The 57,671-nt window shown below is 43.5% G+C and carries 58 protein-coding genes, 1 tRNA gene, 1 other RNA gene, 2 pseudogenes, 1 CRISPR repeat array and 1 other annotated feature (1 of these 64 running past the window's edge); of the genes and pseudogenes, 52 read left to right on the forward strand and 10 right to left on the reverse strand.

Annotated features, from left to right (window positions below):
- Positions 1–203: 203 nt before the first annotated feature.
- From B5G33_RS03420 to B5G33_RS03430, 3 genes and pseudogenes are all read left to right on the forward strand, one after another.
- Positions 204–560, forward strand: a pseudogene (locus tag B5G33_RS03420) (tyrosine-type recombinase/integrase); the annotation flags it as partial.
- A gap of 99 nt (positions 561–659) precedes the next feature.
- Positions 660–2,315 (forward strand): hypothetical protein, encoded by a 1,656-nt coding sequence (locus tag B5G33_RS03425; protein ID WP_087416766.1) that lies wholly within the window; start codon positions 660–662, stop codon positions 2,313–2,315.
- Positions 2,316–2,492: 177 nt separating this feature from the next.
- Positions 2,493–2,957, forward strand: coding sequence for a low molecular weight protein-tyrosine-phosphatase (locus tag B5G33_RS03430; RefSeq protein WP_087416767.1), 465 nt, complete (start codon positions 2,493–2,495; stop codon positions 2,955–2,957).
- Between the two features lie 23 nt (positions 2,958–2,980).
- Here the strand turns inward: B5G33_RS03430 and B5G33_RS03435 are convergent, their stop codons facing one another.
- The gene (locus B5G33_RS03435) at positions 2,981–3,676 is read right to left on the reverse strand and encodes a GDSL-type esterase/lipase family protein (RefSeq protein ID WP_087271266.1); all 696 of its coding nucleotides are present in this window, start codon (positions 3,674–3,676) and stop codon (positions 2,981–2,983) included.
- A 169-nt stretch (positions 3,677–3,845) separates the two neighbouring features.
- Here B5G33_RS03435 and B5G33_RS03440 point away from each other — a divergent pair, with 169 nt between their 5' ends.
- The gene (locus B5G33_RS03440) at positions 3,846–4,517 is read left to right on the forward strand and encodes a Crp/Fnr family transcriptional regulator (protein WP_087416768.1); all 672 of its coding nucleotides are present in this window, start codon (positions 3,846–3,848) and stop codon (positions 4,515–4,517) included.
- 105 nt (positions 4,518–4,622) lie between these two features.
- Here B5G33_RS03440 and trxA read toward each other — a convergent pair whose 3' ends face one another.
- Positions 4,623–4,931, reverse strand: a complete 309-nt coding sequence (gene trxA, locus B5G33_RS03445) for a thioredoxin (protein ID WP_087271261.1) — start codon at positions 4,929–4,931, stop codon at positions 4,623–4,625.
- Between the two features lie 141 nt (positions 4,932–5,072).
- Positions 5,073–5,945 carry an NAD(P)/FAD-dependent oxidoreductase gene (locus tag B5G33_RS03450; protein ID WP_330396331.1) on the reverse strand — a complete coding sequence of 291 codons (873 nt, stop codon included), beginning with the start codon at positions 5,943–5,945 and terminating at the stop codon, positions 5,073–5,075.
- 164 nt (positions 5,946–6,109) lie between these two features.
- On the opposite strand from B5G33_RS03450, the gene B5G33_RS03455 reads away from it, so the two are divergent.
- The 11 genes from B5G33_RS03455 (at position 6,110) to ilvC (ending at position 15,417) form a co-directional block, all read left to right on the forward strand.
- Positions 6,110–6,850: an SIR2 family NAD-dependent protein deacylase gene (locus B5G33_RS03455; RefSeq protein WP_204247335.1), complete on the forward strand. Its 741-nt coding sequence runs from the start codon at positions 6,110–6,112 to the stop codon at positions 6,848–6,850.
- 510 nt (positions 6,851–7,360) lie between these two features.
- Complete coding sequence (locus B5G33_RS03460) at positions 7,361–8,026, forward strand: F0F1 ATP synthase subunit A (protein ID WP_330396641.1); 666 nt, start codon at positions 7,361–7,363, stop codon at positions 8,024–8,026.
- Positions 8,027–8,089: 63 nt separating this feature from the next.
- Positions 8,090–8,302, forward strand: a complete 213-nt coding sequence (gene atpE / locus B5G33_RS03465) for an ATP synthase F0 subunit C (protein WP_087271255.1) — start codon at positions 8,090–8,092, stop codon at positions 8,300–8,302.
- 47 nt (positions 8,303–8,349) lie between these two features.
- Positions 8,350–8,850: a F0F1 ATP synthase subunit B gene (atpF, locus tag B5G33_RS03470; protein ID WP_087271252.1), complete on the forward strand. Its 501-nt coding sequence runs from the start codon at positions 8,350–8,352 to the stop codon at positions 8,848–8,850.
- Positions 8,831–9,334: an ATP synthase F1 subunit delta gene (gene atpH / locus B5G33_RS03475; RefSeq protein WP_087416770.1), complete on the forward strand. Its 504-nt coding sequence runs from the start codon at positions 8,831–8,833 to the stop codon at positions 9,332–9,334. The genes atpF and atpH overlap by 20 nt, the downstream gene beginning before the upstream one ends.
- Positions 9,335–9,339: 5 nt before the next feature.
- On the forward strand, positions 9,340–10,848 hold the full coding sequence (gene atpA, locus B5G33_RS03480; RefSeq protein WP_087271246.1) for a F0F1 ATP synthase subunit alpha: 1,509 nt from the start codon (positions 9,340–9,342) through the stop codon (positions 10,846–10,848).
- A 4-nt stretch (positions 10,849–10,852) separates the two neighbouring features.
- The gene (gene atpG, locus B5G33_RS03485) at positions 10,853–11,743 is read left to right on the forward strand and encodes an ATP synthase F1 subunit gamma (RefSeq protein ID WP_087271243.1); all 891 of its coding nucleotides are present in this window, start codon (positions 10,853–10,855) and stop codon (positions 11,741–11,743) included.
- 30 nt (positions 11,744–11,773) lie between these two features.
- Complete coding sequence (gene atpD, locus B5G33_RS03490; RefSeq protein WP_087271240.1) at positions 11,774–13,165, forward strand: F0F1 ATP synthase subunit beta; 1,392 nt, start codon at positions 11,774–11,776, stop codon at positions 13,163–13,165.
- Between the two features lie 13 nt (positions 13,166–13,178).
- Entirely contained in the window at positions 13,179–13,589 is a 411-nt protein-coding gene (atpC, locus tag B5G33_RS03495; RefSeq protein WP_087416907.1) for an ATP synthase F1 subunit epsilon, read from the forward strand.
- Positions 13,590–13,829: 240 nt separating this feature from the next.
- A complete protein-coding gene (ilvN, locus tag B5G33_RS03500) occupies positions 13,830–14,348 on the forward strand; it encodes an acetolactate synthase small subunit (RefSeq protein WP_087271238.1) in 519 nt (172 codons plus the stop codon).
- A gap of 55 nt (positions 14,349–14,403) precedes the next feature.
- Positions 14,404–15,417 carry a ketol-acid reductoisomerase gene (gene ilvC / locus B5G33_RS03505; RefSeq protein ID WP_087271235.1) on the forward strand — a complete coding sequence of 338 codons (1,014 nt, stop codon included), beginning with the start codon at positions 14,404–14,406 and terminating at the stop codon, positions 15,415–15,417.
- Between the two features lie 119 nt (positions 15,418–15,536).
- On the opposite strand, the gene B5G33_RS03510 is transcribed toward ilvC, so the two are convergent.
- Entirely contained in the window at positions 15,537–16,448 is a 912-nt protein-coding gene (locus tag B5G33_RS03510) for a LysR family transcriptional regulator (RefSeq protein WP_087271231.1), read from the reverse strand.
- A 148-nt stretch (positions 16,449–16,596) separates the two neighbouring features.
- Between B5G33_RS03510 and leuC the strand changes: the two genes are divergently transcribed.
- Both leuC and leuD read left to right on the forward strand, forming a co-directional pair.
- Positions 16,597–17,865: a 3-isopropylmalate dehydratase large subunit gene (leuC, locus tag B5G33_RS03515; protein WP_087271228.1), complete on the forward strand. Its 1,269-nt coding sequence runs from the start codon at positions 16,597–16,599 to the stop codon at positions 17,863–17,865.
- A 13-nt stretch (positions 17,866–17,878) separates the two neighbouring features.
- Entirely contained in the window at positions 17,879–18,370 is a 492-nt protein-coding gene (leuD, locus tag B5G33_RS03520; RefSeq protein ID WP_087416771.1) for a 3-isopropylmalate dehydratase small subunit, read from the forward strand.
- 151 nt (positions 18,371–18,521) lie between these two features.
- Here the strand turns inward: leuD and B5G33_RS03525 are convergent.
- The 3 genes and pseudogenes from B5G33_RS03525 to B5G33_RS03535 form a co-directional block, all read right to left on the reverse strand.
- Positions 18,522–18,632: pseudogene (locus tag B5G33_RS03525) on the reverse strand (MerR family DNA-binding transcriptional regulator); the annotation flags it as partial.
- A 138-nt stretch (positions 18,633–18,770) separates the two neighbouring features.
- Positions 18,771–19,556, reverse strand: a complete 786-nt coding sequence (locus tag B5G33_RS03530; RefSeq protein WP_087416772.1) for an ABC transporter permease subunit — start codon at positions 19,554–19,556, stop codon at positions 18,771–18,773.
- Positions 19,553–20,434 carry an ABC transporter ATP-binding protein gene (locus B5G33_RS03535; RefSeq protein WP_087416773.1) on the reverse strand — a complete coding sequence of 294 codons (882 nt, stop codon included), beginning with the start codon at positions 20,432–20,434 and terminating at the stop codon, positions 19,553–19,555. The genes B5G33_RS03530 and B5G33_RS03535 overlap by 4 nt, the downstream gene beginning before the upstream one ends.
- Positions 20,435–20,571: 137 nt before the next feature.
- Here B5G33_RS03535 and B5G33_RS03540 point away from each other — a divergent pair, with 137 nt between their 5' ends.
- The 4 genes from B5G33_RS03540 to B5G33_RS03555 all read left to right on the forward strand — a co-directional run bounded on the left by B5G33_RS03540 (position 20,572) and on the right by B5G33_RS03555 (position 25,488).
- Entirely contained in the window at positions 20,572–21,240 is a 669-nt protein-coding gene (locus B5G33_RS03540) for a response regulator transcription factor (protein WP_087416774.1), read from the forward strand.
- Positions 21,241–21,243: 3 nt separating this feature from the next.
- Positions 21,244–22,095, forward strand: coding sequence for a sensor histidine kinase (locus tag B5G33_RS03545; protein ID WP_087271214.1), 852 nt, complete (start codon positions 21,244–21,246; stop codon positions 22,093–22,095).
- A 118-nt stretch (positions 22,096–22,213) separates the two neighbouring features.
- Positions 22,214–22,876 (forward strand): ABC transporter ATP-binding protein, encoded by a 663-nt coding sequence (locus tag B5G33_RS03550; RefSeq protein ID WP_087416775.1) that lies wholly within the window; start codon positions 22,214–22,216, stop codon positions 22,874–22,876.
- A 5-nt stretch (positions 22,877–22,881) separates the two neighbouring features.
- Positions 22,882–25,488, forward strand: coding sequence for an ABC transporter permease (locus B5G33_RS03555; protein ID WP_087416776.1), 2,607 nt, complete (start codon positions 22,882–22,884; stop codon positions 25,486–25,488).
- A 116-nt stretch (positions 25,489–25,604) separates the two neighbouring features.
- Here B5G33_RS03555 and B5G33_RS03560 read toward each other — a convergent pair whose 3' ends face one another.
- On the reverse strand, positions 25,605–27,218 hold the full coding sequence (locus B5G33_RS03560) for a mannitol dehydrogenase family protein (protein ID WP_087416777.1): 1,614 nt from the start codon (positions 27,216–27,218) through the stop codon (positions 25,605–25,607).
- Between the two features lie 331 nt (positions 27,219–27,549).
- Here B5G33_RS03560 and B5G33_RS21590 point away from each other — a divergent pair, with 331 nt between their 5' ends.
- The 16 genes from B5G33_RS21590 to B5G33_RS03640 all read left to right on the forward strand — a co-directional run bounded on the left by B5G33_RS21590 (position 27,550) and on the right by B5G33_RS03640 (position 41,422).
- Positions 27,550–27,693 (forward strand): hypothetical protein, encoded by a 144-nt coding sequence (locus tag B5G33_RS21590; protein ID WP_164496690.1) that lies wholly within the window; start codon positions 27,550–27,552, stop codon positions 27,691–27,693.
- A gap of 34 nt (positions 27,694–27,727) precedes the next feature.
- A complete protein-coding gene (locus tag B5G33_RS03570) occupies positions 27,728–27,994 on the forward strand; it encodes a hypothetical protein (protein WP_087416779.1) in 267 nt (88 codons plus the stop codon).
- Entirely contained in the window at positions 27,928–28,296 is a 369-nt protein-coding gene (locus tag B5G33_RS03575) for a hypothetical protein (RefSeq protein ID WP_143276492.1), read from the forward strand. The genes B5G33_RS03570 and B5G33_RS03575 overlap by 67 nt, the downstream gene beginning before the upstream one ends.
- Before the next feature lie 187 nt (positions 28,297–28,483).
- A complete protein-coding gene (locus tag B5G33_RS03580) occupies positions 28,484–28,843 on the forward strand; it encodes a hypothetical protein (protein WP_087416781.1) in 360 nt (119 codons plus the stop codon).
- 213 nt (positions 28,844–29,056) lie between these two features.
- On the forward strand, positions 29,057–29,437 hold the full coding sequence (locus B5G33_RS03585; protein ID WP_087416782.1) for an EF-Tu/IF-2/RF-3 family GTPase: 381 nt from the start codon (positions 29,057–29,059) through the stop codon (positions 29,435–29,437).
- A 15-nt stretch (positions 29,438–29,452) separates the two neighbouring features.
- Positions 29,453–29,875 (forward strand): N-acetyltransferase, encoded by a 423-nt coding sequence (locus B5G33_RS03590; RefSeq protein WP_087416783.1) that lies wholly within the window; start codon positions 29,453–29,455, stop codon positions 29,873–29,875.
- A gap of 22 nt (positions 29,876–29,897) precedes the next feature.
- Entirely contained in the window at positions 29,898–30,200 is a 303-nt protein-coding gene (locus tag B5G33_RS03595; RefSeq protein WP_087416784.1) for an LPS biosynthesis protein, read from the forward strand.
- Between the two features lie 119 nt (positions 30,201–30,319).
- Positions 30,320–31,057 (forward strand): CRISPR-associated endoribonuclease Cas6, encoded by a 738-nt coding sequence (gene cas6 / locus B5G33_RS03600; protein ID WP_087416785.1) that lies wholly within the window; start codon positions 30,320–30,322, stop codon positions 31,055–31,057.
- Positions 31,058–31,076: 19 nt separating this feature from the next.
- The gene (gene cas8a1, locus B5G33_RS03605) at positions 31,077–32,447 is read left to right on the forward strand and encodes a type I CRISPR-associated protein Cas8a1/Csx8 (protein ID WP_087416786.1); all 1,371 of its coding nucleotides are present in this window, start codon (positions 31,077–31,079) and stop codon (positions 32,445–32,447) included.
- A 2-nt stretch (positions 32,448–32,449) separates the two neighbouring features.
- On the forward strand, positions 32,450–33,331 hold the full coding sequence (gene cas7i / locus B5G33_RS03610; RefSeq protein WP_087416787.1) for a type I-B CRISPR-associated protein Cas7/Cst2/DevR: 882 nt from the start codon (positions 32,450–32,452) through the stop codon (positions 33,329–33,331).
- A gap of 24 nt (positions 33,332–33,355) precedes the next feature.
- Positions 33,356–34,432, forward strand: a complete 1,077-nt coding sequence (gene cas5 / locus B5G33_RS03615) for a CRISPR-associated protein Cas5 (protein WP_087416908.1) — start codon at positions 33,356–33,358, stop codon at positions 34,430–34,432.
- A 74-nt stretch (positions 34,433–34,506) separates the two neighbouring features.
- Positions 34,507–36,750: a CRISPR-associated helicase/endonuclease Cas3 gene (locus B5G33_RS03620; protein ID WP_087416788.1), complete on the forward strand. Its 2,244-nt coding sequence runs from the start codon at positions 34,507–34,509 to the stop codon at positions 36,748–36,750.
- A 27-nt stretch (positions 36,751–36,777) separates the two neighbouring features.
- Complete coding sequence (gene cas4 / locus B5G33_RS03625) at positions 36,778–37,272, forward strand: CRISPR-associated protein Cas4 (RefSeq protein WP_087416789.1); 495 nt, start codon at positions 36,778–36,780, stop codon at positions 37,270–37,272.
- Between the two features lie 44 nt (positions 37,273–37,316).
- Positions 37,317–38,309 (forward strand): type I-B CRISPR-associated endonuclease Cas1b, encoded by a 993-nt coding sequence (gene cas1b, locus B5G33_RS03630; protein WP_087416790.1) that lies wholly within the window; start codon positions 37,317–37,319, stop codon positions 38,307–38,309.
- A 12-nt stretch (positions 38,310–38,321) separates the two neighbouring features.
- Positions 38,322–38,600 carry a CRISPR-associated endonuclease Cas2 gene (cas2, locus tag B5G33_RS03635; protein ID WP_087416791.1) on the forward strand — a complete coding sequence of 93 codons (279 nt, stop codon included), beginning with the start codon at positions 38,322–38,324 and terminating at the stop codon, positions 38,598–38,600.
- A gap of 177 nt (positions 38,601–38,777) precedes the next feature.
- Positions 38,778–40,186: direct repeats of the CRISPR family, unit length 30 nt; unit sequence GATATAGTAGAAGCATAGTGGAATGTAAAG.
- 36 nt (positions 40,187–40,222) lie between these two features.
- Positions 40,223–41,422, forward strand: coding sequence for a hypothetical protein (locus B5G33_RS03640; RefSeq protein WP_087416792.1), 1,200 nt, complete (start codon positions 40,223–40,225; stop codon positions 41,420–41,422).
- 136 nt (positions 41,423–41,558) lie between these two features.
- Here the strand turns inward: B5G33_RS03640 and B5G33_RS03645 are convergent.
- Positions 41,559–41,632, reverse strand: a tRNA-Pro gene (locus B5G33_RS03645).
- 39 nt (positions 41,633–41,671) lie between these two features.
- Positions 41,672–42,529 (reverse strand): AraC family transcriptional regulator, encoded by an 858-nt coding sequence (locus B5G33_RS03650; RefSeq protein ID WP_087271191.1) that lies wholly within the window; start codon positions 42,527–42,529, stop codon positions 41,672–41,674.
- Positions 42,530–42,774: 245 nt separating this feature from the next.
- On the opposite strand from B5G33_RS03650, the gene B5G33_RS03660 reads away from it, so the two are divergent.
- The 15 genes from B5G33_RS03660 to pheT form a co-directional block, all read left to right on the forward strand.
- Complete coding sequence (locus B5G33_RS03660; protein ID WP_087271184.1) at positions 42,775–43,827, forward strand: zinc-dependent alcohol dehydrogenase family protein; 1,053 nt, start codon at positions 42,775–42,777, stop codon at positions 43,825–43,827.
- 235 nt (positions 43,828–44,062) lie between these two features.
- Positions 44,063–44,443, forward strand: a complete 381-nt coding sequence (locus tag B5G33_RS03665; protein WP_087271181.1) for a GntR family transcriptional regulator — start codon at positions 44,063–44,065, stop codon at positions 44,441–44,443.
- Positions 44,436–45,317, forward strand: coding sequence for an ATP-binding cassette domain-containing protein (locus tag B5G33_RS03670; RefSeq protein ID WP_087416793.1), 882 nt, complete (start codon positions 44,436–44,438; stop codon positions 45,315–45,317). Before B5G33_RS03665 ends, B5G33_RS03670 begins: the two co-directional genes overlap by 8 nt.
- Position 45,318: 1 nt before the next feature.
- A complete protein-coding gene (locus B5G33_RS03675; protein ID WP_087271174.1) occupies positions 45,319–45,999 on the forward strand; it encodes a hypothetical protein in 681 nt (226 codons plus the stop codon).
- A gap of 15 nt (positions 46,000–46,014) precedes the next feature.
- The gene (locus tag B5G33_RS03680; RefSeq protein WP_087271171.1) at positions 46,015–46,722 is read left to right on the forward strand and encodes a hypothetical protein; all 708 of its coding nucleotides are present in this window, start codon (positions 46,015–46,017) and stop codon (positions 46,720–46,722) included.
- An 89-nt stretch (positions 46,723–46,811) separates the two neighbouring features.
- Positions 46,812–48,467 (forward strand): 2-isopropylmalate synthase, encoded by a 1,656-nt coding sequence (locus tag B5G33_RS03685; RefSeq protein ID WP_087271168.1) that lies wholly within the window; start codon positions 46,812–46,814, stop codon positions 48,465–48,467.
- 64 nt (positions 48,468–48,531) lie between these two features.
- A complete protein-coding gene (locus B5G33_RS03690) occupies positions 48,532–49,383 on the forward strand; it encodes a cell wall hydrolase (protein WP_087271166.1) in 852 nt (283 codons plus the stop codon).
- A 16-nt stretch (positions 49,384–49,399) separates the two neighbouring features.
- Entirely contained in the window at positions 49,400–50,890 is a 1,491-nt protein-coding gene (thrC, locus tag B5G33_RS03695; protein WP_087271163.1) for a threonine synthase, read from the forward strand.
- A gap of 74 nt (positions 50,891–50,964) precedes the next feature.
- A complete protein-coding gene (locus B5G33_RS03700; protein WP_087416794.1) occupies positions 50,965–51,789 on the forward strand; it encodes an HD domain-containing protein in 825 nt (274 codons plus the stop codon).
- A 36-nt stretch (positions 51,790–51,825) separates the two neighbouring features.
- Positions 51,826–52,008: non-coding RNA, 6S RNA (ssrS, locus tag B5G33_RS03705), on the forward strand.
- A gap of 27 nt (positions 52,009–52,035) precedes the next feature.
- Complete coding sequence (locus B5G33_RS03710) at positions 52,036–53,100, forward strand: aldose epimerase family protein (RefSeq protein WP_087416795.1); 1,065 nt, start codon at positions 52,036–52,038, stop codon at positions 53,098–53,100.
- 151 nt (positions 53,101–53,251) lie between these two features.
- Positions 53,252–54,700 (forward strand): SpoIID/LytB domain-containing protein, encoded by a 1,449-nt coding sequence (locus tag B5G33_RS03715; protein WP_242974486.1) that lies wholly within the window; start codon positions 53,252–53,254, stop codon positions 54,698–54,700.
- A gap of 20 nt (positions 54,701–54,720) precedes the next feature.
- On the forward strand, positions 54,721–55,662 hold the full coding sequence (locus B5G33_RS03720) for a YihY/virulence factor BrkB family protein (RefSeq protein ID WP_242971320.1): 942 nt from the start codon (positions 54,721–54,723) through the stop codon (positions 55,660–55,662).
- A gap of 40 nt (positions 55,663–55,702) precedes the next feature.
- Positions 55,703–55,925: a binding site (T-box leader), on the forward strand.
- Positions 55,926–56,197: 272 nt separating this feature from the next.
- Positions 56,198–57,217 (forward strand): phenylalanine--tRNA ligase subunit alpha, encoded by a 1,020-nt coding sequence (pheS, locus tag B5G33_RS03725; RefSeq protein ID WP_087271149.1) that lies wholly within the window; start codon positions 56,198–56,200, stop codon positions 57,215–57,217.
- Positions 57,218–57,231: 14 nt separating this feature from the next.
- Positions 57,232–57,671 carry the start of a phenylalanine--tRNA ligase subunit beta gene (pheT, locus tag B5G33_RS03730; protein ID WP_087416797.1) on the forward strand. It continues 1,978 nt past the right edge of the window, so only the first 440 of its 2,418 coding nucleotides appear in the window; it begins with the start codon at positions 57,232–57,234; its stop codon lies beyond the right edge, outside the window.

Genomic DNA, 57,671 nt, shown 5'->3' on the forward strand with positions numbered 1-57,671 from the left:
TAGTATGCCATAATTGACCTCCGAACAAAGTGCTATAGAGTACTATTATTATAACATATCAAAAAAATTTTTCCAATAAAAAAAGCCCCGAAAGGGCATTAAAAATTTGTTGTAAATAAGGGAAAAATCGAGGGGCGGAAGAAGAAACGAAAAAAGAGAAAAAAGAAACGCCGGAAATTTCCTAGTACTACGACGGAAAACGGGAATCCATAGACGGATATAGTGGATTTCTATTTTACGATGATAATGGAATGCCACTTGTTGCAATGCATTGGCAGCACCGCTTCAATCATATGGTCGGCAGATACAATGACATCTACCGGGTGCAGTTGCCAAATATCACGCCTCATGTATGCCGACATACCTATTGCTCCAATATGGCAAAATCGGGAATGAATCCAAAGACATTACAATACCTCATGGGGCATTCGGATATTAGCGTTACCATGAATGTGTACACGCATATTGGGTTTGATGATGCCGAGGAAGAATTGAAACGGATGGAAGAGTTTAGGAAGGCACAGGCGGAGGTTGAGCAGAAGATGTTTAAGGTGGTTTGATATGGAAATGGGATGACGCTCTGGTATAGACTGGGGCGTTATTTTTTGTGGAAAAAAGTAGGTTCAGAGGATATAATATAATCAGGGTGATTTAGGAAGATGGGAAAAGCGGTTTTGATTTCATATGAAAGGAATGGTTGTGAAATGTATTACGAGGAAAAAACAGCGGAGAAGCCAGAAAAATGGCCTGCGAATGCTCGTGAGCAGATTTTAGATACATTATGTGAATGTGTAGAAGAATTTAAGAAAAATCCGTCTTATAAGACAAGAGAAGTCCTTTTGTCTTTAACGTGTGAGCATGATTTGAATTTGAATGAGAATTCTGGATTGGTTCGTGTAACCGAGTATGAAGTTGGGATACTGAATTTTCTCTATTTAGTTGGTAATGCATATCAAATATCTTCATTAAAAACATATATATACAATATTATAACGCAGGTAACTAGATTACAGAAAATTACTTCTTGGTTTAATCCTGTGATTAATTGTGATGAAGAAAATACATATCGTGTAATACCATATGAACAGGGGCTTATGTTCCCACTGAGATTGTATCACATAGCGTATCAAAAGTTCACAATAGAAAAGAATAAGTCATTTGCAGAACAATTAATAGAAATTGTAGAGGAAACGTTAAAAAGCTGCCAAACGGAAGAAGAGATTGATACCTTGACTCATTCATATACATCTATGTTACTGGATATTAGTAATATGCATGGAAGTAAAAGAGAAAAGTTATGGGAATTTACAAGAGAAGAATTATACAAATTATTAGCAATAGAAGCAAAACTACTTAGAATGAATAAGCAGCCTGCAAACATTCGACCAGTTAAGGGTGTGCTTATGATGATGATAAGCAATTTCATTTTAAAATCGAGAAATGGGTATAACAATGATTATATTTGTAAATATCTGCCAATAGAAGTTGCAAAGAGTAGTATTAGTAATCATCAAATTTGGATGAAGAAAACAGAGCTGCTTAATGATGAGCGAGAGAAAAAAGTTATTCCAGAATTGTTTGAAGATATGTCATGGATTCATTATGACTGGATAAAAGACATTGATTTTTTTGAGACACGAAACTATTATGTGTCATGTTTCAGTAAGTCAATAAATAATAGCCATATGCAAGACGGTTATGGAGAATGTTTGTATGGATATAAAAATGATAGAATTGTGGACCTGATTGGACCTATTGGATTATATACATTGACAAAAAAGGCTGACGCTGACGCAGATTTGCCAGATACTATGAAAAGACCATATATAGCTCAAGTAATAACATTTGATGTTTTATATGATATTGAAGAAGCAAAGACGGAATTACAATACTTATTTAGCGTTATAGACATGTTTGATTTATCTGACAATAATAAGAAAATGTTTTTACAGGAGATATTGCAATATTGGATTCTTTCTGTTAAAGATAGCAAATGGAAAGCTGAAAGAGAAAGAAGATATGTTATTTTTTTATATGACGATTATGAATATATTGAAACAGAATTGGATGATACATTCTTGAAAGTTAAAACATCACTTTTTATTACGCCTGATTTTATTATAGGGAAAAATCCTAGCAAATGGGAAATAATGCGACAACTTGCGGCAAAAAGAAAAGCATTGTTTAGTAAAGAATATCTGTTTTGTGAAAATTGTTTAATGCAAGATCATGATGTGGCAATACATGAGAAACCAGAAAAATGTCCGATATGTGGTTCTAAAAATATAAGGATGATATATCACGAGAATGCTTAGTAGTAGGAATTTTCCTTTTACTACCAATTTTACTACTAACAGGTAGTAACAACATGCTCAACCTTGCTCTGATTTGCCACAATCACACATTTCAGAGCAAAATCAAACCAACAACAAAATTCCCGGAAACCCTTGCAAAACAGGGCATTCCGGGGCAAAACAAGGAGAAACAAAACTATGATTAAAGTACTTTTCGTATGCCACGGCAACATCTGCCGCAGCACCATGGCTCAATTTGTTTTTCAGGATATGATTAATAAGGCCGGCTTGTCCGACCTGTTTTATATTGATTCCGCAGCTACCAGTACAGAAGAAATCGGCAATCCCCCTCATTACGGAACAGTCAGGAAAATGCGGGAGACAGGAATACCGGTGCTGCCTCACAAGGCAGTTCAGATGAAAAAATCAGACTATGAGAAATATGATTTTCTTCTGGGAATGGATGAGTGGAATATACGGAATATGAACCGGATCGTGAAAAAAGATCCGGTTCATAAAATCCATATGCTCCTGGATTTTTCTAAACATCCAAGAGCTATTGCTGACCCCTGGTATACCGGGAATTTTGACGTGACCTATGATGATATTCTGGAAGGCTGTCAGGCCTTCCTGGAATATCTGAGAAAAGAAGGAAGGATATAGGCAGATTTAGCTGAAAAGAAGAGTCAGTCTTTTATGGCTTCATAGACCTGCCGGGCAATGAATTCTGCACCTTCAGCGCAGGGATGGACGCCATCCTCCCGGAAAAATTCCGGGTGGCTGCTGGTGGCCTGATGGATATCGATTAGCGGCAGGTTCAGCTCCTGAGCCAGATTTCGGATCAGTTCTGTGATCAGATCCACGGTTTCAGCTGAAATGTCATAATCGTTATCCGGAAGCTCAGGATCTGTGTTTTGAGGAAAGACTGTAGCCGGCGTCATAAGATAAAGCTGAGGACTGCTTTCAAGTTCCTGATAATAGCGGATTATTTCACGATAATCAGAAAGAAAGGCTTCCGGGTCTTTCCAGTTCTGAGGTTTTGCATCGTTGGTGCCCAGCATCAACAGGACAATATCCGGGGCAAAATCGAGACTTTTCTGGAAGTTTTCATTTTCCCAATAGGGATAGTCTCCGGATTTTTGCAGAGTATAGCCGCTGGCTCCGAAATTTTTTACCTGGTAGAGGGAGCCCAGAAATTTCTGGAGCTTGGCAGGATAAGAGTTTCTTGAGATGTTCGAAATGCCGGCGCCATAAGTGATACTGTCTCCCACGCAGGCGATCCGAAGGGACTGGCGCCGCTGAAGGCAGAGGATGAGTATGGGAGTCAGAATACATACAAAAAGGGCGGAAAGGAAAATCATAAGTCTGTTTTTTTGTTTCATAAAGCTGCAGTGCTCCTTTTCTGTTTTTTCAGGTTTAAAGCCTATGTGTTTCCCTACATTGTTTCTTACAAAACAGGCAGGGAGCTAAAACGAACTTACCTCCGTGTATGCGGAGAGTATATAATTATTGTAAAAGACTTAAAAATAAATTACAAGGCAGGATAGAAAAATGTCAGAAGAAATTAAGGAAATTTTAGAGGGACTTCCTTTTTGGGAGCATCTGGAAAAAGAAGAGAGAGAGCTTTTGGAGAGGGAATCCAGGAAAGTTTTTTACCCCGCAGGAGCCAGTGTTTATTCCGGAGCAAGGGAATGTCTGGGGGAGATTTTTATCCAGAAAGGTATTCTGAGGACGTATCTGCTTTCCGACGAGGGCAAGGAAGTCACTATGTACCGGCTGCGTCAGGGAGATGCCTGTGTGCTGACAGCTTCCTGTATCCTTCCCGCCATTACCTTTGATGTGGAGATTGAGGCGCAGACAGATGTGGAGGCTTTGCTGATTCCAGTGGGGACCTTATCAAAGATTACGAAGAAGAATGTGTATGCAGAGAACTTTGTTTATAAAGAAGCAGCCAAACGTTTTTCCGATGTAGTAGAGGCCCTGCAGCAGATTATGTTTCTCAGCCTTACCCAGAGGGTTGCTGCCTTTCTTCTGGATGAATCGGCTAAGAATCATTCTCAGTTGATATCTGTGACCCATGAAGAACTGGCAAGGCAGATTGGAAGCGCCAGGGAGGCAGTGAGCAGGATTCTGAAGCAGATGGCCAAAAAGGGATATATCACTTTGACCAGAGGTGAAGTGAAATTAGAAAATAAAGAAGAAATGTACAAGCTTCTGAACTAAGAAGAGATTTGTCAGATTTGTATAAAATACCCTCTGCCCAGAGAAGCCGGCTCTGTCAGCAGAGGGTATTTATCTTGTATAGTATGCAAAGTAGTAGGCTGCCTATTATTTCAGCATGGCTTCCAGCTGGTTCTTGGGAACTACACCTACAGATTTTTCAGCAGCCTTTCCGTTTTTAAATACGATTACAGTAGGAATGCTCATTACACCGAACTGGGCTGCCAGACTGGGGGATCTGTCTACGTCGATCTTGCCTACTTTATAGGCGCCGTTGGCTTCTTCGGCCAGCTCTTCAATGACAGGGGCCAGCATCTTGCAGGGCATGCACCAGGTTGCCCAGAAATCGATCATTACCGGTACATCAGAATTAAGAACTTCCTGCTCAAAATTATCCATTGTTATTTCCATTGCCATAAAATCATCTCTCCTTTTTGTTTTCCCCTGGCCTGTTGTTTTGTTTTTTACTGAACTAGCCTGAGGTATAATTTCAGTTTCACATGCTATGAATACTGAATATGAATCCAGTATAATACATTTTCTGTAAAATGTCTGTGATTAAATCACATTTTTTAAATACTTTACTGCTTTAGTTCCTGCCAGGGCCCCTTCATATACGGCTTTTGCAATCTGGAGCATGCCGCCGGTACAGTCTCCTGCGGCGTAAAGACCGGGGAGGGGAGTGCTGGTGTCCGGCTCTATGAGGATATGATTGTTTTCAATGACCAGCCCCAGTTTCCGAGCGATATCTGTACTGTCAGCTGTTCCAAGAGCCACAAAGAGGCCAGAGACAGGCAGCCTGGAACCATCCTCCAGTTCTACATAGGAGAGGGTCCCTTCTCCACCGGCAGAGAGGAGTTTTTTGGTTTCTACTGGAATATCTCCGGGAGTTTCCCCCTGGAAATCTGCTTCTATTCCATTGGTAAGAATGGTAACCTTCGCGGCCAATGGCTCCAGGACTTTGGCTTCGTGAAGGGCGTAGGGACCGTTTCCCAGAACAGCCACTTCTTTTCCCCTGTAGAAGAACCCGTCGCAGATGGCGCAGTAGCTGATGCCGCTGCCTTCATATTTTTTCAGTTCTTTTAGAGCTAAGGTATTTCGTTTGGCTCCTGTGGCCAGGACCAGGGCTTTGCTGTGATAAGTATGCTCTGTGGTATGAACGGTGTAGTCTCCGTCATATTCTACGGCCAGCAGTTCTTCTTCCATGACAGGGACCTGAAAAGATTTCAGCTGTTCCAGCCCGTTCTGATACAGTTCTGCTCCTGAGACCGGCTGGGGAAGACCATAATAGTTTTCGATTTTTACGGCTTTTTCCAGGGCGCCGCCCCCTTTATGAAGAACAAGAGGGGTGATGCCGGAGCGGACGGCGTAGAGGGCTGCAGATACACCTGCAGGCCCTGCCCCTGCGATGATCAGTTTTTCCATTTCCATAGGTTAAAACCTCCTAAAGTATTGGCTTTTGTATCATTCTATCATACCCCGGCTGAAATTCCCAGAAAATACATGAGACAAGGGGAGAAACAGGGGAAAACTCTTTATAATGTTATGAAAAAATGGTAAAATAGGTGCAAGTAAATGATGGAAGGGGTGTTTCTATGGATATTCTGGAAAAGAAGATAGAGCTGTTGAAAAAAGTCATAAATGAGAGCAGTTATACGGTAATGCTGGGTGGCTCTGGCATGATGAAGGAAGGCGGCTATCAGGGACTGAAATCGGCTGAGCAGGCCTATGAGACGGAGAAAAAGTACGGATTATCTCCGGAGGATATTTTTACCACAGTATTTTATAATAACCGGACAGAACAGTTCTTTAATTTTTACCGGACAGAGATACTGGGAAATATTCCCCAGATAACAGAGTCTGCCTATGTGGCAGCCAGGATGGAAGCAGCAGGAAAACTTCAGTGCATCATTGACAGCAATGTTTACGACCTGCCCCAGAGAGGCGGCTGTAAGAATGTGATTTCTATCCATGGTTCCATATATCATAACCAATGCCCCCACTGCGGAAGGCAGTATTCTATGGAGTATATCCGGGATTCTGAAAAGATTCCCAGATGTGAGAACTGCGGACGGGTAATCCGGCCAGGCGTCACACTTTATGGAGAGATGCTGGACAGCCTGGTCATGTCAGAGGCTACCAGGCAGGTAGAACAGGCAGAGGTGCTCATGCTTATGGGGACCAGCATGGAGTCGGAAGTTTTTTCAAAATATATTCGGTATTTTGAAGGAAAGAAGCTGGTGATCATACATAGCGAAGAACATTTTATGGATGAAAAAGCAGATCTGGTCATTATCGATGAGCCGAAAAACGTACTTCCAAGGCTGGGATTCTGAGTCCTTCAGCATACAGGAGAGGGGCGGACTCTCTGTACAATGGAGATAAGTAAAGCTTTTACTAGAAAACAAAGGGAAAAGGTGTTTTGGATTATACAATAAAAGCACCTTTTCTTTTTTTGATGTAAGGCATTATAGTGAAAAGTTATGAAAATTTTTGAAGAAAATGATAAAAAAGTGGCAGATTGCAAGTGGTAGAACCAGTACCTACCAATCGGTATAAAAAAAACACGAGAATTTCATCCAAAAACTTTGGGAAAGATGGAAAAAGTACAAGTGTTTTTGACAAAATTTTTCCCTTTTTGAATTTTGAAAAATGAAAAAAGGAATGATTGACAAAAAAATTTTTTAGCAGTAATGTAACTAATAATTAAATAAGAAGAAACAGCAGAGAAAAGTTTCTTTTATTTAATTATGAAAAGTGTATAAGAGAAAATTAAAGAAAGGAGAAAGTCAAAAATCCACTGATACAGAAAGGGAGGATGTCTTACGAACAGCATTGCTGAAAGGATTACGGAAGAGCTGAACTGCGAAACCGTATTTACCATTCCCATCTTAGGCGGCATCCCGGTTAATGAATCTGTAGTCGTTACGTGGATCATAATGGCTGTACTGACAATTCTGTCGGTAATCCTTGTAAGAAATCTCAAAGTGGAGAAACCCGGTAAGATTCAGCTTGCACTGGAGTCTTTTATCGGGTTTTTGAATGATTTCTTTATGGATACCATCGGAAAAGACGGAAAGCCGTATGTCCCGTATCTGATCTCAGTAGCCCTTTATATAGGCGCAGCCAACTTAATTGGGCTTTTCGGATTTAAACCGCCTACGAAGGACCTGAATGTAACGGCAGCCCTGGCGATCATGAGTCTTGTGCTCATTTATTATTCCGGATTGCGGAAAAAAGGCCTGAAAAAATTCTTTTTGGGATTTGCAGAGCCTATGCCTATCATCGCGCCCATTAATATAATGGAGATTGCGATCCGTCCTGTTTCCCTGTGCATGCGGCTTTTTGGAAACGTGATCGGAGCATTTGTAATCATGGAATTATTAAAGATGTTGATGCCGGCGATCTTGCCCATCCCATTCAGTTTGTATTTTGATGTTTTTGACGGTCTGATCCAGACCTATGTTTTTGTCTTTCTGACATCGCTTTTTATGAAAGAACAGATGGAATAAAGATTAAAAAATCAAATTTAGTTTTATTATCAATTAAGTTTAGAAGAAAAGGAGAAATGAATTATGTCAGCAGCAATCGGAGCAGCTATTGCAGTATTAACAGGTATCGGAGCAGGTTTTGGTATTGGTCTCGCAACTTCCAAAGCAGTAGAGGCAGTGGCAAGACAGCCTGAAGCAGCAAACAAGATCAGTACAGCTCTTCTTTTAGGATGTGCTCTTGCAGAGGCAACAGCTATCTACGGTTTCGTTATCGCTCTGCTGATCTTATTCTTATAATCAGCTGATCATCAAATTATTGAAAAGAAAGGCAGGTACAAAAAAAGATGTTAAATCTTGGTTGGAGCCTTGTCTGGACGATTATAAACCTGATAATTTTTTATCTTTTGATGAAGCGTTTCCTTGTGGGTCCGGTCCTGGGGATCATGGAAAAGAGAAAAAACCTTATTGCTCAGGAACTGGAAAACGCAAAGGCGGCCCAGGAAAAGGCAGAGGAATTAAAAGGACATTATGAAGGCGCTTTGGCAGGGGCAAAAGAAGAGTCAGCCCAGATTATTGAAGCAGCCAGAGCAGATGCCAAAAGCGAGAGTGAGCGTATGGTGAAAGAAGCAAATCTGGAAGCAGCAAAAATTATTGAAAATGCCAGAGTTACTGCAGAGCAGGAAAAAGAAAATGCTCTTCAGGGCGCTAAGTCAGAGATTGCCGGTCTGGCCCTGGAGGCTGCCAGAAAACTTCTTTCTGAAGGAAGCACAGAGAAAGGCAACAGTATGCTCTATGATGAGTTTTTAGCTAAAGCAGGTGATGGAAATGACACAGACGTCCATTAATTACGGTAAAGTTCTCTATGAACTTTCCATTCCAAAAGAAGCAGTGGAAGTTTCCCGCAGGATTCTGGAAGAAGTAGGGGAGCTGTCTGTTGTTCTGGAAAGTCCGGTAGTTACCCTGGCAGAAAAAGAAAGGGTAATTGAAAGGATTTTTCCCCAGGAGATGAAGAATTTTCTCTGTATAGTCTGCAAATATGCACATGCCTCGCTTCTGCCGGAAATTTTTCAGGCATATCAGGATTACTATAACGAACAGCATAAGATTTTGACAGCGGACCTGTACTGTGTGTCTGCTCCTTCAGAAGCACAGCTGGAGGGAATCCGGAAATTCCTTCTGGACAGATACCATACTCAGGACGCTGAAATACGAATTATAAAGGATGAAAGTCTGGTAGGGGGATTTCTGATAAGAACCCATGACCAGGAATTTGATTACAGCTTAAAAGGCCGTATCAACGCATTACAACAAAAATTGATCTGGAGGTGAACGGTTTGAGTTCAATCAATTCAGAAGAGATCATTTCTATTCTGAAAGAAGAAATAGAAAATTTCGATATGACAGCAGGTGTCCGGGAAGTCGGAAACGTGATCTGGGTTGGTGACGGAATCGCAACTGTTTACGGGATTGACCATGCCATGTACGGTGAGATCGTAACATTTGAAAACGGTGTCAAAGGAATGGTGCAGGATATCAAAAGAAATGAGATCGGCGTTATTATTTTCGGAAAGGATACTGGTATCCGTGAGGGTACAAAAGTTGCCCGCACGGAAAAGAGAGCCGGTATTCCCGTAGGCGAAGGCTATATCGGAAGAGTCGTGGATGCTCTGGGAGCTCCTATCGACGGAAAAGGAGAAATCCAGGCTGAAGATTATCGTCCAATTGAAAATGAAGCGCCTGGTATCATTGACCGTAAATCGGTATCAGTACCCCTGGAGACCGGTATTCTGGCTATCGACTCCATGTTCCCTATCGGAAGGGGCCAGCGTGAGCTGATCATCGGAGACCGTCAGACAGGTAAGACATCTATTGCCACAGACACGATCCTGAACCAGAAAGGAAAAGGTGTGATCTGTATTTATGTGGCAATCGGACAGAAAGCTTCCACCGTGGCGAAACTGGTGGGAACTCTTGAAAAACATGGGGCTATGGAATATACTACCGTATTTTCAGCAACAGCCAGTGACTGTGCGCCTCTTCAGTATATTGTGCCTTACGCAGGAACCGCTCTTGCAGAGTATTTCATGTACCAGGGCAAAGATGTACTGATCGTATATGATGACCTGTCAAAGCATGCAGTTGCCTACCGTGCTCTGTCTCTCCTCCTGGAGCGTTCTCCCGGACGTGAGGCTTATCCCGGTGATGTATTTTATCTCCACTCCAGATTGCTGGAGCGTTCCAGCCGGCTGAGTGAAGAAGCAGGGGGAGGTTCCATTACGGCGCTGCCTATTATTGAGACCCAGGCAGGAGATGTTTCTGCCTATATTCCTACGAATGTTATTTCTATTACAGACGGTCAGATTTTCCTGGAAACAGATTTGTTTATGTCAGGTGTCCGTCCTGCTGTAAATGTAGGACTTTCTGTATCCCGTGTAGGTGGAGCAGCCCAGACAAAGGCTATGAAAAAAGCATCTGGAAGCATGCGTATCGATCTGGCTCAGTATCGTGAGATGGAAGTCTTTACACAGTTTTCTTCTGATCTGGACGAGTCTACCAAGGCCCAGCTGGATTATGGAAAATGCATTATGGAACTTTTAAAACAGCCCCTGTGCAGACCCCTGTCTTCTTCTGAACAGGTAATCACACTTTGGGTTGCTACCCATAAGGTTATGACAGGAGTTCCTGTAAAAGATGTAAAAGCATTCCAGATGGATATGCTGGCCTACTTTGAGAAGGAGCATCCTGAAATCTGCAGGGAGATCGAGGAGAAGAAAGTTCTTTCAGATGAATTAGGAGAGCAGATTCTCAAGGCAGCAGAGGAATTTAAGAACAAGAACAGGTGATGAGATGGCAAGCGCAAAAGAAATTCAAAGCCGTATAAAAAGTATTCAGGATACAATGAAGATCACCAATGCCATGTACATGATCTCTTCTTCTAAGATGAAGAAAGCAAAACAGGTACTGGCAGATACAGAGCCTTATTTCTATGCTCTCCAGTCTGCGATCAGCCGTGTCCTCCGTCATGTGCCGGATATAGAGCACAAGTATTTTGATGAGCGGCCTCAGATCAGTGCAGAGGATAGAAAAGTGGGGTATATTGTAGTTACTGCAGACAAAGGTCTGGCAGGAGCTTATAACCATAATATCTTCAAGCTGGCTGAGGAACAGATTGCAAAGAATCCTCATACAGAGCTTTTTGTCCTGGGAGAAGTGGGAAGACGGTATTTTGCTCAAAAGCATATGGATGTGGATACAACCTTTCGCTATACCGTGCAGAAACCTACCAGACACCGGGCGAGAGTTATTGCAGAAAAGATGATCGCTATGTATCTGGATGGAGAGCTGGATGAAGTCCATATTGTATATACCCGTATGGTCAATGCGGCTACTATGGTGGCAGAGAGCAGTCAGCTCCTGCCTCTGAAAAAGGCAGCTTTCAACCCTCAGGCACAGCTTCTGGTAGATATACATCAGGAAGAGATTGAAATGGTCCCTTCGGCCCATGAGGTGTTGAACAGTATTGTACCGAACTATCTGAAAGGGTTCATTTACTGCTGTCTGGTAGAATCTTATGCCAGCGAGCATAATTCCCGTATGATGGCTATGGATGCTGCCACTACCAGTGCCAAGGATATGTTGAAGGATCTTTCCATTAAACTGAATCGTGTGCGTCAGGCCGCTATTACTCAGGAGATTACAGAGATTATCGGCGGAGCCAAGGCGCAGAAAAAGAAATAACAGAAGAAAGGAAGGAGGTTTCCTTTTATTATGAATAAAGGTAAAATCGTACAGGTCATGGGGCCTGTAGTAGACGTTGAATTTGAAAACCAAGACCTTCCGTACATCAAAGATGCCCTGACCGTAGAAGTAAACGGCAAAAAGCTGGTCATGGAGGCAGCTCAGCATATTGGAAACAACACTGTACGCTGCATCATGCTGGCCTCCAGTGACGGTCTTTGCAAGGACATGGAAGTAACTGCCACCGGAGCAGGCATTTCTGTTCCTGTAGGAAAGGAAACCCTGGGACGTCTATTCAACGTTCTGGGACAGGCTATTGATGGCGGAGAACAGTTAGACGACAGCAAACATTGGGTCATCCACAGAGACCCGCCTTCTTTTGAGGATCAGAGCCCGGTAGTGGAAATCCTGGAAACAGGAATTAAGGTTATCGACCTGCTGGCTCCTTATGCAAAAGGCGGTAAGATTGGTCTTTTCGGCGGCGCCGGTGTTGGTAAGACCGTATTGATTCAGGAGCTGATCAGCAATATTGCCACAGAACACGGCGGATATTCTATCTTCACCGGTGTTGGAGAACGTTCCCGTGAGGGTAATGACTTGTGGACAGAGATGAAAGAATCCGGAGTTCTGGAAAAGACCGCTCTGGTATTCGGACAGATGAATGAGCCCCCTGGCGCACGTATGCGCGTGGCAGAGACAGGTCTGACCATGGCAGAATATTTCCGTGATGAGGAGCATCAGAACGTGCTTCTGTTCATTGACAATATTTTCCGTTTTACACAGGCCGGTTCTGAAGTGTCTGCGCTTCTGGGACGTATGCCTTCTGCAGTAGGCTATCAGCCTACGCTGGCTACAGAAATGGGCGAGCTTCAGGAGCGTATCGCTTCTACAAAAAATGGTTCTGTAACTTCCGTACAGGCAGTTTATGTTCCTGCCGACGACCTTACAGACCCGGCTCCTGCAACAACTTTTGCTCATCTGGATGCAACAACGGTTCTTTCCAGAAAGATCGTGGAACAGGGTATCTATCCGGCGGTGGACCCGCTGGAATCTACCTCCCGTATTCTGGAAGCAGACGTAGTGGGTGAAGAACACTATGAGGTTGCCAGAAAGGTACAGGAATATCTTCAGAAATACAGTGAACTTCAGGACATCATTGCCATCCTGGGTATGGAAGAACTTTCAGAGGATGACCGTATGGTAGTGGCAAGAGCCAGAAAGATCCAGAGATTTTTGTCTCAGCCGTTCCATGTGGCTGAGGTATTTACCGGTATTCCGGGAAAATATGTCCCGCTGAAAGAGACCATCAGGGGCTTTAAGATGATCCTTGACGGAGAGATGGATGAGTATCCGGAAAATGCGTTCTTCAATGTAGGAACTATCGACGAGGTCATAGAAAAGGCAAAACAGGAAACTATGTAAGGGGTGCATGGATATGAATACATTTGGTATGAATGTGGTTGCCAGTGATAAAACCTTTTATCAGGGCAGAGGAGTCAGCATTACCCTTCCGGCAAAAGACGGAGGAATCACGATTCTGGCTCACCATGCAGATATGATGGTTGCCATTGTGCCCGGTGAGATAAAAATTGAGACTGAGGGCGGAGAAAAGATGACAGCTGTCTGCGGAGGCGGTTTTGCACAGGTGATCAATAATCGTGTGACTGTGTTAGTAGAGAGTATTGAACGTCCTGAGGATATTGACGTAAAGCGTGCCCAGGAAGCTCTGGAGAGAGCTCAGGAACAGCTCCGACAGAAACAAAGTCTCCAGGAATACTATATTTCAAAACAGGCTCTGTCCAGGGCTATGGCCCGTATGAAGGCTACCAGAGACAGAGGAATCTGAAAGAACAGAGAAAGGCTTCATGACGGTAAACTGATGTTGGATCAGGAGTGTCGCTATGGAGTCTTTTTCTTTGTAAAATAAGGCTTAGAATAAGATATTACTTAGAATTATATATTGCATACTAATTAGTTATAACGATGGGATTTCATTGACAAAGGCCTGGATAGTTGGTAGAATGTCAACAAAAGTTAGCCGAAGAAATCAGGAAAGCTGATTTCTGGGCATGAGAGAAGGTGCTGTATGAATAAACAGGTATTATCAATTCTGGTAGAGAATACAGCCGGTGTACTCAGCAGGGTGTCCGGTCTGTTCAGCCGCCGGGGTTACAGTATTGACAGCATATCTGCAGGGGTTACCAAAAATCCCCATTATACCCGTATGACAGTGGTCTGCAATGGGGACGCGCTTATTTTGGAACAGATTACCAGACAGGTAGAGAAGCTGGAAGATGTTCTTTCTGTAAAGGTCCTGGAAGATGGACAGAGCGTAAGGCGGGAGCTTATGCTGGTAAAGGTAAAGGTCCTGCCGGAACAGAGACCTGGCGTCACTACCATTGTAGATATTTTCAGAGGCAATATTGTAGATGTGAGCAAAGATTCCATGATCATTGAGGTTACAGGAGACAAGTCCAAGCTGGAGGCTTTTCTGGATCTGTTGGACGGATATGAGATACTGGAAACTGCGCGAACCGGTATTACCGGCTTGTCCAGAGGTTCTGACGGAATTTGCCGTCCGATTCCCGAAGACGAGAATGAATAAGGTTATTAGAGATTTTATCCCTAACATACAAAATATTATCTAGGAGGAAGAAAAAATGGCAGTAAAAATTTATTATCAGGAAGATTGCAACATGGCATTGTTAGAGGGCAAGACCATCGCCATTATCGGTTATGGCAGCCAGGGACATGCTCATGCTTTAAACTTAAAGGAATCCGGATGTAATGTTATCGTAGGTCTTTATGAAGGCTCCAGATCCTGGGCAAAGGCTGAAAAACAGGGCTTCCAGGTTTACACAGCAGCAGAGGCAGCTAAGAAAGCTGATATCATCATGATCCTGATCAATGATGAGAAACAGGCAAAATTATATAAAGAGTCTATTGAGCCAAACCTGGAAGAGGGCAACATGCTGATGTTTGCTCATGGTTTTGCTATCCACTTCGGACAGATCAAACCTCCTGCAAATGTAGACGTTACTATGATCGCTCCTAAGGCTCCTGGCCACACAGTAAGAAGCGAATACCAGATTGGAAGAGGAACTCCATGTCTGGTAGCTGTTGAGCAGGATTACACAGGAAAGGCAAAAGATATGGCTCTGGCTTATGCCGCAGCTTTAGGCGGAGCAAGAGCAGGTGTTCTGGAGACTACCTTCAAGGTAGAGACAGAGACAGACCTTTTCGGAGAGCAGGCTGTACTTTGCGGCGGTGTTACTGCCTTAATGAAAGCCGGATTTGAGACTCTGGTAGAAGCAGGATATGCTCCTGAAAATGCTTACTTTGAATGTATTCATGAGATGAAACTGATCGTAGACCTGATCTATGAAAGCGGATTCAAGGGAATGAGATATTCTATCTCCAACACAGCAGAATTCGGCGATTACATCACAGGACCAAAGATTGTTACAGACGAGACAAAGAAAGCTATGAAACAGATCCTGTCCGATATCCAGGACGGTACTTTCGCAAAAGACTGGATTCTGGAGAATCAGTCAGGCTGCATGCACTTCAATGCTATGAGAAAGAGAGAAGCTTCTCATCAGTTAGAAGAGGTAGGAGAAGAGCTGCGTAAACTGTATAGCTGGAATGGTAAAGAAAAACTTATCGACAACTAAAAAATATAAATAAAAAGAAAAAGAACCGCTTGCAGAAGCTGGAAGATTTTCCGGTTTCTGTGGGCGGTTCTTTTTGCTTTGTGGAATTATAGAAATTCTATAAAGAAGTTCGGGAGAACTTACACTTCCTCAAAGGATCCTGTTCTCTGCCGATAGAAATTAATAAATTCCTGAACCGCGGTGGTCTGTTGGATATTCTCCAGATAGGCAAATCCAATTTCTCTTTTTCGGATGGGAGAATCCAGAGGAATCTCCACCAGAGTTCCCTCCCGGAGTTCTTTTTCCACAAACTGGCGGATCACGCAGGCCACACCAAGACCAATCTTGGCGAATTCAATGAGCAGGTCCATGGTAGAAACTTCCAGAAGATTGTTGGTTTCTATATGAAAAAGTGACAGGTAATCGTCAATATACTGCCGGGTGATATTTTCCTTGTCCAGAAGCATAAGGGTGGCGGATTTCAGAATATCCTCCCGATTGTTTGTACGCAGGGAGAGATTATCCAGATAGGACTGGGTGGCCACGAAAATATCCTCGATCTCTCCAAGGGAATCGAAATGAATATGATGATACCGTTCTGGTTTTCCAATGAGACCCAAATCGATTTTGTTTTCCCGCAGAAGCTGAAGAGTATGGTAGGTAGACTGACATTCAATGGTGATCCGGATGTGAGGATGCTGGGCGATAAACTCCTTCAGATAGGGAAGAAGCATATATTTACACAAGGTAGAGGAAACGCCGATATGGAGGTGCCCGATTCCCAGTTCATTTATTTTTTTCAGCCGTTCCTCTCCTGTCTGAAGGGCGTAAAAGGCTCTCTGTACGTAGTCGTACAGGAGCTCTCCTTCTTCAGTAAGCTGTACCCCACGGGAGTTCCTGGAAAACAGTGTAACGTCCAGGCTCTGCTCCAGCTTCCGGATAGATTTACTGATGGCAGGCTGGCTGATAAAAAGCTCTGTGGCTGCTTTTGAGATATTTCCTGTATTTGCCACTGTATAAAAAACTTTATATAGGGATAGGTTCTGGTCCATAAGCACTCCTTTCTCTGACAGGAATAAACTGCAATGTTTATGAATTTAAGTTATGTCTGTCATGTTTAATATGTATTTCTATTATAACAAAACATATGTTAGAATGGCAATAGCAGAACAGGAAAAACAGTAGTAGGAGGCGAAAGCTATGGGAATGACAATGACACAGAAAATCCTGGCAGCCCATGCAGGATTGGATAAAGTAGAAGCCGGACAATTGATCGAGGCAGACCTTGATCTGGTACTGGGAAATGACATTACCTCTCCGGTGGCCATCCACGAAATGGACAAAATGACGGTAGATACAGTTTTTGATAAAGATAAAGTAGCCCTTGTTATGGACCATTTTATTCCAAACAAAGACATTAAATCCGCAGAACACTGTAAATGTGTGCGGGAGTTTGCCTGCCGCCATGATATTACCAATTACTTTGATGTAGGAGAAATGGGGATCGAGCATGCCCTTCTTCCGGAAAAAGGACTGACAGTGGCAGGGGATGCGATTATCGGAGCGGACTCACATACCTGTACTTACGGAGCTTTAGGGGCTTTCTCAACAGGAGTGGGAAGTACAGATATGGCAGCGGGAATGGCTACAGGAAAAGCCTGGTTTAAAGTGCCTTCCGCTATTAAGATCAACATTGTTGGAAAACCTTCCAAGTGGGTCAGCGGAAAAGATGTGATCCTTCATCTGATCGGGATGATCGGCGTAGATGGAGCGTTGTATAAATCTCTGGAATTCGTGGGGGAAGGTATTAAAAACCTTTCTATGGATGACCGTTTCACCATTGCAAATATGGCTATTGAGGCCGGCGCAAAGAACGGAATCTTCCCTGTAGATGAGCTGACAGAAGCTTATATGAAGGAACACTCCAGCCGTCCATACAAGATCTATGAGGCAGATGAGGATGCGGTTTATGATGAGGAATATACTATTGACCTCAGCACTCTGAAATCTACCATTTCCTTCCCACATCTTCCTTCCAACACCAGGACTATGGATCAGATCACAGAAGATGTGGTCATCGACCAGGCTGTGATCGGTTCCTGTACTAACGGAAGGATCGACGACTTAAGATGTGCCGCCAAGATCCTGGAAGGCAGAAAGGTGAAAAAAGGCGTCAGATGTATTGTGATCCCTGCCACTCAGCAGATCTATCTTCAGGCTATGGAAGAAGGCCTTCTGAAGATCTTTATTGAGGCAGGAGCAGTGGTAAGCACGCCGACATGCGGTCCATGCCTGGGCGGTTACATGGGCATCCTGGCAGCAGGAGAGAGATGTATCTCCACCACCAACCGGAACTTTGTAGGACGTATGGGCCATGTGGATTCTGAGGTATATCTGGCCAGCCCTGCGGTGGCAGCAGCCAGCGCAGTGACCGGAAAGATTTCTGTGCCGGAAGAACTGGGATTATAGGAGGAAATGAAGGATGAAAGCAAGCGGAACAGTTTTTAAATATGGAGACAACGTAGATACAGATGTTATCATTCCTGCAAGATACCTGAACTCTTCAGATCCGAAGGAACTGGCAACCCACTGTATGGAAGATATTGATAAGGAATTTGTGAATAAGGTGAAGAAAGGGGACATTATCGTAGCGGAGAAAAACTTCGGCTGCGGTTCTTCCAGAGAACATGCTCCCCTGGCGATCAAAGCCGCAGGAGTAAGCTGTGTAATCGCAGAGACCTTTGCCCGTATCTTTTACAGAAACGCTATTAACATCGGTCTCCCCATTATTGAGTGCCCGGAAGCCTCTAAAGGTATTGAGGCAGGAGATGAAGTAGAGGTAGATTTCGACACAGGAATCATTACAAACAAGACTAAGGGAACAACCTTTAAAGGTCAGGCATTCCCTGAATTTATGCAGAAGATCATTAAGGCTGAAGGATTAGTAAACTACATTAACAGCCAGCAGAAATAGCAGAGGATTTTAAATAAAATAAAGAGGGATAAGGAAATTGTTCAACGGCTGATAATTGGCTGTAATAACAGAAAGCGGATATATCGTGAGATGCGATATATCCGCTTTCTGTTGTATCTATTGTATTTACTCCTTGGAACAGTAAATCTCAATAGCCTGCTTCGGTTACTTTTGCAGGTTTTAAAAGGCCGATAGCATCATAATGGTGCAGTGTGCGCACACTTACTCCTGTGAGTTTGCTGACTTCATTTACTGTTCGCATAATTATCTCTCCCATGTAAAGATATCATAAACTATGACGTAACGTCAGAGTCAAGAGGCTCAAAAAAGTTTTCGCGAATAACTTTGGAAAAATCGGAAGGTAGTGAAACCAATTGTCCTGCAACTGGCTATTTATTTCCTACAAAATATCTTTTCGACTGTATTTCCAATAAGCAAGAAGTATTCCGATGATCCCATAGCCCATGCCCAGAATGACCAGATGCATATCCAGACTTACATTGGTGACGATATCGGTCCCTTCTGCATAGCCGAAGGGAGTGATATATTTTAAGAATTCGGCGGCCTCGGAGATGTTGGCAATGATATTAAAAAAATACAGGATAACTGCAATGCCCAGTCCGATTCCCAGGCTTCCCCTGCGCAAAAAAGCAGAGATGCCAAAGCAGATGCCGCCAATCTCAAGCTGAAGGAGAAAATAGGCCAGATGGAGAAGCAACAGTTCTTTCCATGGAATCTCTTCTCCAATCCAGACAACAGAAGCCAGGGATAGAAATAAGACAATTATGTTCAACAGGAAGAGCTGAAAAACTACAGCCAGCAGTTTCTCTGTAACAATGCGGCGGCGGGTTACCGGGTGAGTAAGAAGAAATTCGCCGGTATGGTCTTTTTCCTCTTTGGAAAGCATGGAAACAGCACAGAGAGCTGCAAACAGAGCTCCTCCCAGTCCAAGGATATTCCCGCATTCTATGGAATAAAAGCCCAGAAGGGTGCCAAAACTGACCTGATCCATGCCGAAAGCCTGGCTGAAGCTTCCCATTGAGGAAAAGGCATCACTGACTTCCTCCATCTCACTTTCCATTTCAGGAAAAAGAAAGATACAAACTGCCAGGAGAAATCCAATAGCTGCCGTCCAGATGAGTAAAGTATTTCTGCCCTGACGCATTTCATGTTTCAGGATTGTCATTGAATGTTGCCTCCTTCCGTATAGTAATGAAGAAAGATCTCTTCCAAATCTGGTTCAGAGATATTCAGATCCTTTATGGGATGGGAAGAAAGAACCTGGAGCAGCAGATTGATATCACCGCTGTAAAGAAAGCTGCTTTCCTCCTCTGTACTTTGCAGGTCCCGGATACCGTCAAGGCCTTCCGGAGTAAATTTTCCATGAACCGTTATCCGTTTTGCACTGGTCCGGGACAGCTCTTCTACGCTGCCTGAAGCTATGATCTGTCCCTTTCGGATAATGGCAGCCCGGCTGCAGTAGCGCTGGATCTCGGACAGGATATGTGAGGAAAGAAATACGGTCATGCCCTTCTGGTTTTTCTCCCGGAGAATAGAGAAAAATTCACGCTGCATGAGCGGATCCAGGCCACTGGTGGGCTCATCCAGGATACACAGCCGGGGCTCATGCTGAAGGGCGCAGACAATAGCTGCTTTTTTACGGTTTCCAAAGGAAAGTTCCTCTATTTTTCTGGAAGTATCTAACTGAAGTCTTTCGCATAGAAGCCTTCCGGCCTGCCGGCAGTCTTTTTTATGAAGGTCTGCAGATAGACGGAGAAGTTCCTTTACCCGCATTCCTGAATAGAAGACTGCCTCAGCAGGCAGATAACCGATCTGGGAGAGGATTTCTTTTTGATCCTTTACAATGTCCATTCCCAGGATAGAAGCTGTTCCCCTGCTTTTGCGGATAAGTCCCAGGAGGGTGCGGATGGTGGTGCTTTTTCCTGCTCCGTTAGGGCCGATAAATCCATAGAATTCTCCTTCTTCCACTTCCAGGTTCAGGTCCTGTATTCCCGGATTTTTTCCGTAAAATTTTGTCAGCCCGGAAGTCTTGATTGCTTTCATGTTATCCCCTCTTTCTGTTTCAGATTTGTTTCCAAAATAATATCATTTATGAATGGTATTGACAACGTTTTTCCCTTAGGATACCCTGTAACTGAAACAGGAATTTGATTTTAACTTACATAAATGGAGATATGAAGATGACGACCATCGGAATTGTGGAAGATGACAGACTTTTGAATGAAGCCCTGGCCAGAATGCTGGAAAAGAAGGGATATCATCCTCTCCGGGCCTATACTTTGGAAGAGGGGATGAAGCTTATCCGGCAGAAGCCGGAACTGATCATTCTGGATATTAACCTTCCTGACGGGGAGGGGACCAGGATCTGTCAGGCAGCCAGAGAGTACAGCAGGATTCCGGTGCTGTTTCTCACGGCCAGAGACGAAGAGGAAGATATGCTCCGGGCTTTTGATCTTGGAGCTGATGATTATCTGGTAAAGCCTTTTTCTATGGCAGTGCTGCTGAAACATGTGGAAGCGGTCCTCCGCAGGACACAGGGAGAGAAGGAAGTTTTTCTCTACCGGGGACTGACCATAGATCCGGAAAGAAAACAGGTGGCAAGGGAAGGGGAAGAGATCCGTCTCACCCCAAGGGAATATGCCCTTCTGGATCTGCTGGCCAGGAACCGGGGAAGAGTACTGACCAAGACCATGATCCTGGAACAGGTCTGGGACAATCAGGGAGCCTTTGTCGAGGAAAATACCGTGAATGTAACTTTAAACCGTCTGAAAAAGAAAATTGAGCCGGATCCGGAAAATCCTGTGTATATCCGGAATGTATTCGGCCTGGGCTATACTTTTGGAGATTAGAAGATGTTTCAGCTTCAGAACAGAAAAGAGATGGAGGCCTTATCGGAGGCCCTGGAAAAACTGATAAACGGAGAGGAACCAGAGACAGCGGGAATCAGCCAGGATACCCTGCCCTCCAAAGTCCGCAGCCAGATCCTCCGCCTGGGGGAAATCATGAAGGCAAAGGACCAGGCCCTGGGCAAAGAGAAGGAGGAGATCCGTGGGCTGATCGCAGATACTGCCCACCAGCTTCGGACCCCTCTGGCAAATATGGAAAGCTATCTGGAACTTCTGGAAACCATGGACTGGGAGGAAAAAGAGAGGGAGAATTATCTTCTGGCACTGAGAGAATCCCAGGAGAAGATCCGGTTCCTCACAGAAGGGCTGATCAAAATGGCCAGGCTGGAAAGCCGGATCATTCAGATCCGGAAGGAAGCCCGGGATCTTCAGGAGACCCTTTTGGAAAGTATCCTCCAGGTGAAAAAAGAGGCAGAGGAAAAACATATAGAGATCCGCCTGGAAATGACGGAGGGAGAACAGGCGCCCCATGACCGGCAGTGGCTGGGAGAGGCGGTGTATAACCTTCTGGATAACAGTGTAAAATATTCGGAAGAGTATGGACAGATCCTGATGACCGTTGTGAGAAATGAGATGTTTACAGAGATCCGGGTCTGTGACTGGGGCAGAGGGATCGAAGAAGGAGAGGAGAATCTGGTCTTCGGAAGATTTTACCGGGGAAAAAATGTATCCGGGGAGAAAGGATTCGGCCTGGGCCTGTACCTGGCCCGGGAGATCGTCCACCAGCATGGAGGCTTTCTGAGGCTGAAACGTCAGGAGCCGGGTCTTTCCGTAAGCATCTATCTGCCGGAAGAATAAGGAAAAGTTTTATGGCTGTAAGGAGTTTGTAAGTATTCCCTGATAGACTGAAAACAAAGGCAGCGATACATGGTTTTGTCAGACTGCTGCCATAGAAAAGAAACAGGGGGATACGGGTATGGAAATCTTAAGAACAGAAAATCTGAAAAAAATCTATAAAACCCTGTCAGGGGAAGTCCGGGCCCTGGACGGGGTTTCACTGTCTGTAGAAGAAGGAGAATTTGCAGCTATCGCAGGCTCTTCCGGAAGCGGCAAGACTACCCTTTTAAATATGCTGGGAGGTCTGGACTATCCTACCAGCGGGCAGGTCTTTATCAGGGGAAAAGCTCTGGGTGAAATGAATACAGAGGAGCTGACGGTATTTCGCAGAAGGAACATCGGCTTTGTGTTCCAGACGTATAATCTCCTTCCCATACTGAATGTAAAGGAGAATATTACCCTTCCTTTAAAGCTGGACGGGAGAAAGCCGGATACTGCTTTTCTGGAAGAGATCACGGACACCTTAAAGCTTCGGGAGAAGCTTCTGGACATGCCGGGAATGCTTTCCGGAGGCCAGCAGCAGAGAGTGGCTATTGCCCGGGCTTTAAGCACCAAGCCGGCGGTGCTGCTCTGTGACGAGCCTACCGGAAACCTGGATTCCAGGACCGGTATAGAGGTGGTGGGCCTTTTAAAAGCCAGTGCAGAAGCTTTTCACCAGACCATTCTATTAGTGACACACAACGAAGAGATTGCCCAGATGGCAGACCGGATTATCCGGATCGAAGACGGAAAGGTAAGGTGAGGGGGATGAGAAATAATAATCAGGAGATTGCCGCCCTTCTTGCCAGGGAAAGTTATAACAGTAATAAAAGCCGGAACCGAATCCTGACTGCCACTGTGGCCCTTACCGTTATGATGCTTTTCGGGGTTTTCAGTCTGGCAGTGGGGAAACTGGAAACAGATATCCTTTTGTATATGCGGAACAGCGGCACGGCGGCCTCTACCACCCTGGAACGGGGAAGCAAGGAACAGCAGGAGGAAATAGAAGCCCTTCCTTATATCAGGGCTGTAGGGAGCAGTGTATATATAGGAAATACAGAAGACTACAGCTGTGAAGTGCTGGATGAGACCGGCTGGGAGAAAATGACGGCTCCTGCCTATTCGGATATCCATGGGGAATATCCACAAAAGACAGATGAAATCATGCTTCCTGTCCGGGCCATGGAAGCGATAGGGATCCATGAGCCAGAGCTTGGTATGGAAATCCCAGCCGGCATTAACCTTCCAGGGGGAGAAAAACTGGAGAAGACCTTTATCCTGTCTGGATATTATACAGATTATTTGAACCCTGCTATATTCAGGCCGGCAGGGTACTTTTCTCAGGAATTTCTCCAGAGACTGTCTATAGATACAGCAGAAAATACCACTTTGCTCATTCAGCAGAAAGATAACATTGATGATGAAGCCATTGAGGATATGCTGTATCGGGATGTGGAAATGCGGGATGACAGCCAGCAGTTTTTCGGAGGGATTTCAATTTACAGGCAGGTTGTCTATGATCTGGCCGGAGGTTTTGATACGGCTGTCCTTATGGCTGGGCTGATCCTGTTTGGAGCGGCCATGCTCCTTTATAATGTTATGTATATTTCTCTTAGCAGGGATATCCGGCAGTACGGGCTGCTGAAAACCATGGGCACCACCAAAAGGCAGTTGAGATCTATTGTCCTTCGCCAGACCGGCAGGATCCTGGCAGGAGGCTGTGTCCTTGGAGGAGCAGCAGGAATCCTGATCACTGTAACCGTGATCCCCCGGCTCCTTTCCGGGATGTACCTGCAGGGTAGGGGAGAAACTTCTGCAATGATCGCCTTCCGTCCCTGGATCCTGGTCCTGGCCGTTGTTTTCGGGGGACTTGTGACCTTGTTAAGTTCTCTCTGGGCCATGAACCGGGTAGTAAAGATGTCGCCGGTGGAAGCGGTAAAATATACTGGCCAGAAAGAACCGCATCCGGAAAAAGCAGGGATCCGTAAATGCAAAAAGACAGGAGTGGACAGAAATCCAAAGAAATCTGCTGTGGAAAAGTCATGGGGGTATTCCGGGGGGATTCCGGCAATGGCCTGGAGGAATCTATTCCGGTTTAAAAGGCGTTTTATTCTTACCCTTCTTTCTCTGGGACTGGGAATCCTGATCTCTCTGGGGGCTGTGGTCCTTTCTGCAGGAACAGACCAGACCAATAAGATTAACCAGAGCCGTCCGGATTTTATGATCCAATGCCAGATGAATACAGGCATCGTAGAAAATTATCCGGCGGATGAAGTGTTTTTTCCGACAGAACTGCGGGAAAAATTTATCAGTCTGAAAGGCGTGGTGGAAAATGATACTGCCTGGGGAGGCTATGGGAAGGTAGATTTAGGAGAAGAAGCTCTCCAGGTATATACGGGAGATATGGAAAACAGAAATGGAGACGATGCGGTTGTGGTTCAGGTAGTCAGTGATCAGTGGCTGAAAGACCTGGAAAAACTGAAAGAAGAAAAAGATTTGTATATTGACCCGGAAAGTGTCCGGCAGGGAAATGGTCTGATTCTTCTCCATTATCATACGCTTTCCAGAATTGAGGAAGAAAAAGGAAAAGAAGATGTGGGGAAGGAATTCAGAGTTACAGATCTGACAGGGGAGCACTCCACGTCTATGAAATTTGCAGGATATCTGGATTATTGGGAGAAGGGTCTTGACCGGATGGCTACCACCTGGAACGGAGGAGGAATTCTTTATTTCCTGACAAGTGAAAAGGGATTTCAGAAACTGGGATTGAGGGAACAGGTTTTCCGTGTAGAGCTGGAGGCAGAAGAAGAGCAGGAACCTTTGCTGAAGGCAGAGATTGCTGACATGGTTTTCCGGTTTAACAAAGAGAGGGGAGTTATGGCAGAGACAGAAGAAATGGCACTGAATTCAGAAGCCTTAACCTATCATGCAAAATCCGATGAACTGGCGGCAGCGAGAGACTATATCACTTCCAGCAGGATTGTCATGGGAGCTCTGTGCACCCTTCTTCTCATGATGGGAATTGCTAATTATTTCAATGTGACCATGACCAGTCTGGCTATGCGCAGACGAGAGCTGGCAGTACTGGAAAGCCTGGGCCTTACCAGAAGACAGCTTCGGAAAATGCTCCTTCTGGAAGGAATCTTCACTGCGCTCCTTGTTACCCTGGGCGTGGTGACTATTGGAAGTTTTCTTTTGTGGGCGGAAGGGATTCTCATAAAACAAAGGCTTGCATACTTTGTTTTCCAATATCCGGCGCTGCTTCTGGTACTCTGTCTGGGGCTTCTGTTTATCCTCTGTGGGGCGCTGCCCCTGTCTATGTACAGGAAGACGGAAAAACAGCCGGTGGTGGAGCGGCTGAAGGTAATGGAATAAGAGAGACAAAAAGAGACCATTCCATAAAATCCGGAGCCTTATATAAAAAGGCAGGGTTTTAAGAAATGGTCTCTTTTATAACAATACATGATTTCCAGAGGGCAGTATCTATTGTCTTAGATGTATTTGTAAATGGTTGCCTTTACCGCACCTTTTCCAGCGATCATTTCCCGGAAAAATCCTTCGATCTTTTCTCCCAGGCCGTTTTTATAAAGGTCTGTGAAGAAAATTTTCTCGTTGGAGAGGATTGGTTTTAACTGGTCTTTAAGAGTTTCCGGCTTTCCGATCACAATATCCTGGAAAGCCCGGGTGAGTTCTTCTGCCATGGGATCAGGGGCCAGGGTGTAGGAATTTCCCTGGTCGTCTACACCCAGCATATACCGGAGCCACCCGGCAATGCCCAGGGGAATGGCAGTAAGTCTTTCGGCACTGCCGTATTTGGCGGTATAAGCTTTGATGGTTTCTCCGAAGCGGACTCCAAGGCCCTGAGATTCATCTGTGACAATACGCAGGTTGGTGTCCAGAAGGTATTCATTTACAAAGCGAAGCTGGAACAGCTCATCTGCAAAATTTTTAGGGCTGAGGATACCGGGATCCGGTACCATAGGCATACCCTCGTCATAAGCCACCATTTTTGCCAGTTTCATCAGTTTTGGATCGTGATTGATCAAAGTGGCAAAGTATTCTTCTCCCAGCAATACCCCCAGGGGAGCAACAGCAGAGTGAACCGGGTTTAACAGAGCAGTGACTTTCATACGCTCGGATTTATTCACGGTGTCCCGGCTTCCCAGATAGACGCCTTTTCCTTTTTCAAGAGCCGGACGCCCATTGGGAAAATGATCCTCAATGACCAGATACTGGGGATCTTCTCCGTTTACAAACGGTGCGATGTAGGTTCTTTTAGAAGTTTCTACTGGCTCCATATCTTCCACGCCCAGAGCCTTCAGATCAGCGGCAATGACCGGATTGGGACGGGGTGTGATCTTATCGATCATAGTCCAGGGGAAGGAGACTTTATCTTCATTTTCCACATAGTCGGCAAATCCCTGATCTACATACCCCCTTTTCAGCCATTCCTCTGTCATGGTCAGCACAGAACTGCGGAGAAGGCTGCCGTTTTGTGAACAGTTGTCCATAGACACCAGGGCAAGAGGCGTACCGCCTTTTTTGTACCGTTCCAGAAGCATGGATGTAACTATGGCCATGGCCCCTGTGGCTCTGTCGGGACCATGATCAATGTCTGCCTGGACATAAGGAAGGTATTTCCCCTCTGCGTTGGTCAGGGCATAGCCTTTTTCCGTGATGGTGAAGGACACCAGCTGCAAAGAGGGGGAAACAAAAATTTCTTTCAGACGGTTCCATTGTTCCGGATCTGTACTCTGTGCTTTTACAGCCTCCCCAAAAGCTCCAAGAACTTTGTAATCTCTGGTTCCGTCTGTATTCAGGACAACACTGAGGCCCAGATTATCGAAGGGACGATAGATCTTGTCTACTACATCATAGTCAAAAGTTTCTACACAAGTGAGAGCCGTGTCCAGTTCTCCGTTTTCCAGCAGTCCGTCAGCGATACTGCCGATGAAAATACGGAAAATATTGCCGATCCCCAAATGGGCCCATCTGGGAGCTGCCTGTGCTTTGCAAGAAGCTTTTTCCACATCATAGCCGGGTAAAGCAATGTCGGCGGCTTCCCAGTCTGATGAGTTTTTGATTCCTTCCAGTGATAGTTTCATGTTGTTTTCCTCCGATTTATCTTTCCTGCATATACAGTACAGGAGATATATTAAATGTATAATAACACAAAATATACAGGAAATATACAAGAAAAATGTGTGGAAAAAGGTTGACATCAGAGATATAAGTATTATAATAGTTGTACCTGATCAGGAAATTGAATATGATCATCTGAGGACGGACAGCCGCAGCTGCGAGTCGAGAAGATGTCGGGTGCGCCCGGTTATTGTAAAAGATAACCGGGCGCATTTTTTATATGTTTATGCCCGGACATAGGTCAAGGGAATATGCTTTTATTCACATATTGGAGATTAGAAAGGATGAACAGACATGGAATATTTACAGAGAATCCGATTGTTAAGAGACAGACTTCACCGTCTGGAAGTAAATGACAGAAACAATTATGGCGTATGCCAGAAGATAAGGCGGGAGATTGAAACACTTGAAAGAGAAGCGCAGGAGAAAGATTCCTGAACTTGTAAATAGAAAAAGCGGAGGAGCATACATTATGGAGAGAGAGAATTCCAGAAACGGCATGGAAACTTTGAAAAGAGAGCCTGTTTCACGGCTGCCTTACAGAATCCGGCTGTTAGAGGATTTCCCGCCCTTATATGCCGGGCCGGGAAGAGAATATGTGAAAATGGGAACTATATCAGACGACCAGCGGCTGGAGATTATTGAAGAGCGCTGGGGAAAAGGACAGGAATTATGGGGAAGACTGAAATCCAATGCGGGATGGATTCTTCTGGAAAATGTGGAGAGAGCTATTATCTGAGAGTCCTGCAGATACTGGAATGTTATTTTCATGATCAACACTGGAAGGCCCTTTTTCTGAAAGGGGGATGCTACTGGCTGGCTGAACTTCTGCACCAGGGGATCAGAGATTCCAAAATCGTGATCAACCGGGTGGAGGAGCACTGTGCAGTTGCCTTTAATCATGGAATATATGATGTCACAGGACGGATATCGGGAAAAAATTTTCATATTGCCAGCCCACGGGAGATAAGCTTTATGAAGAAAAATTATATCCCGCAGTTTAATACAGAAAAACTTGAGAGATACCTGGAAATGTTATGATCTTTATATTCCAATGGGAATCCTGTATTCTTTGTGAATGGACAAAGAATACAGGATTTTTCTATGGGTAAGTATAGTAAGGCTGAAAAAATACGATGGCAGACCAAGTAAGGGTCTGTTATAATGGATTTAGCGGCAGAAATCGTTTATATGCATTTTTGAAATCCGGGAGGAAGAAACAAAGAATATGGAAGTGAAAGATTTTATAGAAGGGGTTTTAATAACCGGGGGCTCATGGATCTGCGCTGTTGTTCTGATAGGACTTCCCATAAAAACATGGTCTTATAAAAATAAGAGAAAATATCAGCATTATAAAATAAAACTGGAAAAATTTGAAGAATCCCAGCGGAAGGACTATAGTTATCCTGTTTATAAGTATACAGATGAATGGGGGCAGAAGCAGCTTTTTCATGATAAGAAAAGCTTGGTCCACAAGGAGACCTGGACGGAAGCCTGTATGCTTGCGAAGCAAAAGATCTGTTTGTGGATCGGAAAACTGGTAAGGGAACTACGGTGCATTTCTTCGGAGGTGCGGCTATTGCCATGATAATCTGTGGCATATGCGCTTTTCTGACTGCTGTATTCGCTACGGTTTTTATGATACAGGAATTCCTGAAGATAGCAGGATAGAGAAAATGCAGGAGTTCATGAAAATAGATATAAGAAGGGAGAAAAATATGCAGAAAAGAAATCTATAGATACATTTCCCCATTTTCTGGCAGATATGTTGGATTCTTTTCTGTGATTTCAGGAGGTTTCTATGGGATTATTTGGAAAAAGTAAAAAGGAAAAAGAAGCAGAATATATGGAGCGGATCAATGTGCCCCGGTGTCTGCAACAGGATTTCATCATGAAGGTAGGAGGAGTTTTTGCTATTGCCGGAAACGGAACGGTAGTGGCAGGAAGGATTGAATCCGGTATGTGCAGGGTAGGAGAGACTGCCTTTATCCTCCAGAACGGAACGGCCTTAGAGGTAGTGATCACAGGAATAGACCTGCGGACAAAAGAGCGGAAACCAAACCGTGCCGCCTATGCTACCGAGCAGGTAGGGATCGCTCTTCGAGGCGTCAGCAAGGAACAGGTACAGCCGGGAGCGGTCCTGGCGATCAAAAACGGCGGAAAATATGAAATGCAGAGCTGACAGAGGGTAACATACATGATCAGGAAAATGGAAAAAGAAGATCTGGACAGAGTTTCCAAAATCTGGCTGGATACGAATATAAAAGCCCATGATTTTATACCGTCTCAATACTGGAAGAATAATTATGAGCCGGTAAAAGAAATGCTTCCCCAGGCAGAAGTCTATGTCTGGGAGGAGAACGGGCAGATCCAGGGCTTTGTGGGCCTGTACGAGGATTATATTGCAGGAATTTTTGTCCTGGAACAGGTACAGTCCAGGGGAATCGGCGGGCGGCTTCTGGATCATATCAAAGCAAGAAAGCCCCATTTAAGTCTGAAGGTCTATCAGAAAAATATCCGGGCAGTAAAATTCTATAAACGGGAAGGATTCCAGATAAAAATGGAATCTGCAGACCAGGAGACCGGAGAGAAGGAATACACCATGGAGTGGCATTCCTGAAAAAACGAAGGAGGAAACCAGAATGATCATTGAGAATCATCCGAAACAGTTGGCGGCAATGGAGGAATTTCATAAAGGAAACCGGGCAGAAGGACTTCGTCTTCAGGAAGAGTTTGCAGCCCAGTTCAGAGAAGAATATAAGGATAAGGACCACTGTCCCTGCAAGAAAGCCTGCCGTTATCATGGAAACTGCAAAGAATGTGTGGCTATACACAGGGCCCACCAGGAACATGTGCCCAATTGCATGCGGCCTATGCTGAATAAAAAATTTAAGATTTTATCGGAATTAACAGAACATACTCTGGCAAAGGAAATCATTGGATAGATATAGAATGGAGCATACCATCATGTGCAGGGGTTCATAATGCCTGCTAAAAGTTCTATATATTCAATTTGAAATATTAAGAATAAAACCGATATGAATCAAGAAAGGAGAACAGTAAGATGAGGTTAGAATTAATTCTCTCGCTTAAGTATCCCAGGCTGCCTGTCGATAATAAGCGAATCTGGATTTCTTTTCTAAAAAATTGTCTGGCAAAAAGTGGAGACGGAAGGTTTTACAAGCAATATTTTGAAGGAACACCTACGAAAGATTACACATTTAGTATAATTCTTCCTGATCCTAAATTTCAAGATAATATTGTTGTATTTGCTAAGAATAGTCTGAAAATGATATTCTCAGCAGATGATAGAAAGAAAACAGGGCTGATTTTTTTTCAGGCATTTATCCAGGAAAAAGGAAAAGAATTTCCTTTGCCTGATGGAAATGTAATGAAACTGGAAAAAATTATACAGATTCCGGAAAAGCTGATCACATCGGATAGAGTTGTATTTCGGACCGCAGTAGGGGGCGGATTTGTAATTCGCAGCCATAACAAAGAGACGAATAAAGACCGCTTTTATTCGTTTGAAGATGAAGGATTCTCTGCACAGATGAAAGAAGTTCTTAAATATCAGGCTGTGAGTGCAGGATTTAGGGAAGCGGATGGAGAGAATATAGAATTTACACCTATCCGATGCAGGAAGGTTTTGGTAAAGCAGTACCGAGTTCTGGTGGATTGCACCTGCGGTATTTTCGAGCTGCATGGAAATCCGGAACTTCTGCAATACTTCTATCAGGCAGGCATTGGATCCAAACATTCCATGGGATACGGGATGCTGGATGTTCTGTCGGAAAGATGATTGAGGGGAGGCGGAAGATGTGAGACTAAGTAATGACAACGAAAAGTTTGATACATGTCTGACAGCATCGGATTGGCGGTATTCTGCTGCGATTGTTGGTCTGTGCAAATATTTTAAATTTTATAAACATGAGCTGAAATATGAATTTTCCGATGATTATCTGAAATTCAACGCAGCGGATATAACAGAAGATCGGTATTTGAAATTTGCAGAGGGGTATTTTGAAGATCAGTTTCAACACAGAGAACTGGAAAAGTATATGAATCTCGAAAGTTGGTCGGAAGATCAGACAAAGCGGATCAACGAACTTCTGCGAGGTAATTCCGTTATGAAAAAGGTATTCGGAAAGATAAAGTTTGACGGAGAAAATGCAGAAGAAATCAGGAAACTGATACAGATAAACCGCAGTGAATTGATCCGGGAGACTTTTCGAAATAAATCAAATTTATATAAGAATTTTGCAAATCCAGGGCAATTGTTTAAAGAGGGAGGGATCTGCTGCCGCCTATGGGGGTATTACGTAGATGGCGTAAGGAAAACAAAAGCATTATCTTATAATTTTGATGTGAATACATTTGTTTCGCAAGATAATTCTCTTTTTGATTTTATACCTTTTGCGTTTTGGGGAGACAGAGAAGTCTTTTTTGTTAATGATAATTTTTCACTCGAACAGTTGGTTCGTACAAATGAGACGCTGGAAAAACAGGTACAGATGCAGGTTACGGAAGAGCAGAAAAGCAAGAGTGCAAGAAAAGTATTGTTTAAAACAATTCAGGAGACGGCAGATTTTCTGAATTACAGCGTGGAAGTTATAACAAAGCAAAGGGACGCAGAATTTTTTGAGACTATGTATGTGCGGAAAGAAAGTATAAAAATTTTGCGGAAATTGAACGTGTATGAGCCGTTTTGTTTTTCAGTAAAGATAAATGACAATTACTATCTTGACGTACAGAAAAAGGTGACGGAATGCATTTTGAATCTGGTACGGACAGATGAGCTTATCGAGTTTTTCTTAAAGCGGGATGCGAGACGTGATATCCAGAGCGATTCAGAATACTTGGTTTCGCTGTTGATCAGAGTCAATATTTTAATTTGTGGAGGTGGAGAGATGAATCAAGCAATGAGAGGGGCATATGCCTGTGCAAAAGAGGTTGTTAGTGCAATTCCGGAAAACAAATATAAGGCATATCGTCAAAAACTGACGAGTGCAGTCGTGTTTAAAGATTACGACAGATGTTGCCAGATATTGCTGCAATTGTCTAATTACAGTGGGGTGACATTTGATTTCGTATATAATCTCTTTGAAGATTTCGACAAAAACAAGGACGTGATATACACATTTATTAATGCTTTAACGAGCAAAAAAGAGAAGATTAAGCAGGAGGGATAACAATGAAAAAGAATGCACTCACATTAACAGTAGTTGCCAATATGACATCTAACTACTCAGAAGGACTGGGGAATATTGCCAGCGTACAGAAAGTATTTAAAAACAAAAAGGTCTATACGATAAGGAGCCGGGAAAGTTTAAAGAATGCGGTTATGGTCCAGGCGGGAATGTATGATGACCTTCAGACGGAAGTGGATGGCGCTACGCAGAAACTGGTGACACCAGAATTAAATGCGGCAACTTGCCGGGCGCTGGAAGGCGGTTATATGAGTACAAAGGGGACTACATATGTGCGGAAGAGTTCCGTATATTTTACAGACGCGATTGCCTGTGAGAGCTTTGTGAATGAGACACGCTTCCACAACAATCTTTATCTGGCTGGAAATTATGCAAAGGCGCAGGGGAAAAATATTCAGAACGATGCAGATGGTGTCGGATTAATGCCGTATCAGTATGAGTATGATAAATCTTTGAAAGTTTACAGCATGACGATAGATCTGGGCATGGTTGGAAAGGATGAAAATTTTGACGCCGAAGCTTCTCCAGAAGAAAAGGCTGCCAGAATCGAATATCTTCTGCGGGCGGTGGAAACTCTGAGCCTTGTGGTCAAAGGAAATCTTGATAATGCCGAGCCGGTGTTTGTTGTTGGCGGACTGAGCGAAAGAAAGACGCATTATTTTGAAAATGTAGTCCATGTAGAGGAAGACCGGCTCATTATGTCAGATGACCTGAAAGAAAAGCTTGGTCAGGGGTATCGGGCAGGCCTGCTTAAGAGCAGAGTTTTTCTGAATGAGGATGAGATCGAAGAAGAACTTCATCCAATGTCTGTTCCTGCATTCTTTAACGCATTAGTCGAAGATGTAAAAGCATATTATGGCGTTTAATAAAAGGGAAAGCAGGTGATGCAGATGAAAGCGCTGCGTTTGGTGATTCATCAGTCCAGTGCAAATTATAAGCGTGAGGAAACGGTGGATAATAAAATGACGTATCCGCTTCCGCCGTTTTCAACAGTGATCGGTGCACTGCATAATGCATGTGGATATCGCGAGTATAAAGAGATGGATATCAGTATCCAGGGGCGGTTTGGTTCTATGCACAGAGAACCCTACACAGACTACTGCTTTTTGAATTCTACTCAGGATGACAGGGGGATCCTGGTTAAGATGAGAAATGCAGATATGCTTTCCAATGCGTATGACAGAGTGGCAAGCGCGAAAAAGCCACAGGGGAACAGCTTCCGGAATGGAATAACAATTCAGGTGCATGATCAGAAATTGCTGGATGAATATAGAGAGTTAAAAGATTTAAATGATGAAATATCAGAGTTTAAGAAAAACAGATTTAATCCGGTGATGGCACTTTTGAAAAGAAGGAAAAAAGCTCTTTCTGAAAAAAAGAAAGCATTGGGAAAAGGAAGTGGCCAGTTTTGCGGGGTAGAAAGAAGAGAGAAAGAACTCAAAGCTGCAGAAAAACTGATGAAAGAGAGAATGGAACAATTCCAAAGTGAAAGATATACGATTCCAATCTCTAAATTCAGAACACTCACAAAGTCCATGAAGTTTTATGAGGTTTTGGATGATATTGAACTTATCATTCATGTCCGGGCATCGGATGAGGTTCTGAATGACATTTTTGAACATAGGTTTGATATTAAAAGTATAGGGAGAAGTGAAGATTTTATTTCTCTTGAAGAGGCAAAACTGGTCGAACTGCAGGAAGATGCAGAGGATGAAATCGACAGTGATTATTCTGCATATGTAGATAAAAACCTGGTAGATGACGAAAAAATATTATTGGACAGCAAGTATGAAGAATCGGGTGGAACGCTGTATTTCTTGAACAAGAACTATGAAGTTGTAGCGGGAAAACGTATTTTTAAGAAGAAAAAAGCACTTTATGTATCAGGATATTCGGCAGAGGGATTTGGCGACGGCCTTTATCTGGATGCAGACGGAAATAAGAAATATATTGTTAATTTCTTTTAAGGATAAAAGGGCAGCAGGAAAAACTGCTGCTCTTAATGCAATAAACTGGTACACAGGCAGAGGGGCAAGAGGATATGAAGGATGGAACATTTTGGGCAAAACCGGATGAAACAATAGAAGAGCATGTAGAAAAGCTACTGATAGAACTGGAGCGGATGAAAAGCTATGGATATATACAGGATGATGAGTTATACAGATTGGTAAGGATTGCCTGTATACATCATGATGACGGAAAGGCAAATCCTGAGATGCAAAACAGACTTGCAAAGGCGAAATGCGGGCAGCATATTTTGTTTAATCAGGACAAAGAAATCCCCCATAACGTGCTTTCTGGATTTTTTTTAAATCCAGATCAATTCGATGGATTCGAAGACCCAAAGCTGGAATATTACAGGGTTCTGTTTGCAATTCTTTATCATCATGATTATGGAGATCCGATTGAAATCTTGGAAGAAAATAAAGAATTGATTTCTTCTCTTCTTGCGGGATTCTGTATATATGATATTAATAAACGGAGTACGAGAAAAAGGATTAAAAAGATGATAAATGATCCTGCTGCGATTAAAATTAAAGGAATCTTACATCTATGCGATTACAGCGCAAGCGGTGGATACGTTTCTGAATATCCAAATGATTTTCTGGATACTTCTATGGAAAATGTCAGAATGCTGTGGCGTCAGCATAATCCGGAAGCGGATTGGAATGAACTGCAGGCCTTTTGCGGCGAGAGGCAGGATGACAATGTAATTGTGGTGGCACAGACTGGAATGGGGAAGACAGAAGCAGGATTTCGGTGGATCGGAAACCATAAAGGATATTTTATCCTTCCTCTGAGAACGGCGATCAATGCAATGTATGACAGGGTGAAGGAAACAATTTTGCTTAATAAAGATATTGATACAAGGCTTGCGGTCCTTCATTCTGAGTCATTGGAATATTACGCAAAACAATCGGAAGGAACTATCGATTTAATTGAATATGAAAATCGGGGAAAGCATTTGTCTATACCGCTTAGTATATCGACTCTTGATCAGTTGTTTGATTTTGTTTTTAAGTATCAGACTTATGAACTGAAGTTGACAACGCTTTCTTTCTCCAAGATCGTAATAGATGAAATACAGATGTATGATCCGGAACTGCTGCGCTATTTAATCACTGGATTAAAGCAAATTGTCAGCATGGGAGGGAAAGTTGCGGTCATGACCGCGACATTGCCTCCGTTTATCAAAGATTTTCTGATGGAAAATATTCCATTCAAAAAAGAAAATATTGCAACATTCGTAAATGATTCTATCCGTCATCATTTGGAAATCCGGGATCGAAAGATCAATGCAGAAGATATTGAGGAATTTTACCGCAGAAACTGCAGATCAGGAGAAGCAGGGAAAATACTGGTCGTATGCAATACGATACGAAAAGCGCAGGAGCTGTATGAAGAATTGAAGGAGAATCTGGGAGGCCAGGATGTACATATTCTTCACAGCCGTTTTATACGGAGAGAGAGAGCGGTATTAGAAAAAGAGATTCTGGACTTTGGGAAGACTTTTGATGAAAACAGGAAGATTGACCGCAGATCGGGGATCTGGATATCAACATCACTTGTAGAGGCGAGCCTGGACATTGATTTTGATTATCTTTTTACAGAACTTTACGAACTCAGTTCGCTGTTTCAAAGACTGGGAAGGTGTAACCGTAAAGGGGTAAAATCAATAGCGGGGCCGAATTGTTTTGTGTATACACAGATTGATGCGGAGCATCTGACCGGGACACCGCATGGGTTTATCGACAGAACCTTATTCGAACTGTCAAGATCAGCACTGAACGAGGTGAATGGAATACTCAGTGAAGCACAAAAGATAGAGTTGATCAATAAATATTTTACAACTGAGAATGTGCGGGGGAGTGAGTACTTGAAGAAATATGGCGACGTTGACTGGATCGAAGGGATACAGCCATATCAGTTTGAAAAAAACGAGTTTGATCTGAGAAATATCTTGTCAGAAACAGTGATCCCGAGTCCGATTTACGAAAGACACAGACAGGAGATTGAGTCTGCTGCAGAAAAAGCATCGGATATGACACGAAATTATATTGAACGGATGAAAGAGAAAGAAAAAATCATGCAATATGCGCTGAGTGTCCCGTATTGGTATTGGACGAAGTATCAATCTGCGGTCCGGCAGGGAAAAGCATGTTCGTTTGCGCCTGTTAAACTTAGCAGAAGAGAACAGATTCCGGTAATGGAATGTGTGTATGATGAGGCGGGTTTTCATCAAATGAATTTCCAAGATCAGACAGGAATGGGAATTATCCTTTAATGTGTGTTTTGCTGAAAGGAAAGTATTATGGACAGAGAGATAACTGGTGTTATGGTATATTACAACGAAGTATGCCGGCGGAAACTGTGGTATTTCTATCATGGTATACAATTAGAGCAGGATAATGAGAATGTAAAAATAGGAAAGGTTCTTGATGAAGAAACTTATAAAAGGGATGAGAAACATATCAATATCGATAATGTTATTAATATTGATTTTATCCGTTCAAGCGGGATACTGCATGAGATCAAAAAGAGCCGCAAGATAGAAGCGGCAGGGATCCTTCAGGTAAAATACTACTTATATTATTTAAAACAAAAAGGAGTAGAGGGTATCACGGCGCGGATAGATTATCCTTTGTTGAAAAAATCACTGGAAGTTGAGTTGACGGATGAGGATGAAGCGGAGATCAAGACAAAGCTAGGGGAGATCAGAAAAATCGTAAACGCGGATATACCTCCCGAATTGAAGAAAAAGAATATTTGTAAATCGTGTGCATATTTTGCTCTTTGCTTTATTTAATAACGGTTATCAATAAGATGAAGTGAAAGGGGAAGGACAGTGCAATGAAAAGAAGTTACTATATTTACAATAACGGATCTTTGCGGCGAAAAGATAATACACTTACTTTTACAGATGAAAACGATGACAAAAGAGATCTTCCGATTGAACAGATCCATGATATTTATGTTATGTCTGAGATGACGTTTAATACCAGCCTGATCAATCTTCTTTCTCAGTATGGCATACCGGTACATTTTTTTAACTATTACAGTTTCTATACCGGCAGCTTTTATCCGAGAGAACGTTTAGTTTCTGGAAATCTTTTAGTCCGTCAGGTTGAGCATTATACGGACCATGAAAAACGAATGGAACTGGCGAAAGCATTTATAGAAGGTGCCTCATATAATATTTACCGCAACCTGCGTTATTATAATGGGAGGGGAAAAGATGTACAGTCGTATATGAATGAGATAGAAGATTTACGGAAACAGATCCCTAAAGCGCAGAGTATCCAGGAGTTGATGGGGTATGAAGGGAATATCAGGAAAATATATTACAGTGCCTGGCCGGTTATCATTGACCAGGAAATTGAGTTTGAGAAGAGGGTAAAAAATCCGCCTGACAATATGGTTAATACACTGATTTCTTTTGTGAATACGTTGATATATACAAAAATGCTGGGAGAAATTTATCAGACTCAGCTGAATCCAACTGTCAGTTATCTCCATGAACCAGGTGATAGAAGGTTTTCGTTAAGCCTTGATCTGGCAGAAATATTTAAACCAATTTTGGGAGACCGATTGATTTTTTCTCTTTTGAACAGGAAGCAGATTACAGAAAAAAATTTTACAAAGGGATTGAATTATCTGCATTTGTCTCAGAACGCTTCAAAAACGATCGTGGCGGAATTGGACGCAAAAATGCAGACCACGATAAAGCATAAAGCTCTAAATAAGACAGTTTCTTATCAATATTTAATGCGTCTGGAATGTTATAAACTGGTGAAACATCTTTTAGGGGAAAAGGTATATGAGCCTTTTGAAATATGGTGGTAGGCAGGGATTGCTATGTATGTGATATTAGTATATGATATAAAAAGTGACCAGAGCGGAGCGAAAGTACTGTCCAAGACGTTTAAAACCTGTAAGAAATATTTGATGCATATACAGAATTCTGTTTTTGAAGGAGAGATTTCTGAAGCGCAGCTTTTAAAATTGAAAATGGAACTTAATAAAGTGATTCGAGAGGACAGAGATTCATTGATTGTATTTAAATGTAGGAATGAGAAGTGGATTCCTAAGGAGTTTTGGGGTGTGGATGATGATAAGACAAGCAACTTTTTATGATTGTCGATCCTCAATAGCGAAAAATTGCTGGGAGATGGACAAAGATTGAAATATCAAGGGGAATTTATACTTTGTAAAGTGAAAGGTGGATAATTTTTGAAAAGAAATCAACGAGGAAAGGAGGTAGACAAAAAGTGTACCTGTATTGAAGAAAATAGAAGGGGAAAACAGGAACGGGATATAGTAGAAGCATAGTGGAATGTAAAGATACTCATACGTTAATCTGAAGAACAGTAATTCGGGATATAGTAGAAGCATAGTGGAATGTAAAGTGCTTATGCAGATGATGTGAAGGTGCTGAGAAAAGGATATAGTAGAAGCATAGTGGAATGTAAAGGTCTAATAGCTTAAACTGTGCAAATAAATCTGCTTCGATATAGTAGAAGCATAGTGGAATGTAAAGGGAACAAAGGTTGTAGCATTACTGCCGGTAAGAACTGATATAGTAGAAGCATAGTGGAATGTAAAGGAGCTGTTGCGGTGCAAAAGGATTATGCCGCCAGTCTGATATAGTAGAAGCATAGTGGAATGTAAAGATATAGCAGAGAGGCAGAAGCAAATCGAGGATTCCCGGATATAGTAGAAGCATAGTGGAATGTAAAGGAAGCAGAAGCTTTCTTCTGTGCTGAATCCGCCTTAGATATAGTAGAAGCATAGTGGAATGTAAAGCATGGATTTGATAAGGTATTACATCTATACGGTGGCGATATAGTAGAAGCATAGTGGAATGTAAAGGTATTCGACATTCTCCATATCTTTAAGCATATCGGATATAGTAGAAGCATAGTGGAATGTAAAGATAGAATATATCGTTGTTGACCCTTCTGCTGCCGGGTGATATAGTAGAAGCATAGTGGAATGTAAAGTTTTTTACAGCAGCTTCCGCTTCTGATCGGATATCGATATAGTAGAAGCATAGTGGAATGTAAAGTTTTATGTCCCATAGATAGTACCTCCTTATGCTACGATATAGTAGAAGCATAGTGGAATGTAAAGGCAAAAACTGTGGCGGTTAAGGCCCCTGTCACTAAGATATAGTAGAAGCATAGTGGAATGTAAAGCAGCAATTGAAAGGGGAATGACAACATGATGAATGGATATAGTAGAAGCATAGTGGAATGTAAAGAAGAAAAGGAAAGGGGTTGACTATTTTGATTAGAGGATATAGTAGAAGCATAGTGGAATGTAAAGGTGATCACAACATCATCTGTGCTGATTTCTGGGTCTGATATAGTAGAAGCATAGTGGAATGTAAAGCCTGGCACCGTGAGTCCTTATTATAGGGGAGGCCCCGATATAGTAGAAGCATAGTGGAATGTAAAGTTGGTAACGGTATATGTAGTCGTGCTGCCGTCTGTGTGATATAGTAGAAGCATAGTGGAATGTAAAGGCAATACGTCTGGTGCACATTTTAAGGCTGTCTGAGATATAGTAGAAGCATAGTGGAATGTAAAGTGTCTTCCGGCAACTCGATATTATCGAGTATTTCCGATATAGTAGAAGCATAGTGGAATGTAAAGATAACCGCAAGAGCGGGGAGCCTAGCAAGCTATGAAGATATAGTAGAAGCATAGTGGAATGTAAATTAAAGGTTTTGGAAAGAAACAAAGAAGGAGAAGAAGTTGAAAAAGAGGATTATATTACTGACCTGCTGTTTATTACTGGCAGTTTCAGGCTGCAGAAATCAGAGGACAGAGGGAGAAGAAAAAGAACAGGAGAATCAGAAAAGTCAGGAAGAAAATCAAGAACAGCCAGAAGAAACAAAAACAGAGAAAGAGATTCCTTCAGATGAAGAATTGTCTCTGCAGGAAAACTCTGAAACTCATATAGAAGTCAGTGATTATTTCCAGAACTTTCAGCAATTGGTTGATATACTGGGCATGGAGCATACAGAGGGATGGCAGCTTTCTGATACAGATTCCTATAAAAAAGACAATTTTTATCTAGAGTGGCTGGATGATGCTTTCAGTATGAAAGATGAGGGAACAGACTATGTTTCTTTATATGGGATTACAGTGGGAGATGATATGACTGAAGCAGATACAGCAATGAAAGAAAATGGTTGGATTACTTATTATACGAATGAAAATACTTCGGCCTATTTAACTACTATAAATGACCGGGCTTTTATGGCCTCCTTTGATGGCAATGAAGAGGGAAAGGTTACCCTTTGGTATTTGAACAATTGGCCTCAGGGGGAGGATATCTATGAAGTGCTCAATGGTCAGGCAACTGCAGAAGAAAGTGGTGATACGCAGGAAACGCCAGATGTCTCCTCGGAGTGGAAGCAGGCTTACATTGACTATATAAACAGCCATGGACAGTTTGAAATAAGCAAACTGGTAAATATAAATAATGATGAGATACCGGAATTATATATTAACTTCGGTACTACTGCCAGTGGCGATGTTTTGTGCAGTTATGCCGAAGGAACGGTGATTGAACAGCCTATGTACAACTACGGATTTTCTTATATAGAAGGGCAGAATCTGTTCAGGGATCTGGGCGGACATATGGATGTCTATTATGACAAAATATATACCATACAGGACGGCCAGTTCGCCCTGCTCTACAGTGGTGATTACGGCGCTGAAGATAATTCAAATGTACAACTTGATGAGTCTGGAATGCCGATTTATAACTACTACTGGAATGGAACCCAGGTATCTTCCCAGGAAGAATATATGACTCTGCTGAACCAGGTATATAATACAGAACAGGCAATTACGCCATATGACGGAGCTCAGTATGAAGATGGACGATACGTGGGAAATGGATTGTGTGATTATAATGAGATTATTGAGGCGATAAACAATTATTGAAGCTGATTAGAAAACCTTCAAACTGTTGTGAATGGATGGGGCAGTTTGAAGGTTTTTTGCTATTGAGAACTTTTGACGGCAAACACAAAAAAGGATTTTCAGCATTTCAAAAATACTGAAAATCCTTTTTTAAAAGTCGGGGCAACAGGATTTGAACCTGCGACCTCACGGCCCCCAGCCGTGCGCGCTACCAAGCTACGCCATACCCCGTGACCAACAAATGCTATTATACCAGAATTTTTTTAAAAATCAACACTTTTTTAGAAAATTTTTTGGACTGGAACCAAAGTATTTTCGAAAGGCCCCTGAAAAGTGTTCTGGAGAGGAGTATCCCAGGGCGTTGGATACGGAGGTGACAGTCTGGCCTGGCTGCCCCAGAAGGACCAGAGCCCGCTCCATACGGGCCTGAGTCCGCTTTTCCAGAAAGGTCTGTCCGTAAAACTCTTTCAGGAAACGTTCTGTCTGCCTGGTGCTTAAACCTAAGCGGCGGGACAGTTCCCTAAGACTCAGATTTTCATATTCATATAAAAAATAATCTTCTGCAATGACGGATTTTTGCAGGACCAGATTCTGAGGAGAAGAGGAATTTCCCTCACTGGCAGCGGACCGGGAACTGCGGATGCAGAGAATAAAAATCTGTTTGAGGAGGCCGCAGATGTATTCCCCATATCCAAAGGGCTTTTTCTCCAGCTCCTCTTTCAGCTCTTCTAAAAGAGGAAGCAGACAGGAGCCCTTTCTTTCCAGAATAAGATCCTGGGAGATCAGAGCAGACAGGATCGGCTTTTTTCCGCTAATGATACTGGGAAGGCAATGGTCTATATGGAAATAAAGGCAGAATTCCACCATGGGTTCTTTTTTGTGGGAAATCTCAGAATGTTCTATGTGAGGACCTGCCATATAAAAGGTTTCCGGAGCTGTGTGAAAATATCCATCTTTTAAATGGATCTCCCCCTTCCCAGAGACGATATAGTGCAGCTCATAGCAGCCGGCGCCATGGCTGTGAAAAGGTACATGGAGTACCTGACGGCAAAGGGCAATGGTAAGGACATGGACGGGGATATTTTCAACAGTGAAAGTAAAATCCAGATTCTGGAGCAGGGTGTTCATTTTATTTCCTCCTGACAGGGAATAACGTTGTTTTTAGTAATCCAACAGGCGGTTTCAGAAATTCTTCCGGTTTTCTTACAGTCTATCAGGAACAGAAGAGGACAGTCAAGAAAGAATATAAATAAACCTGCGAAAAGACGACATATTTTCTGAAAGCTGTCGCTGTTCTCTCTTAAAGAAACTTCATATAAACGTATAATAAAGATAAATAAAAACACAGAGAAAACACAGAGGAGGATTTTAAGATGGGTACAATGAAAGGTGCGATCCTGCCAGGCAACAGCACAGTGGAACTGAAAGATTTTGAAATTCCAAAGCCGGGATTCGGCCAGGTGCTGATAAAAACTATGGCATCTACTATCTGCGGCAGCGATATCCGCTGTATTTACCGGAAACATGTGGGAAAAGGACCGGAGGCTTATATCCCAGGAACCATTGCAGGTCATGAACCCTGCGGGCAGATCGTAGAGGAAGGCCAGGGACTGCGGCGGTTTAAGAAAGGAGACAGGGTCATTGTCTATCATATTTCCGGCTGTGGTGTCTGCCATGACTGCAGGAAGGGGTATTATATATCCTGCAAGAGTCAGTACAGAAGAGCTTATGGCTGGCAGAGAGACGGCGGTATGGCGCCCTATATCCTTGCAGAGGAAAAAGACCTGATCCCATTACCGGAACCGTTGACTTATAAGGACGGTGCTCAGGTAGCCTGCGGATTTGGAACCGTTTATGAAGCAATTGAGAAAATAGGAATTTCCGGAAATCATACAGTGCTGGTTACGGGACTGGGGCCAGTGGGGCTTGCAGCTTTAATGCTGGCCAGAGCTATGGGTGCAGATAAACTGATCGGTGTGGAGATAAATGACTACCGGATTAATCTGGCGAAAAAATTGGGACTTGCAGATTTGATCATTAAGCCGGGAGAGGGAGCTTTAGAAGAAATTCTGGAGGCTACAGGGGGACATGGAGCAGAGCGGGCTATTGATGCCAGCGCCAATGACCAGGCCCGGCAGCTTGCGGTCCGGGGAACCAGAGACTGGGGAAGGATTGCTTTTGTAGGGGAAGGAGGTACCAGCACCCTGAATCCCAGCCCGGATATGATCCATGGACAGAAAACTATTTATGGCTCTTGGGTAACTTCTCTCTGGAAAATGGAAGAACTGACAGAGCACCTGGTACGGTGGAACATTCATCCGGAAAAGCTGATCACTCATGAGTTTCCACTGGAGAAGGCCGGAGAGGCTTATGCCCTTATGGCAGGTGGAAACTGCGGCAAAGTTGCAGTTACTTTTGAAAAATAGACGGAAAAGGAGCCGGACACAGGCAAAAATAGAAACTCATACAGAAAACCGGAAAAGCAGGAAAAAATCTGTTTTTCCGGTTTTTCTATTGACTTTTTTAATGCTTAGTGATATGGTTAATTACACAAGTAATGAACCATATAAGCAATGAACTAAAAATGTAAAGCAAGATTCAGAGAAGAAACAAAAAAGAATTTATGGGTCCATAGACAGAATAGAAAGGATGTGAGAAATCTTGCAGGAACTTTTGAATCAGGAGAAATCGATTTATCTTCAGATTAAGGAAATGATTGAAAGAGATATCCTGAGGGATATTCTCCTGGAAGAGGAAAGAGTGCCCAGCACCAATGAGCTGGCGAAACTTTACGCCATTAATCCGGCCACAGCAGCTAAGGGCGTGAATCTTTTAGTAGACGAAGGTATTTTGTATAAGAAAAGGGGAATCGGTATGTTTGTAGCGGCAGGCGCCAAGGAGGCGATCCGAAAGAAAAGAAGGGAACATTTTTTTGAAGACTATGTAAAAGCCATGTTGGCAGAGGCAGCTAATCTGGGGATCAGCAAAGAGGAACTGATTGAAATGATCGCATGGAACCAGGGAGGGAAAGAAAATGAGTGAAAAAATTTTACAATGCAGGGGAATTGTCAAGGAATACAGGAAACAGGAAGTGCTCCACAATATAGACCTGACACTGGAGCAGGGGAAGATTTACGGCCTCATCGGAAGAAATGGCGCCGGGAAGACTACGCTGCTGTCTATTCTTTCCGCCCAGAATCCGGCCACTTCAGGAGATGTTCTTCTGAATGGAGAAAAGGTGTGGGAGAACTCCAGGGCCCTTGAGGAGATTTTCTTTTCCAGGGAAATCAGTCCCAATGCAGTGGGAGATTCCTCTGGTCTTAGGGTAAAGGATTATCTGGAAATGGCAGAGGCCTATCTGCCTAAATGGGATAAGAATATGGCAGAAGAATTAGTAGAACTGTTTCATCTGGATAAAAAGAAAAAGACATTGAAGCTGTCTAAGGGCATGCTTTCCATGCTTTCTATTGTGCTGGCACTGGCCAGCAAGGCGGAATTTACTTTTATGGACGAACCGGTTTCCGGCCTGGATGTAGTGGCCCGGGAACAGTTTTATAGACTCTTACTGGAAGAGTTTACAGAAAGCGGCAGGACTTTTGTTATCTCTACTCATATCATTGAGGAAGCGGCAGACCTGTTTGAGGAAGTAATCTTCCTCCATGAGGGAAGAATTCTTTTGAAAGAAAATACCCAGGAACTGCTGGAGCACAGTATCTATGTCAGCGGCAGAGCAGAGGAAGTAGATGAGGCAGTTAAAGGAAAAGAAATCCATCACCAGGAAATCTTAGGCAGGAGCAAAAGTGTTATGGTCAGGCTGAAAGAGGGAGAAACCCTGAACCAGACCCAGGGAATCACACTGCAGCCAATGAACCTTCAGAAGGTATTTGTTTCTTTGTGCGCCGGGGAGGAAGAGTGATATGAAGAGAGGTAAGAGAATCCTAAAAGTCGTATGGGAGAATGTCTGGGTGGGATCAGGTATGGTTTTCCTACTATGCATAGCACAGTTTTTCCGTCTTTCCCAGTGGAGCCTGGAAAGTGTGAAAGAAATTGCAGGCTCTATGTTTGCAGGGGGACTTGTCATAGTGTCAGCGGCTACTTTAATGCTTATGGTCTATTCCAGATATAGCGTATATGAACCTTTGAAAATTTTTATGGGATATACCAGAAAAAAATCATTTGAGGATATGCAGTTTGCCAAGCTGCTCAGCGCTCTTTTCATAGCCCTTATTTCCGCAGCGGCTGTTACGTTTGGAAGGTGGCCTTCTGTGAAAACAGAAGATTTGACCATGGTCTTCTGGGGCTTTGTGCTGATGATGCTGGTACAGGGAGCTATGGAGCTGCTGACAATCCTCTATCTAAAGACCAGAAAACAGTGGATCGTCTTGGCTGCTATAGTAGTTGCCTGCGCCGGTATCGGGGGATTTGTGGGTTATAACGTTATGGCCATCATAGATGCAGAGGATATCATTGAGATACAGATGTCGTTCTTGTTTTTACAGGAAAATCCGCTGCTCTGGCTGCTGGTTTTTATAGTAGTCTATCATCTTATGGAATACTTTTCCTGGAAGCTGTTGAAAAATCTGGAAATCCGCATATAGCAGGAGGTGGAGAGTATGTGGAAAAGCGTAAGAGCACTTTGGAAGATCAGGAAAAAGGAGTTTTATATCTATATTTCACTGACTGGAATAGTATGGATTTTTGGAAACCTGTTTACCGGAGCCATGAAAGCAGGGACGCAGCTGCCTGGGGCTCTGCCTTTCGCCACCATGCTGGCTGCTTTTGGAGGCATAATCATGTGCGTTATAGGCTTTGGCACAGAGGTATTCTATGGATATGATTTTTATTTGCGTTTTGGTCATACCAGAAAGGAATTTCTTTTTGTATCAGGCATTGTGACCTTTTTTCAGAGTCTGATCATGGTTGTGGAACTGAAGATTTTTCTGGAACTGGAAATGCTGATTTCTCATAGTCTCTTTTCCGGCTCTCCGGGGACCAGACAACTGGAGACTGCGATCAGTATTTTTTCAGATTATGTATCTATACCCTGGCTTCCAGTCTATGGGCTGCTGATCACAGGACTGTCCTGTGCAGGAGGGGCATTTATCCATCGGTTTCACACAAGAGGCGGCTGGATACTGGTCTTTTTATGGCTTCTGGCGGCTGGAGTACTGCCGAAGATTATTCAGACACCCTGGTTTCATGAAGCGGCAGGGAATATTCTGAAAACTGCCATGGTTATACAGTTGTTTTTCGGAGCGCTTATAGGAGGCGCACTGTATCTGGCAGGGGTATTTGGGCTTCGGAAAGCAGGCGTAAACTGAGTAAATTCCTCCAAAAGAATTGACGTTTTCACCGGAAAATGGTATCTTAATAAGAAGCTATTGTAAAGTGGAATGGGAGGAATTGAAGAATGAAAAATTGCGGTAAATACAAAAGGCAGTATTTTCTTCCCCCGGTGAAATGTTTGGACTGGGCTGAGAAAGACTATGTAGATCATGCACCGATCTGGTGCAGCGTGGATCTGCGGGATGGAAACCAGGCACTGGTGATCCCCATGAACCTGGAACAGAAGATTGAATTCTTCAAAATGCTGGTGAAAATCGGATTTAAGGAGATTGAGGTGGGATTTCCTGCCGCTTCTGAAACGGAATATACCTTCCTCCGTACTCTAATTGAAGAAAACCTGATTCCTGACGACGTGACCATCCAGGTACTGACTCAGGCCAGAGAGCATATTATCAAGAAAACTTTTGAAGCAGTAAAAGGAGCGAAGAATGTCATTGTACATGTGTACAATTCTACTTCTTTAGCCCAGAGAGAGCAGGTGTTTAGAAAATCCAAAGAAGAGATCAAGAAGATCGCTGTGGATGGAGCAGTTCTTCTGAAAGAACTTACAGAGGAGGCAGATGCAGACTACCGTTTTGAGTACAGCCCGGAAAGTTTTACAGGTACAGAGCCGGAGTATGCTCTGGAAGTATGCAATGCTGTATTAGATGTATGGCAGCCCACTGCAGACAGGAAAGCCATCATCAATCTGCCGGTTACGGTCCAGCACTCCATGCCTCATGTTTACGCCAGCCAGATTGAGTATATGTGCAAGAACCTGAAATACAGAGATAATGTAGTAGTATCCCTCCACCCTCATAATGACAGAGGCTGCGGTGTGGCCGATGCGGAGATGGGACTTCTGGCAGGAGCTGACAGGATTGAGGGAACCCTTTTTGGAAACGGTGAGAGAACAGGAAACGTAGATATTGTTACCCTGGCTCTGAATATGTATTCTCAAGGGGTGGAACCTAATTTGGACTTCAGCAACATGACACAGATCAGTGAGAAATATGAAGAATTTACCGGCATGAAGATCAACGAGAGAAGTCCATACAGCGGCGCTTTGGTATTTGCTGCATTCTCCGGTTCTCACCAGGATGCCATTGCAAAAGGTATGCACTGGCTGGAGGAGAAAAAGCCGGATCATTGGACTGTGCCATATCTTCCCATTGATCCGACAGACCTGGGAAGAAATTATGACGCAGATGTTATCCGTATCAACAGCCAGTCCGGCAAGGGCGGTGTGGGATATATCCTGGAGACCAAGTACGGTCTGAACCTGCCTGCCAAGATGAGAGAAGCCATGGGTTATACCGCTAAGGCTGTATCTGATCATACTCAGAAGGAACTGAAACCTGAGGAAATTTTTGAACTGTTTAAGAAGACTTTTGAGAATGTAAAATCTCCTCTGGATATCACAGAGGTGCATTTCCAGCAGAAAGAGGACGGGATCACTACCCAGGTGACCTCAGAGTTTAACGGAAGGTCCATTACCACAGAAGCTGCCGGAAATGGACGCCTCAATGCAGTGAGCAATGCCCTGAAGAAAGCTTATGATTTCCAGTATGACCTGGTAACTTATCAGGAGCATGCTCTGGAGCAGAGTTCCAGTTCCAAGGCTATCGCTTATGTGGGAATCCGGAAGCCAGATGGAAGTCTGGCCTGGGGCGCGGGAGTAGACCCCGATATTATCCGGGCTTCAATTGATGCTCTGGTGACAGCCATCAATAACAGATAATTAAAAAAATAAGAGAGACCTTTTGAAGGAATTGTGACAATAGAAAACAAAAGGAAAAAAGAGTATGAATATTATTTGTACAATTTTAGCCGGCATCCACTGTCTTATAGAGCGTGTGTCAGAATGGGCGGGGAGACGGAAAATATCCAAGAAAAGCAGGCGGGACAAAGCTGTTTTTGTAGTGGGAGCCATTGCTGTGGCAGCTATATCTTTTTCCTGTAATAGTGTTCATGCCCAGGGAAAGAATCAAGAAGAAACTCCGAAACAAAAGGAGGAACGGCAGGAAGAGGCTGACCCAGAGGAGGACGAGGTCTGCGGGCTGGGGTCCATTATCCAGGGCGTTCTGGCTGGACAGGAGGCCCAGTCGGAAGTGACGAAGGTGGGAACCTCCTTTGAAGTTGTCCTTGTAGGTCAGAGGGTAAGTAAGAGAGAACTGGATTCTCATCTGGATTTTGCAGAAAAAGGTTCAGAAAATCTGGAACTTTTGAAGAATGAGTCTATTGGCATGTCAGAACAACATCTGACTATGTCAGATGAAGATTATGAAACTCTTCTGAAAATCGTAGAGGCAGAAGCCGGAGGAGAAGATGATATAGGAAAAATCCTGGTGGCTAATGTAATCTTTAACCGGATAGAACATCCGGAGTTCCCATCTACGGTTACAGAAGTTGTGTGGCAGAATGTGGCGGGAAGCCCTCAGTTTTCGCCTACTGTAGACGGCAGGATCCATACAGTAACAGTGTCAGAGGAAACCAGAGAAGCAGTAAACAGGGCCATTGATGGGGAAGATTATTCCCAGGGAGCCTTGTATTTTGTAGAGGAATCTACTGCAGACCAGGATAATGTAAAATGGTTTAAAAGTGATCTGAAATATTTATTTAAGCATGGGGTTCATACGTTTTATAAATACCCCTAAAGAAAGGATACAGAACATGCAGGTATTATATAAGAGTACAAGAGGAACAGGAGAGAAGATTACAGCATCTCAGGCAATTCTGAAAGGACTGTCTGATGACGGAGGATTATTTGTACCGGACAATATCCCAAAACTGGATGTTGATCTGGATACTCTCTCAAAGATGGACTATCAGGAGATCGCCTATGAAGTTATGAGCCGTTTTCTGACAGATTTTACAGAGGAAGAGCTGAAATCCTGTATCGAGAATGCTTATGACAGCAAGTTTGATACAGAGGAGATCGTTCCCTTGGTAAAGAAAGGGAACACCTATATCATGGAGCTTTTCCATGGACCAACTATAGCTTTTAAGGATATGGCTCTGTCTATCCTGCCTCACCTGCTGACTACTGCTGCTAAGAAAAACCAGGTGAAGAATGAGATCGTGATCCTCACAGCTACATCAGGAGACACGGGAAAGGCTGCTATGGCAGGTTTTGCAGACGTACCGGGGACAAAGATTATTGTATTCTACCCGAAGAATGGCGTCAGCCCTGTTCAGGAGAAACAGATGGTGACCCAGAAAGGGGAAAATACTTATGTGGTGGGCATTACCGGAAACTTTGATGATGCCCAGTCCGGCGTAAAGAAAATGTTTAATGATAAAGAACTGGCAAAAGAGCTTGACCAGGCCGGGTATCAGTTTTCTTCTGCTAATTCTATCAATATCGGACGTCTGGTTCCTCAGGTGGCTTACTATGTCTATGCCTATGTGAAGCTGATGGAGAGAGGGGAGCTTCAAAAAGGAGAAGAGATCAATGTAGTAGTGCCTACTGGAAATTTTGGAAATATTCTGGCTGCCTATTATGCAAAACAGATGGGAATTCCCTATGGGAAATTTATCTGTGCTTCTAATGAAAACAAAGTATTGTTTGATTTCTTCCGCACAGGCTGCTATGACCGGAACAGAGACTTTATCCTTACATCCTCACCTTCTATGGATATCCTGATTTCCAGCAATCTGGAACGGCTGATCTACCGGATCGCAGGAGAAGACAGTGAGAAGAACCGGGAGCTGATGAACGAACTGACAGAAAAAGGCGTTTATCAGATTACTCCTCAGATGGAAGAAGGATTAAAGGAATTCTACGGAAATTATGCCACAGAGGAAGAAACTGCAGAGATCATCCGCAGATTTTATCAGGATAATCAGTATGTACTGGATACTCATACAGCTGTAGCAGCAGAGGTTTATGAGAAATATCTGACTGAAACAGGAGATGATAAGCCTGCAGTGATTGCTTCTACGGCAAGTCCGTATAAATTTACCAGAAGTGTTATGACTGCTATTGATAAAAAATATGGAGATATGGATGATTTTGCTCTGGCAGATGAACTGGAAAAGATTTCAGGAGTAAAGATTCCCAGAGCCATAGATGAAATCCGTACAGCGCCGGTGCGCCATAATACAGTGGCGGAAGCAGGAGAAATGCCGGAAGTGGTAAAGAAGATATTGAAGATCCAGTGACGGAAATGTTTGGAAAGAGAGATAGAATATTACCTTTCTCTTTTTAGGGGACAGAGAAAAAACGGAGGCACACCATGGGAAAAATTGACTTTGATCATGCCAAGCTGGAGTTTGAAAAATATCTTCGGAATTTTGACCTGGAAAATTCCAAAATCCGCTTAAAGCAGGAACATACTTTTGGCGTGGTAAAGGCGGCAGACTATATCTGCAGCAGGGAAGGAATGGGAGAAGAAGACAGAGAACTGGCTCTTCTCATTGCCCTTCTTCATGATATTGGAAGATTTGAACAGCTGAAAGTCTATAATAGTTATGATGACAATCGCTTTGACCATGCCATGTTTGGCGTCCGGCTGCTTTTTGAAGAAGGAGAGATTCGTAAATTTATTTTATCCGGAGATTATGATGATATCATCAGACAGGCCATTGCTTTTCACTCTTTGTATAGTCTTCCAGAAGTTCAGGACCCAAGGACCCTTCTCCACTGTAAGATTATCAGAGATGCAGATAAACTGGATAACTTCCGGGTAAAATCTGTGGACAGTCTGGAGGCTCATTTTGATCTTACCAGGGAAGAAATCCAGAGGGAAGGGGTTTCTGAGAATGTACTTCAGGCAGTGAGAGAGCACAGATGTGTGTATAGAGAAGAAAGAAAAACTCACCTTGATATGTGGATTTCCTATCTGGCTTTTATTTTCAATTTGAATTTTCCTTCCAGTTTCCGTTTCATCCAGGAAAATGATTATATAAATAGGTGTATTGACCGGATGGAGTATGAGGAAAAAAATACCAGAGAAGCCATGGAGGAAGTGCGGAAAATCTGCCTGGAATATGTACAGGAAAATAAGATCTGTGTAAAAACAAGGTTAAATTTCCCTGAGACAGATATGCATTTTTGTTGAAATAATCCATATACTAGAGTATAATAAAAATTAGAAAAAGTCCTGGGGTGTTCGACGCTCCCATTATTTTTGAACCTACATTACTTTAAACGGGATTCCTATATTGCCGGTTTCAATGTCAGGCCGTCATTATGCAGCGGAAGACAGCGCGCCGGTTGCGGTTGCCCACCTGGCTTAGGCTAGGAGTCAGAAGATGGGAAACGGCACTTTGGGACATTTATTTTTGTTCAAGGAGAAATACATATTATGGGGATCGTGAAAAAACCGTTTGGTAAAAGCCCGGACAACCGGGAAGTTTTTTTGTATGAAATTAAAAATGCCAATGGCATGAGTATAGGAGTCAGCGATTTTGGCGCGACTCTGGTAAATATTCTTGTGCCGGACAGAGATGGAAAAATGCTGGATGTAGCATTGGGCTATGACAGCGCAGAGGGATATTATGACAATTCCTGCCATTTCGGGGCGGTGATCGGAAGAAATGGAAATCGTATCGGAGGCGCCAGATTTACCTTAAATGGAAAGGAATACCAGCTGGCAGTCAACGATAATAAAAATAACCTTCACAGCGGACCGGACTGGTATCGTACCCGGATATGGGAGGTGAAGGCAGTAGATGAGGAAAAGAATTCCGTTGTCTTCGCTCTTTCCAGTCCAGATATGGACCAGGGATTTCCAGGCAATTTCCATACAGAGGTTACCTATACATTAACAGATGAGAATGAAGTGCAGATTCATTATGAAGGTGAAGCAGATCAGGATACCATCGTAAACATGACCAATCATTCCTATTTTAATTTGGCAGGACATGAGGCCGGCTCAGAAGCCCTGCTGGAACATAAAGTGCAGATTCTGGCTCCAGAGTACACACCTGTATCTGATTCAGAAGCTATCCCCACAGGAGAGATTGCTCCGGTAGAGGGAACGCCTATGGATTTCCGGGAGCCTAAGAAAATTGGACAAGATTTAGAGGCGGACTTTGAACAGCTGAAATTTGGCGGTGGATATGACCATAACTATGCCTTGACAAGAGAGAAAGGCTCCATGAGAAAAGCTGCCGTTGCGGAGTATGAGAAAAGCGGTATTGTCATGGAAGTATATACAGATCTTCCGGGCATGCAGTTTTATATCGGCAATTTTATTGATAATGAAAAAGGAAAAAATGGATGTGTTTATCAGAAACGGGGCGGATTCTGTATGGAAACACAGTACTATCCTGATGCCTGCAATCAGGCTTCTTTCCAGAGCTCTGTTTTGAAAGCCGGAGAAAAGTATGATACAACAACTGTATATAAGTTTTCTGTAAAAGCTTGATGCAGGAATTTAATTCCCGCGAGCAATGAGCCAATTGGGCTGTTTCGGGATTCCATAGCTTCTATGGGGTTCCGGACAGCTTTTTTCTTTGATGGGAAAGAGCAAAAGTGGGAGTGTTCTCACTTTTGAAAAAATTTCATATATTGGAAGTATGGACTGGAAAGATAAAATGAAATGGAAAATTTTAATCATACTGGCGGCTCTTGTGGGAATCTTGATCGTGTGGTGTGCAGGGAAAGCAGGTGAGGAGAGAGAAACTGCAGAATCTGAGATTTTAAAAGAGTTTGCTCTGAAAGAAAATGAATGGGCCAGTGCGGCTGAAGTGGTTTCTTCCCTGAAGGACAGTATTCAGGAGCTGGCCAATGATACCATTACAGAAGTGGCTGGGGCAGCAGAAACTGCCGGACAGAAAAATGCCGCCACTGAAGAAGAAAGACAGGAGCTGCCGATTCGAGTGCTGATCATGGACAATGGCTACAGCAGCTATTATCATGACGGGATTACAATAGAATTTCAGGGGACTTGCCAGGGCAGCGGCGGAGAAACCTATCAGACAGGGGACACTCTGGAACTTACAGGAGACAGCGCCCAGCTGGGAGAGGGGAGCTATACCCTCTCTCCCGGAGAAGATAAGGCCTGCATGAAGGTAATCTCTTTATCCAGAGGCCAGGGGGCGCCTTCTTATCGGGGAAGTCTGACTGTGTATCGGGATGAGAACGGTCTCAGACTGGTGAATACCCTTCCCCTGGAAGAATATCTTTATGGAGTGGTGCCCAGTGAAATGCCCGCCACTTATCCTGGAGAGGCACTGAAAGCCCAGGCGGTCTGTGCCAGGACTTATGCCTGTGTCCAGATGATGAACAGCTCCCTGGAAAATCTGGGAGCCCAGGTGGATGACAGTGTTTCTTACCAGGTATATCAGAACAGTGGAGAAGCGGAGGCTGCCAGCCAGGCAGTAAGGGAAACCGCCGGGGAAATTCTTTTAAATAATGGTTCCCCTATTAACGCATACTATTTTTCTACGTCTCATGGAAAGACCAGTACGGATCAGGTCTGGGCAGCCTCTGCCCCTTCTTCATATCTTCAAAGTGTGGAGTGCACCTATGACTCACAGGAACCTTGGTATCAATGGGAAGTGGACCTTTCTCTGGGAAAGATACTGGAAAATGTTCAGGGGATGTTTGAAGGCGTATCCTCTGTATCTGGAGTGGAGACAGGAGAAGAAGAAAATGACAGCGGTGTGCTGAAGCTGGTAATCCATACAGACCAGGGAGATAAGGAAATACATAGTGAATATGATATTCGGACGGCCCTTGCACCAAAAGGACTGTCTATTACCAGACAGGATGGTTCCCAGGTTATGGGAAGTTCTCTCCTTCCCAGCGCATATTTTACTCTCCAGGAGCTCAGAGATGAAAAGGGCGGCCTCACGGGTTATAAAGTCCTGGGAGGAGGATATGGTCATGGCGTTGGCATGAGCCAGAACGGTGCCAAAGGAATGGCGGATGCAGGGAAAAATTATCAGGAAATTCTGACTTATTTTTATAAAGATGTGGAAATTGGGAATATTAATGATATTGTAAAAGCCGGGGATTCGTGAAAAACAAAGGGGATGATGGTGTGGAAAAAATAAAAAAAGCGGTGAAATTTATACAGGGATTTGCAGTGAATTTAAGCGAAAAGCATATGTCGGCATATGCTGCTCAGGCTGCCTATTTTATTATTCTCTCCTTTATCCCTTTTATGCTCCTTCTCATGACTTCCATAAAGTATACGCCTCTGACCAGGGAAGAAGTAATCAATGTGGTAATGCAGGTTTTTCCTGAGAACTTTGAGGGATTTATCCGAGGGATTGTAGGAGAAGTTTATGCCAAATCTCTGGGTGTGGTGCCGATTTCTGCGTTGATTGCTCTCTGGTCTGCAGGAAAAGGAATCCAGGCGCTGACAAATGGATTTAATACTATCTATCAGGTACAGGAGACCCGTAATTTTATTGTTACCAGAATTCGCTCTGTAATTTATACACTGATTTTTGTAATCGCCATTGTCCTTACTTTGATACTTCAGGTATTTGGAAACAGTCTTCAGCGGGAACTGAGTAATAGGTTTCCTTTTCTGGATAGGCTGGTGACCACAATTATCAGTATGAGACTGCTGATTTCCCTTGGCCTCTTGTCCCTTGTGTTTCTGATGCTGTATAAATTCATTCCTAACCGAAAGGCTACATTTCGTAGCCAGCTGCCGGGAGCTGTGCTTTCTGCCGTATGCTGGTCAACCTTTTCTTTTTTCTTTTCTATTTATCTGGACTTTTTCAATAATGCGGCCAATATGTATGGAAGCATGACAACCATTGTATTGATTCTGCTGTGGATGTATTTCTGCATGATATTTGTAATGATCGGAGCCCAGGTAAACTATTATTTTGAAGAGCAGTTCCATTGGATACATCAGAGTGCAATAGAGGCTGTTCGGAAGGAGTACCAGCTTTTGACCAGGGAGGAGGATGAAGAAGAGACGAAGGAAGAGGAACAAGAAGAGAAGAAAGAAAAAAGAAATTCTTGACACAGACTGTCAAAATGGCTACAATAGGGTACAGACATAAACAAAGGCTGTGAAGGTGCCAGTAGATATTTATTTTCTGCCAGAGAGGGAGAGTCACCGGCTGAAAGCTTTCCTCAGTTCAGATAAATATTGAGTTTCACACCGGAGCCGCACTTCTGAAACCCAGTAGGTTGTGCCGTTGCTGTGCGTTAAACAGAAAAGAGTGCCTGCCGTTTACGGCGGGAACAAGGGTGGTACCACGGATATTTTGCTTCGTCCCTTTTGGGGACGGAGCTTTTTTATTCTATAGGAAAGTCCTCCGGACTGTCCTATAGAATAAAAAGCCCTCCGGGCAGGATGCACACGCCGCAATGAGGTATGTTACCGCTTTGCGGTATTGCGGCGGTGCGCAAAGTGTTCAAGTCCCTCAAGATTGAGGGGAGGGGGAGCTGAGGTGGGCTTGCCCACTTTGTTCTACGGCTGCGTTATAAAAAACTCCGTAAGTATTCCGCTGCAGCGGAGGGTATCAGTATCAAATTAAGAAAAGGAGATTATCATGGAAGAAAAGTTAAAGCAAATTCAGGAAGAAGCTGCGAGACAGATTCGGGAATCCGGAGCTCTGGATAAACTTAATGAAGTCCGTGTGGCGTTTTTAGGAAAAAAAGGTGAGCTGACAGCGGTTTTAAAAGGCATGAAGGATGTGGCTCCTGAAGACCGTCCAAAGGTAGGCCAGTGGGTCAATGAGGCCAGAGGGAAAATCGAAGCTCTCCTGGAAGAGACAAAGCAGAAGCTGGAGGCAGAAGCTCTGGAGCAGAAGCTGAGAGAAGAGGTTATTGATGTAACCCTTCCTGCAAAGAAAATGGAGGCGGGACACAGACATCCCAATACCATCGCCCTGGAAGAAGTAGAGAGAATCTTTATCGGTATGGGCTATGAGGTAGTGGAAGGCCCGGAAATCGAATATGATGAATACAACTTTGAGAAACTGAATATTCCAGAGGGACATCCTGCAAAGGATGAGCAGGATACCTTCTATATCACAAAGGACATCCTTCTCCGCACTCAGACCTCACCGGTACAGGCCAGAATTATGGAGCAGGGCAAGCTGCCTATCCGTATGATCTCCCCGGGACGTGTGTTCCGTTCAGACGAAGTAGACGCTACCCATTCCCCTTCTTTCCACCAGATCGAAGGACTGGTTATTGATAAAAATATTACCTTTGCTGACTTAAAGGGAACGCTGGAAGAGTTTGCAAAGGAACTTTTCGGACCAGAGACAAAGACAAAATTCCGTCCTCATCATTTCCCGTTTACAGAGCCCAGTGCAGAAGTGGATGTATCCTGCTTTAAGTGTGGAGGTAAAGGCTGCCGTTTCTGTAAAGGTTCCGGCTGGATTGAGATTCTGGGCTGCGGTATGGTACATCCTCATGTACTGGAAATGTGCGGCATTGATCCCAATGAGTACACCGGCTTTGCTTTCGGCGTAGGTCTGGAGCGTATTGCTCTGCTGAAATACGAAATTGACGACATGCGTTTATTATATGAGAATGACACAAGATTCTTACGTCAGTTCTAGGAGGAGAGAAGAGAATGAATACATCTTTATCATGGATTAAAAAATATGTGCCGGACCTGGATGTGACAGCCCAGGAATATACAGATGCCATGACTTTGTCAGGAACAAAGGTGGAAGGTTATGAGAAGCTGGACGCTGACCTGGACAAAATTGTCATTGGTCAGATTGAGAAGATCGAAAAGCACCCAGATGCAGACAAGCTCATTATCTGCCAGGTAAATATTGGAACAGAAACCATTCAGATCGTAACAGGAGCTCCTAATGTAAAAGAGGGAGACAAGGTTCCTGTAGTTTTGGAAGGCGGAAGAGTTGCAGGGGGACACGATGGTAAGAAGACTCCCGGCGGTATCCAGATCAAAGCTGGAAAATTAAGAGGCGTGGAGTCCTATGGAATGATGTGCTCCATTGAAGAGCTTGGCTCTACCAGAGAGTTTTATCCCGAAGCTCCGGAATA

It is taken from the genome of Blautia sp. An81, from assembly GCF_002161285.1.
Lineage (GTDB): Bacteria > Bacillota > Clostridia > Lachnospirales > Lachnospiraceae > Blautia > Blautia ornithocaccae.

Coding starts and splice junctions, on each gene's coding strand:
- B5G33_RS03425 (WP_087416766.1), top strand. CDS start 660: ATGGGAAAAGCGGTTTTGATTTCATATGAAAGGAATGGTTGTGAAATG.
- B5G33_RS03430 (WP_087416767.1), top strand. CDS start 2,493: ATGATTAAAGTACTTTTCGTATGCCACGGCAACATCTGCCGCAGCACC.
- B5G33_RS03435 (WP_087271266.1), bottom strand. CDS start 3,676: ATGAAACAAAAAAACAGACTTATGATTTTCCTTTCCGCCCTTTTTGTA.
- B5G33_RS03440 (WP_087416768.1), top strand. CDS start 3,846: ATGTCAGAAGAAATTAAGGAAATTTTAGAGGGACTTCCTTTTTGGGAG.
- trxA (WP_087271261.1), bottom strand. CDS start 4,931: ATGGCAATGGAAATAACAATGGATAATTTTGAGCAGGAAGTTCTTAAT.
- B5G33_RS03450 (WP_330396331.1), bottom strand. CDS start 5,945: ATGGAAATGGAAAAACTGATCATCGCAGGGGCAGGGCCTGCAGGTGTA.
- B5G33_RS03455 (WP_204247335.1), top strand. CDS start 6,110: ATGGATATTCTGGAAAAGAAGATAGAGCTGTTGAAAAAAGTCATAAAT.
- atpE (WP_087271255.1), top strand. CDS start 8,090: ATGTCAGCAGCAATCGGAGCAGCTATTGCAGTATTAACAGGTATCGGA.
- atpF (WP_087271252.1), top strand. CDS start 8,350: ATGTTAAATCTTGGTTGGAGCCTTGTCTGGACGATTATAAACCTGATA.
- atpH (WP_087416770.1), top strand. CDS start 8,831: ATGACACAGACGTCCATTAATTACGGTAAAGTTCTCTATGAACTTTCC.
- atpG (WP_087271243.1), top strand. CDS start 10,853: ATGGCAAGCGCAAAAGAAATTCAAAGCCGTATAAAAAGTATTCAGGAT.
- atpD (WP_087271240.1), top strand. CDS start 11,774: ATGAATAAAGGTAAAATCGTACAGGTCATGGGGCCTGTAGTAGACGTT.
- atpC (WP_087416907.1), top strand. CDS start 13,179: ATGAATACATTTGGTATGAATGTGGTTGCCAGTGATAAAACCTTTTAT.
- ilvN (WP_087271238.1), top strand. CDS start 13,830: ATGAATAAACAGGTATTATCAATTCTGGTAGAGAATACAGCCGGTGTA.
- ilvC (WP_087271235.1), top strand. CDS start 14,404: ATGGCAGTAAAAATTTATTATCAGGAAGATTGCAACATGGCATTGTTA.
- B5G33_RS03510 (WP_087271231.1), bottom strand. CDS start 16,448: ATGGACCAGAACCTATCCCTATATAAAGTTTTTTATACAGTGGCAAAT.
- leuC (WP_087271228.1), top strand. CDS start 16,597: ATGGGAATGACAATGACACAGAAAATCCTGGCAGCCCATGCAGGATTG.
- leuD (WP_087416771.1), top strand. CDS start 17,879: ATGAAAGCAAGCGGAACAGTTTTTAAATATGGAGACAACGTAGATACA.
- B5G33_RS03530 (WP_087416772.1), bottom strand. CDS start 19,556: ATGACAATCCTGAAACATGAAATGCGTCAGGGCAGAAATACTTTACTC.
- B5G33_RS03535 (WP_087416773.1), bottom strand. CDS start 20,434: ATGAAAGCAATCAAGACTTCCGGGCTGACAAAATTTTACGGAAAAAAT.
- B5G33_RS03540 (WP_087416774.1), top strand. CDS start 20,572: ATGACGACCATCGGAATTGTGGAAGATGACAGACTTTTGAATGAAGCC.
- B5G33_RS03545 (WP_087271214.1), top strand. CDS start 21,244: ATGTTTCAGCTTCAGAACAGAAAAGAGATGGAGGCCTTATCGGAGGCC.
- B5G33_RS03550 (WP_087416775.1), top strand. CDS start 22,214: ATGGAAATCTTAAGAACAGAAAATCTGAAAAAAATCTATAAAACCCTG.
- B5G33_RS03555 (WP_087416776.1), top strand. CDS start 22,882: ATGAGAAATAATAATCAGGAGATTGCCGCCCTTCTTGCCAGGGAAAGT.
- B5G33_RS03560 (WP_087416777.1), bottom strand. CDS start 27,218: ATGAAACTATCACTGGAAGGAATCAAAAACTCATCAGACTGGGAAGCC.
- B5G33_RS21590 (WP_164496690.1), top strand. CDS start 27,550: ATGGAATATTTACAGAGAATCCGATTGTTAAGAGACAGACTTCACCGT.
- B5G33_RS03570 (WP_087416779.1), top strand. CDS start 27,728: ATGGAGAGAGAGAATTCCAGAAACGGCATGGAAACTTTGAAAAGAGAG.
- B5G33_RS03575 (WP_143276492.1), top strand. CDS start 27,928: ATGGGGAAGACTGAAATCCAATGCGGGATGGATTCTTCTGGAAAATGT.
- B5G33_RS03580 (WP_087416781.1), top strand. CDS start 28,484: ATGGAAGTGAAAGATTTTATAGAAGGGGTTTTAATAACCGGGGGCTCA.
- B5G33_RS03585 (WP_087416782.1), top strand. CDS start 29,057: ATGGGATTATTTGGAAAAAGTAAAAAGGAAAAAGAAGCAGAATATATG.
- B5G33_RS03590 (WP_087416783.1), top strand. CDS start 29,453: ATGATCAGGAAAATGGAAAAAGAAGATCTGGACAGAGTTTCCAAAATC.
- B5G33_RS03595 (WP_087416784.1), top strand. CDS start 29,898: ATGATCATTGAGAATCATCCGAAACAGTTGGCGGCAATGGAGGAATTT.
- cas6 (WP_087416785.1), top strand. CDS start 30,320: ATGAGGTTAGAATTAATTCTCTCGCTTAAGTATCCCAGGCTGCCTGTC.
- cas7i (WP_087416787.1), top strand. CDS start 32,450: ATGAAAAAGAATGCACTCACATTAACAGTAGTTGCCAATATGACATCT.
- cas5 (WP_087416908.1), top strand. CDS start 33,356: ATGAAAGCGCTGCGTTTGGTGATTCATCAGTCCAGTGCAAATTATAAG.
- B5G33_RS03620 (WP_087416788.1), top strand. CDS start 34,507: ATGAAGGATGGAACATTTTGGGCAAAACCGGATGAAACAATAGAAGAG.
- cas4 (WP_087416789.1), top strand. CDS start 36,778: ATGGACAGAGAGATAACTGGTGTTATGGTATATTACAACGAAGTATGC.
- cas1b (WP_087416790.1), top strand. CDS start 37,317: ATGAAAAGAAGTTACTATATTTACAATAACGGATCTTTGCGGCGAAAA.
- cas2 (WP_087416791.1), top strand. CDS start 38,322: ATGTATGTGATATTAGTATATGATATAAAAAGTGACCAGAGCGGAGCG.
- B5G33_RS03650 (WP_087271191.1), bottom strand. CDS start 42,529: ATGAACACCCTGCTCCAGAATCTGGATTTTACTTTCACTGTTGAAAAT.
- B5G33_RS03660 (WP_087271184.1), top strand. CDS start 42,775: ATGGGTACAATGAAAGGTGCGATCCTGCCAGGCAACAGCACAGTGGAA.
- B5G33_RS03670 (WP_087416793.1), top strand. CDS start 44,436: ATGAGTGAAAAAATTTTACAATGCAGGGGAATTGTCAAGGAATACAGG.
- B5G33_RS03675 (WP_087271174.1), top strand. CDS start 45,319: ATGAAGAGAGGTAAGAGAATCCTAAAAGTCGTATGGGAGAATGTCTGG.
- B5G33_RS03680 (WP_087271171.1), top strand. CDS start 46,015: ATGTGGAAAAGCGTAAGAGCACTTTGGAAGATCAGGAAAAAGGAGTTT.
- B5G33_RS03685 (WP_087271168.1), top strand. CDS start 46,812: ATGAAAAATTGCGGTAAATACAAAAGGCAGTATTTTCTTCCCCCGGTG.
- B5G33_RS03690 (WP_087271166.1), top strand. CDS start 48,532: ATGAATATTATTTGTACAATTTTAGCCGGCATCCACTGTCTTATAGAG.
- thrC (WP_087271163.1), top strand. CDS start 49,400: ATGCAGGTATTATATAAGAGTACAAGAGGAACAGGAGAGAAGATTACA.
- B5G33_RS03700 (WP_087416794.1), top strand. CDS start 50,965: ATGGGAAAAATTGACTTTGATCATGCCAAGCTGGAGTTTGAAAAATAT.
- B5G33_RS03710 (WP_087416795.1), top strand. CDS start 52,036: ATGGGGATCGTGAAAAAACCGTTTGGTAAAAGCCCGGACAACCGGGAA.
- B5G33_RS03715 (WP_242974486.1), top strand. CDS start 53,252: ATGGACTGGAAAGATAAAATGAAATGGAAAATTTTAATCATACTGGCG.
- pheS (WP_087271149.1), top strand. CDS start 56,198: ATGGAAGAAAAGTTAAAGCAAATTCAGGAAGAAGCTGCGAGACAGATT.